Raw genomic sequence first — 40909 nt, 5'->3', positions numbered from 1 at the left:
CCCGGCCCGGGGGCCGAAGACCGAGGCGTACTCGTGCGGGTCGATGTGCCGGCTGCCGGGCGCGCAGTGCGCGCTGTGGTCCGTGTGGGGTGTCTGCCGGCTCATGCGGTCGTCCCTTCCGGGCGGTCGTTGGCGTCGGGGGCGGCGGCTCCGCCTCGCGGGACGGGACCGGAGCCCTGGGCCCGGGCGGCGTCCGGCAGGCCCGCGCCGGTGGCGCCGGCGGCGGCGGACGCGCCGGACGCGCCGGTCGCGCCGAGATAGCCGCAGGCCTCGGCTCGGGTCAGTGCCAGCTCCTTGGCTCCGGGAGCGTCCAGCGGGCCGTCGACCAGTCCCGCGAAGCCGATGGCGATGCGTGCGCCCCCGATCGGGACCAGGGCGACCTCGGCCTCGCCGCCGGGGTCGAAGCGGACCGAGGAGCCCGCCGGCACGCACAGCCGCATGCCGTACGCCGCCGCGCGGTCGAAGTCGAGGCGCGGGTTGGCCTCGAAGAAGTGGAAGTGGGAGGTGACGCTGACCGGCACCGGGGCGGTGTTGCGCACGCGCAGGTGGACCGCGGGCTCCGGCTGGGGGGCTCCCGGGCCGGGTACGACCGCGCCCGGGGCGTCCTCGCCCAGGCCGACGGCGCCCCGGATCGGGGACGAGACCACGGCGAGGCGGGATCCGTCGTCGAAGACGGCCTCCACGTGCACCTCGGTGACCACGTCGCTGACGCCGGGCAGCACATCGGCGGCGCCCAGCACGGAACGGGCCTCCTCGATGGCCTCCGCCAGCCGCTTGCCGTCGCGCGCGGCCTCGCAGACCGTGTCCGCGATGAGCGCGGTGGCCTCCGGGACGTTGAGTTTGAGTCCGCGGGCCCGTCGGGCCCTGGCCAGTTCCGCAGCGCTGCGGAGAAGCAGCCGGTCGCGCTCCGTAGGGGTCAGCCGCACGCCGATCCACCACCCTTTGAGTCGATGGGTTAGAGCATCACTCTAACTCTTCATTTCCTCGCAATGAAGCATTGACCTGAGACCAGGGCTTAGGTCACATTGAGTGTCGCTCAAACAGTGCATTGCCACCCCCCGCCCTGCCAAGGGAGTCCCCCATGCCCATCGAACAGCGCGGAGTCGACACCATCCCGGAGGAGGAACGGACGAGCGGTCCCCGTGACCTGATCTCGATCCTCCTCGGCTCCAACCTCTGCCTCGGTGTGATCGTCTTCGGCTGGCTGCCCCCGTCCTTCGGACTGGGTCTGTGGCCGTCGGTCACCGCCATCGTGACCGGCACCCTCGTCGGCATCGCCTTCACCGCGCCGCTGGCGCTCGTCTCCCTGCGCACGGGGACCAACCTCTCCACCTCCAGCGGTGCCCAGTTCGGCGTCCGCGGCCGGCTCGTGGGCTCCGTGGTCGGGCTGCTGCTCTCGCTCGGCTACACCGCGCTGACCCTGTGGATAGGCGGCGACGTGATGGTCGGCGCCCTGTCCCGGCTCACCGGGCTGCCGGACAGCGGTCTCTCCCGGGCGGTGATGTACGGCGTGCTCGCCGCGTGCACCGTCGTCGCGGCCGTCTTCGGCTACCGGCTGCTCCTGCGCATGAGCAAGGTGCTCTCCATCGGCATGGTGCTGCTGCTGGCCGTCGGCGTGTTCGCCTACGCACCCGACTTCACGACCGCCGCCCCGCCCGACACCGCGTACCTGCTCGGCTCCTTCTGGCCGACCTGGCTGCTCGCCGCCGTCGCCGCCGGGCTCAGCGGGCCCGTCGCCTTCATCACCCTGCTCGGCGACTACACCCGCTACGTCTCCCCGCGCCGGCACGGCTCCCGCAAGGTGCTCTGGTCCACCGGGCTCGGCCTGCTCGTCGGGCTGCTGATCCCGCAGCTCTTCGGCACCTACACCGCGCTCGCCGCCCGGGCGGGCGCCGAGTACGCCGGTCCGCTGGTCGACGCCGCGCCGTTCTGGTACCTGGTCCCGCTGCTGGTCGCCGCGGCGGCCGGATCGATCGGCAACGCCGGGCTGATGCTGTACTCCATGGGCCTCGACCTCGACGCCATCGTCCCCCGGGCCACCCGCACCACGGCCACCGTGATCGCCGCCGCCGTGGCCACCGCGTTCGTGTTCGTCGGCTCCTTCTCGTGGGACGTCCAGGCCGCGATGACCTCGTTCGTCCTGCTGCTGACCGCGATCGGCACCCCGTGGGCCGTGATCACCCTCATCGGCTACGTCCGCTGCCGCGGCGGCTACGACGCCGAGGCCCTCCAGGTGTTCAACCGCCGCGCCAAGGGCGGGATCTACTGGTTCCACGGCGGCTGGAACATCCCGGCCACCCTCTCCTGGGCCGTCGGCGCGGGCGTCGGCCTGCTCGCCGTGACCACCCCGTTCTACGAGGGCCCGCTGCTGGCCCTGACCGGCGGGGTGGACTGCTCCTTCGTCCTCTCCGGCCTGACCGGCGGCCTCCTCTACGCGGCCCTGACCGCCCGCACGGCCCCCGCCCCGGCGCCGGCCGAAGCCGCCGAGGAGCCGGTCGCCGCGTAGACGCGCCCCGTACGTACGAAGGCCCGCGCCCCTCGGAACTCCGGGGCGCGGGCCTTCGTACGTACGGCGGCCGGCAACGCCACAACCCGGCCTGTCTGCGATCCGGCAATCCGGCGCCCCGAACAGCCGGACAGATCAAGCGAATTGCTCTGGATCGCCCTGTCGCAGCGGTCCCTCTGAACGACCCGCCCCGGCGGTCGGCCGGGGCGGGATCCGTCGGCCGCGCCTCTAGCCGAGCGGGTGCATCCAGCCGTGGGTGTCCGCCTTGTGGCCGGTCTGGAGGTCCAGGAGGGCCTTGCGGAGCTTCATGGTGACCTCGCCGGGCTCACCGTCGCCCTGGGTCCAGTTGGCGCGCTCCGACTTGACGGAGCCGACGGGGGTGATCACGGCGGCGGTGCCGCAGGCGAAGACCTCGGTCAGGGTGCCGTTCTCGTTGTCGCGCTTCCAGTCCTCGGTGGTGATGCGACCCTCTTCGGCGGTGTAGCCGAGGTCGCGGGCGATGGTGAGGAGGGAGTCGCGGGTGATGCCGGGCAGGAGCGAACCGGTGAGCTCGGGGGTGACGATCCGGTCGCCGTACACGAAGTACAGGTTCATCCCGCCCATCTCCTCGATCCAGCGGTGCTCGACGGCGTCGAGCCAGACCACCTGGTCGCAGCCGTGCTCGGCGGCCTGGGCCTGCGCGACGAGCGAGGCCGCGTAGTTGCCGCCGGTCTTGGCGGCGCCGGTGCCGCCCTTGGCGGCGCGGACGTACTCCTCGGAGAGCCAGACGGAGACGGGCTTGACGCCCCCGGGGAAGTACGCGCCGGCGGGCGAGGCGATCACGATGAAGAGGAACTCGTTGGCCGGGCGGACGCCGAGGCCGACCTCGGTGGCGAACATGAAGGGCCGCAGGTAGAGCGAGGCCTCGCCGGAGTCCGGCACCCAGGCGCGGTCCTGCGTGATCAGCGCGTCACAGGCGGCGATGAACAGCTCGGCCGGCAGCTCCGGCATCGCCATCCGGCGGGCGGAGGACTGGAAGCGCTCGGCGTTGGCCTGCGGACGGAAGGTGGCGACGGTGCCGTCGGGCTGCTTGTAGGCCTTGAGCCCCTCGAAGATCGTCTGCGCGTAGTGCAGGGTCATGTTCGCCGGGTCCATCGACAGCGGCGCGTACGGGACCAGCTCGGCGTCGTGCCAGCCGCGGCCCTCGGTCCACTTGATCGTCACCATGTGGTCGGTGAAGTGGCGGCCGAAGCCGGGGCTCACCAGGATCGCGTCGCGCTCCGCGGCGGACAGGGGGTTCGAGGAGGGCTTCAGCTCGATCGTGGGCGTCGTCGTCATGAGTGCTTGTCCTTCACCGGTTTTGTAGGGCGGACCGCGCTCACGGCGTACTAGGACGTCCGAGCTTCCCCGTATTCCACGGCCTCGCGTTCGATTATCGCGCGCGAGGGGGACTTCGGTGAAACGGGGTGAATGCGGCCCAGGGGAGATGGTGGCACCCGGGGCCGCACAGGAAAAGCCGCCGGGTGCGGTGGTCGCGACCCGGCGGCTTCCTTGAGGTGGGGCTGCCGGGTCAGCCGGCTACTCGCGCGGCGAGGGCGTCGCCGATGGCGTCGGTGGAGCGGAAGGTGCCGTCGCGCTCGGCCAGGTCGGCGGAGACCGCGTCCTCGATGCGGGCGGCCTGGGCCTCGTAGCCCAGGTGGCGCAGCAGGAGGGCGACCGAGAGGATCGTCGCGGTCGGGTCGGCCTTGCCGGTGCCGGCGATGTCCGGGGCCGAGCCGTGGACGGGCTCGAACATGGACGGGAAGGCGCCGGTCGGGTTGATGTTGCCGGAGGCGGCCAGGCCGATTCCGCCGGTCACGGCGGCGGCCAGGTCGGTGAGGATGTCACCGAAGAGGTTGTCCGTGACGATGACGTCGAAGCGCTCGGGCTGCGTGACGAAGAAGATCGTCGCGGCGTCGACGTGCAGGTAGTCGGTGGTGACCTCGGGGTACTCCTGGCCGACCTTGTCGAAGATGTTCTTCCACAGGTGACCGGCGTAGACGAGGACGTTGTTCTTGTGGACCAGCGTCAGCTTCTTGCGCGGGCGGCCGTTGGCGCGCTCGTACGCGTCACGGACCACGCGCTCGACGCCGTACGCCGTGTTCAGGCTGACCTCGGTGGCCACCTCGGCCGGGGTGCCGGTGCGCAGGCTGCCGCCGTTGCCGGTGTACGGGCCTTCGGTGCCCTCGCGGACCACGACGAAGTCGATCTCCGGACGGCCGGCGAGCGGGGTGGCCGTGTTGGGGAAGAGCTTCGACGGGCGCAGGTTGATGAAGTGGTCGAAGGCGAAGCGGAGCTTCAGCAGCAGACCGCGCTCCAGGACGCCCGACGGGACCGACGGGTCGCCGATGGCGCCCAGCAGGATCGCGTCGTGGTGCTTGAGGGCCTCGAGCTCCGCGTCCGGGAGGGTCTCACCGGTGCGGTGCCAGCGCTGGGCGCCGAGGTCGTATTCCTTGGTCTCCAGCTTCACATCCTGGGGCAGGACCGCGGTAAGGACCTTCAGGCCCTGAGCCACGACTTCCTGGCCGATGCCATCACCGGGGATCACTGCGAGATTGATGCTGGTCGACATGGTGGAACCGTACTCCTTGTCCCATCCCTCAGACATATCGCGTCCACGATGTGGACGCGATATGTCTCGGTCCGGGCTGGCTCAGCGGCAGGTCAGTGACCGGTCGAGCCGCCGTTGTCGCGGCGGTCCAGCGCGCGCTGGAGGGCGGCGGCGGCGTTCTTGCGGTCCGCGTCGGCGGCGGCGGAACGGCGGACGCGACGGGCGGTGGAGGGGGAGGAGGTGTGCGTCATGGTGATCGACTCCTTGAGATCACGGCGTGGCGGGGCCACGGATGAGGGGTTCCTTCAAGGCGCCGGAAGAGGCGGGGAGCGGTGCGCGGCAGGGGTTGCCTGCCATGGGGCGCGCGCTCTCGACCGCCATTCGCCGGATCGGCGAGACGTTCGGCTTCTACAACGTAGGCCAGCTCACGCTGTATGTCTCCGCAATTACTCGGACTTCCTACTATCTGAGACGCCGAACGCCCCCGAAGGCCCCTTCCGGGGATCCGGTTCAGCCACTTCCGGCACGGAGTTCCCTGATCAGAGCACGTACGGTGAGGGTGGCCGCGGATTCCGGTGTGGTGACGTACCCCACGCGCCTCACCGGCCCCTCCGGACCCAAACCGGTGACGTCGACGGCTCCGTCCACCTCCCGGAGCGACAGCTCGGGCATGATCGCCATACCGAGCCCCCGGCCGACCATGGTCAGCACCATCGCGTCGTCCTCCGCCTTGACGGTCGCCCGCGGGATCCAGTCCTGCGCCAGCCACCACGCGCGGGTGTGGGAACCGCAGTTCTCGTCCCAGTCCATCAGGGGCAGCGCCTTCGGGTCGGGATGCCCGGCCGGATGCACCAGGGCGTACGCCTCCTCCACGAGCACCCCGCTCAGCAGGCCGGACGGCAGGCCCTGCGAACCGCCCAGCGTCGCGATGCCGAGGTCCGCGCGGCCCGCGGCGACCTCCCCGGCCGTGCCGGCGCCGAGTTCGCGCACCACCCGGACCTCGGGGCGGACGCCGGGGTGCCGGGCGGTGAGCCGCTCCAGGGCGGGTGGCAGCAGGTGCAGGGCCGCGCTGCGGAACGCCGCGATCCGCAGGACGCCCGCCGGCGCCGCCGGATCCCCGGCCCGGCCCGCGCCGCGCGCCTCCGCGCCCATCACCTCGTAGAGCCGCAGGATCCGGCGGGCGTGGCCGACGGCCCGCTCCCCCGCCGGGGTGGGCGACGCGCCGGTCCGGCCGCGCTCGAAGAGCACCGCGCCGAGCTTGGCCTCGCTGCCGCGCACCGCGTGCGAGACGGCGGACTGGGTGAGGCCGAGGGCGGCGGCCGCGGCGGAGAACCCGCCGGTCTCGGCGACGGCGACCAGGATGCGCAGTTCCTGCGGGAGGAGCTCGGCCACGACCGCTCTCACCTCGTTCTATGAGCGTCATTCATGGATGTACGGCTTCCATGAACGCAACCCCCTGCCCGGCCCGCCGATTCCCTCCTAGCGTCCTCGCCATGACCACGAACACCGCCCGCGCCGTCCACCAGACCGCCCGCCCCACCGGCTTCCCCGCCGCCTCCGACTTCACCTACGTGGAGACCCCCGTCCCGGAGCCGCGCCCCGGCACCGCCCTGGTGGAGAACCTGCTGCTCTCCGTGGACCCGTACCACCGCGGGCTGATGGACGGCGGTGAGGGCGGCTTCGAGCTCGGCACCCCGCTGGAAGGCCGCTCGGTGGGCCGGGTCGTCGCCTCCCGCGATCCGGGCCTCGCGGAGGGAGACCTGGTCTTCCACCACGAGGGCTGGCGCACCCACGCCCTCGTCACCCGGGGCGTCGGCGGTACCCGCAAGCTGCCCGGCCACGAGGGGGTCCCGCTGGAGGCGTACCTCTCGATCCTCGGCGGCACCGGCCTGACCGCGTACGCCGCCCTGACCCGCACCGCGGGCCTGCGCGAGGGCGAGGACCTCTTCGTCTCGGCCGCGGCGGGCGGGGTCGGCACGGCCGTCGGCCGGATCGCCCGGCTGCTCGGCGCCCGCCGGATCATCGGCAGCGCGGGTTCGGCGGCGAAGGTCCGCCACCTCACCGGGGCCCTCGGCTTCGACGCCGCCTTCGACTACCACGACGGGCCGGTCGGCGAGCAGCTCGCGCAGGCCGCTGCTGCCACGGGGGGCGGCATCGACGTCTACGTGGACAACGTCGGCGGGGACCACCTGGAGGGCGCGATCGACGTGCTGCGCGAGTACGGCCGCATCGCCTGGGTCGGCGGGATCTCGATGTACAACGGCGACCGCTCGCCCGCCGCACCCCGCAACCTCTTCGACGTCGTACACAAGTCGCTGCGCCTCGAAGGCGTATTGGTTCGAAACCACACCAATCTGCAGGACGAGCTGGAGGAGTTCCTCGTCCCGCACCTGCGCAGTGGCCGAATCGGCACCGACACCACCGTTGTTCAGGGCTTCGATCACACGGTGGACGCCTTCCGGGGCATGCTCCGCGGAGAGAACCTGGGCAAAATGCTCGTCCGGATCGATGCCTGAATCAAGCCACCCGGATGTTCACCGATTTCCTACCGCACGGATGTAGACCTTTGGCGCGACTGCCGCCACTCTTGCCGTCAATGTGCCGGCGGGGCACTTGAGTGGGAGGCGAGCAGCCAGTGACACCTATCAGCCGCAGAGGGTTCGTGGGAATCGGCGCCGGGCTGATGGCGGGGGCGACCCTGCCCGCGATCGCGCCGACCTCGGCGGCCGCGGCCGCCGCGTCGGGCACGATCACCGACGTGGAGCACGTGGTGATCCTGATGCAGGAGAACCGCAGCTTCGACCACTACTTCGGCAAGCTGAAGGGCGTCCGCGGTTTCGGTGACCGCGCGGCCGGCAACATCCCGGGCGGCTGGGGCACGTTCAACCAGCCCAACTGGGGCGGCCGCCAGTACCCGTGGAAGCTCAGCTCCACCCCGCCGGCCGGCGGGGTCGACGGCGAGACCCTCGCCCAGTGCAGCGGCGACCTCCCGCACAGCTGGACCTCGCAGCACGCGGCCTGGAACAAGGGCCGGATGGACAACTTCGTCACCGGCGTCGGAAACACCCGCACCCTCGGGTACCTCGACCGCGGCGACATACCGTTCCACTACGGCCTCGCCGACAACTACACCATCTGCGACGCCTACTTCTGCTCCACTCTGAGCGCGACCGGCCCCAACCGCACCTTCCTGTGGAGCGGCAAGATCGACGCGGGCAGCAAGGACGGCGGCGAGGAGTCCGGGCTGACCTGGGAGACGTACGCGGAGGCCCTCCAGCGCGCCGGCGTGAGCTGGAAGGTCTACCAGAACGCCCAGGACAACTACGGGGACAACGGGCTCGCCTACTTCAAGAAGTTCACGGACGCCAAACCCGGCAACCCCCTGTGGGACCGCGGCATGGGATCCGTCCCCAAGGTCACCGGCTCCACCCCCGGCGACATCGCCGCCGCCATCCGCGCGGACGTCGTCGCCGGCACCCTCCCCCGGGTCTCCTGGGTCGTGGCGAACGAGGCCTTCTCCGAGCACCCGTACGCCCCGCCCGGCGACGGCGCGCACTTCGTCGACCTGGTCTACCGCGCGCTCTCGGCGAACCCGGAGGTCTTCGACTCCACCGTCCTCTTCCTCAACTACGACGAGAACGACGGCTTCTTCGACCACGTCCCGCCGCCGATCGCCCCGCCCGGCACCGCCGGCGAGTACATCGACGGCGTCCCGATCGGGCTCGGCTTCCGTGTCCCGATGATCGTGATGTCCCCGTGGACCCGAGGCGGCTGGGTGAGCTCCGAGGTCTTCGACCACACCTCCGTGCTGCGCTTCATGGAGACGTGGACGGCCTCGCTCGGCACCCCCGCCACCTGTCCGAACATCAGCGCCTGGCGCCGCAAGGTCACCGGCGACCTGACGGGCGTCTTCGACTTCGCGCACCCGGTCTACGGGGTTCCCTCGGGCCTCCCCTCCACGGCCGAGGTCATCGGCCAGGCGACGTGCGCGCCGATGCCCAACCCGCTGCCGCAGGACAACGCTCAGCCGGCGCAGGAGGCCGGGACGCGGCCCGCGCGCGCCCTTCCGTACCAGGTCAACGGGAACTTGGACCGCTTCGAGTTCGGGGCGGCCGGCAAGATCCTGGCGTGGTTCTCCATGACGAACGCGGGCGCCGAGGCGAAGCGGGCGGCGCACTTCTCGATCCACCCCCACCAGCACCGGGACACGGCCGCCTGGCAGTACACGGTGGACGCCGGCGCCACGTCGACGGACTACTTCAACATCGGCACGGGCAGCGGCTCCGGCAAGTACGACATCTCGATGTACGGGCCGAACCGCTTCCTGCGGCGGTTCATCGGCGACGCGTCGAAGGCGGGCAAGTCGATCGAGGTCGCTTCCCGCTTCGCGGTGGAGCCGGGCACCGGCAAGACGGCGCTCTACCTCAAGATGACGAACGCCTCGGCCTCGCCGGTCACCTTCACGATCCGCGCGAACGCCTACCGCACGGACGGCCCGTGGACGTACACGGTGCCGGCGAACTCCTCCCGCGAGGACCACTTCAACGCCGTCGCCTACCACAACGGCTGGTACGACTTCACGGTCCTCGCCGACTCCGACGGCACCTGGTCGCGCCGCTACACGGGCCACATCGAGTCGGGGGCCCCGAGCATCAGCGGCAGCTAGGCCGTCTCTTTCGGATCTTGCCTGGCCGCTACAGCACGTCCCCGTCCCTCCAGTCGAACCGGAGCGGCCCGGCGGCGGGATCGAGCAGCACCCCGCCGCCGGGCGGCGCCCACACGTACGTCGACCCCTCCTCCTCGGGCAGCCGCTCGGGGCCGCCAGGCCCGAGCACCCCGATCTCCCCGCCCCACACCCGCCAGCCGCGGCCCGCGTACAGCCGGGCCCCGTCGGCGGAGGCGCTGAGCGCCCCGAGCACGTAGGCCCGCCCCACAACGCCCTCGACCGCCTCCATCACCAGCCCGCCGAGCCCGCGCCGACGCCGGTCGGCCCGTACGGCCACGGCCTCCACGTACCCGGTGCGCAACGCCCGGCCCTGATGGAGCACCCGCCGCTGCACGACGCTCCCGTGCGCGACGAGCTCCCCGCCCTCGTACACCAGCACGTGCATCCCGCCCAGCGCGTGCTCGAAGTCGGCGTCCCCGAACTCCCCCTCGAAGGCCCCTTCGAGCATCTCCCGCACCCGCCGCAACTCCCCCGCGGCCAGCTGCGAGGTGTGCCGCAGCACCATTCCCCGTACGGCGTCCACGCCTGCGCGCCCGCCCTCACCCATGCCCTGGTCACCCATCCCGGGACCGTACCAAGCAGGGTCCCCCACCGCCGGTCTCCGCTATGCGGACATGAAATATCGCCCACCGGCCGGATTCGGCCGACGCGGCTCTGGCGGTCTGGACCATTGGCTCGGCAGACTCGCCCCATGTCACCCGATAACCAGCAGTGGACCCCGATCCACGGCCAGCCGTACCGTGCCGCCGCCTACCGGCCCGAGCGGATGCCGAGCCGCGAATCCCTAGCCCGCGCCGCCGAGTTGCGCACCCGGATGGACGAGCGAAGGACCGTACGCCACTTCTCCCCCGACCCGGTGCCCGAGCAGGTGGTCCGGGACGCCATCGCGTGCGCGGCGACCGCCCCCTCCGGGGCGCACCAGCAGCCGTGGACCTTCGTCCTGGTCAAGGACCCGGCGGTACGGGCGCAGATCCGCGCGGCCGCCGAGCAGGAGGAGCAGCTCTCCTACGACGGCCGGCTCGGCGAGGAGTGGCTGGCGGCCCTGCGCCCCATCGGCACGGACGCCGTGAAGACCCACCTCACCGACGCCCCGGCGCTGATCGTGGTCTTCCAGCAGCGCTACTGGCTCGGCGAGGACGGCACGAAGCACAAGCACTACTACGTCGACGAGTCGGTCGGCATCGCGGTCGGCATGCTCCTGTCCGCCCTCCACCTCTCCGGCCTGGCCGCCCTGATCCACACCCCGAGCCCGATGCGCTTCCTCTCCCAGGTCCTGAACCGCCCCGAGAACGAGAAGGCCTTCGCGGTGATCCCGGTCGGCTACCCGGCGGAGGACTGCGAGGTCCCGGACCTGATCCGCAAGTCCCTGGACCAGGTCATCGTCGAGGTCTAGGCGGACCGGACATGGAAACCGCCCCCGCTCCGGACTTGGGGGTACCGGAACGGGGGCGGGGTTCAGCGGGGCGGAGGTCAGCCCATGTGGGGGTAGCCGTACTCGGTCGGGGCGACCAGCGTCTCCTTGATGGAGCGGGTCGAGGTCCAGCGCATCAGGTTCGACGCCGCGCCGGCCTTGTCGTTGGTGCCCGAGGCGCGGCCGCCGCCGAAGGGCTGCTGGCCGACGACGGCGCCGGTCGACTTGTCGTTGATGTAGAAGTTGCCCGCCGCGAAGCGGAGCTTCTCCATCGCGTCGGCCGCCGCGTAGCGGTCCTGCGCGATGACGGCGCCGGTCAGGGCGTACGCCGAGACGGCCTCCATCTGCGCGAGCATCGCGTCGAATCCCTCGGCGGACTCGTCCTCGTAGACGTGGATCGCGAGGATGGGGCCGAAGTACTCGGTCGTGAAGACCTCGTTCTCGGGGTCGGTGCACGCGATGACGGTCGGGCGGACGAAGTAGCCCTCGGAGTCGTCGTACGTGCCGCCGGCGACGATCTCGCAGGTCGGGTCGGACTTCGCGCGGTCGATCGCGGCCTTGTTCTTCGCGAAGGAGCGCTCGTCGATGACGGCGCCGATGAAGTTCGTCAGGTCGCGGACGTCGCCCATCGTGATGCCGTCGACCTCGGCCGCGAAGGCCTCCTTGAAGCCGTCGTTCCAGATCGAGGCCGGGACGTAGGCGCGCGAGGACGCCGAGCACTTCTGGCCCTGGTACTCGAAGGAGCCGCGGGTCAGGGCGGTCTTCAGGATCGCGCGGTCCGCGGACGGGTGCGCGACGACGAAGTCCTTGCCGCCGGTCTCGCCGACCAGCCGCGGGTAGGACTTGTACGTCTCGATGTTGGTGCCGACCGTCTTCCACAGGTACTGGAAGGTCTTGGTCGAACCGGTGAAGTGGATGCCCGCCAGCTCGGGGTGGGTCAGCGCCACGTCGGAGACGGCGATGCCGTCGCCGGTCACGAGGTTGATGACGCCCTTCGGCAGGCCGGCCTCCTCCAGCAGCTCCATCAGGAGGACCGCGGAGTGGGTCTGCGTCGGGGACGGCTTCCACACGACCACGTTGCCCATCAGGGCCGGGGCGGTCGGCAGGTTGCCCGCGATGGCCGTGAAGTTGAACGGGGTGATCGCGTAGACGAAGCCCTCGAGCGGGCGGTGGTCGCTGCGGTTCCACACGCCGGCGGAGTTCGCGACCGGCTGCTCGGCCAGGATCTGGCGGGCGAAGTGGACGTTGAAGCGCCAGAAGTCGACGAGCTCGCACGGGGTGTCGATCTCGGCCTGCTGCGCGGTCTTCGACTGGCCGAGCATGGTGGACGCGGCCAGCTTCTCGCGCCACGGGCCGGACAGCAGCTCGGCGGCGCGCAGGATGATCGCGGCGCGGTCGTCGAAGGACATCGAGCGCCAGGCCGGGGCGGCGGCGAGGGCGGCGTCGACGGCCTCCTGGGCGTCGGCCCGGGTGGCGTTCGCGTAGGTGCCGATGACCGACTTGTGGTCGTGCGGCTGCACGACGTCGAAGCGCTCGCCGCCGCCCATCCGCTTGACGCCGTTGATCGTCATCGGGAGGTCGATCGGGTTCTCGGACAGCTGCTTCAGCTGCGTTTCGAGGCGCGCGCGCTCCGGGGTGCCGGGGGCGTACGAGTGGACCGGCTCGTTGACCGGCACGGGGACCTGGGTTACAGCGTCCATGATGCGGGGTGCTCCTTGAGCTAGTGGGAGGGCCTAGTTCTTGGTGATCATCGAGCGGAGGAAGAAGAGCAGGTTGGCCGGCTTCTCCGCGAGGCGCCGCATGAAGTAGCCGTACCAGTCGGTCCCGTACGCCGTGTAGACGCGCATCCGGTGGCCCTCGGCTGCCAGCCGCAGGTGCTCCTCGCTGCGGATGCCGTAGAGCATCTGGAACTCGTACTCGTCCAGCTTGCGGCCCGCCTTGCGGGCGAGCTCCTGGCCGATGGCGATCAGGCGCGGGTCGTGGGACCCGATCATCGGGTAGCCCTCGCCCTCCATCAGGATCTTCAGGATGCGGACGTACGCCTTGTCGATCTCGGCCTTGTCCAGGTACGCGACCTCGGCGGGCTCCTTGTAGGCGCCCTTCACGATGCGTACGCGGCTGCCGGCCGCGGCCAGGCGGCGGGCGTCGGCCTCGGTGCGGAACAGGTACGCCTGGATCACGCAGCCGGTCTGGGGGAACGTGCGGCGCAGCTCCTCGTGGATGGCGAACATCGAGTCGAGGGTGGTGTGGTCCTCGGCGTCCAGGGTGACGGTCGTGCCGATGGCGGCGGCGGCCTCGACGACCGGGCGGACGTTGGCGAGGGCCAGCTCGTGGCCGCCTTCCAGCGCCTGCCCGAACATGGACAGCTTCACCGACATCTCGACGGTCTCGCCGAGGCCCAGGTGGGCGAGCTGCTCGATGAGCTGGAGGTACGCGTCACGCGCGGCGTGAGACTGCTCCACGGTGGTGATGTCCTCGCCGACGACGTCGAGGGTCACCTCCAGGCCCTTGCCCGTCAGGTCCTCGACGATCGGGATGACCTGGTCGACCGTCTCACCGGGGATGAACCGGTTCACCACGGGCTTGGTCACCGGGGCGGCAGAGACGATTCGGCGCATCTTGTCGCTGCGCGAGGCGGCGAGGATCGCGGGACCCAGCACGGGGTACCTCCAACGGGTGGCGGGCAGAAGCCGACATTCGCCCCGCGCCGGGACGACGGAGGCCATAAGGAAAACGCAAGTAAAACCACCGTGAAACCTAGGGATCTCCCCGATCCTCTGCCATCGACAGCTGTCACGCATCCGTGGCCCGGATCTCATACATCTGTCTGAAGAGCGGGTGCGGGGGTGGGAGAATGTGCGGGTGAAAGGCGATTACCAGGACCTGGTGGACGAGATTTCGGCGCTGCTCGGCGCCCCGGCGACGCTGGAGAACCGGGACTTCCGCCTCATCGCCTTCGGCGCGCACGACAGCGAAGACGACCTCGCCATGGATCCCGTACGGACCCGCTCGATCCTGACCCGCCAGTCGACGGCGGCCGTCCGGTCCTGGTTCGAGGGCTTCGGCATCGCCCGCGCCACCGGACCGGTCAGGATCCCGGCGGCCCCGGACGCCGGCGTCTTCCGCGGCCGGATCTGCCTGCCGGTGCGGCACCGCGGGATCGTCCAGGGCTACGTGTGGCTCCTGGACCAAGAGCCCGGCCCCGACGCGGAGGCCCTGGCCGCCGCCATGGAGGTGGCCCAGCGGATCGGGCTGCTGCTCGCGGAGGAGGCCCGGGCGGGGGCCGACCTGTCCCGGGAGTTCCTCGCCGTGCTCACCGCCGGGCGCGGCTGGCAGCAGGACATGGCGGTGGCCGCCCTACGGGTGGCACTCGGTCCGGGCGGCGAAGGACCGCACGCCGCGGTCTGCGTGAGCCCGTGGTCCGGCGAGGCCCCGGCTTCGGTCCCGGGGGCGGCTGCCGTGTGCGTGGTGCCCTGGCGGGGGGCCGGCGACCAGGAGCCCCACCCGGGCGGCGGCCCGGCGGGGCAGTCCCTCGCGGTGCTGATCCGGCTGCGCGGCGCGGACCCGCTGGCTCCGGCGCTCACGGCGATCTCCCGCCTGATGCCCCGCACGGCCGGCGGGACGGCCCCCGCGGGCGGCCCGGCCGGCGGCGCGGGCCTCACCACGCCGAAGGCGGGCGGCACCGCCATGCCGAAGGCGGGCGGCCCCGCCGGACCGAAGGCGGGCGCCGCCGCCCGCACCGCGCCGAAGGCCGGCGGCAGTGCCGCCACTCCCGGGGCGGCCACCGGGGTGACCGCCGGGGTGTCCGACCCCGTGCGGGCGCTCACCGAACTGCCCGCCGCCTGGCAGCAGGCCACCGGCGCCGCCCGGGCCGCCGCCGCCGGGCCGCGGCTCGGCCCGGTCGCGCAGTGGTCCGCGATCGGGCCCTACCGCATGCTGGCGTCCGTCGCCGAGGACGCCCTGGACGACCCGGTGGCCCGCGCCCTGCGCGGCCCGGCCAATCCCGAACTGGCCCGGACCGCCGAAGTGTTCCTGGACTGCGCCGGCCAGGCGGGCCGCGCGGCGGCGGCCCTGGGAATCCACCGCCAGACCCTGTACTACCGCCTGTCCCGGGTGGAACAGCTGACCGGCCTCGACCTGGACGAGGGCGAGGACCGCCTGCTCCTCCACATGGCCCTCAAGGCCGCCCGCCTGCACGGCTGACGCTCCCCCACTAGGCCGTGTCCCGACCGGTTTTGGCCGCTGCCACCGCCTCCGCCGCCCGCCGCATCCCCTCGGTCAGTTCCGCCGGGGTCGCGGCCGACGCGGGGTCGAAGAGCCACTGGAGCATGAAACCGTTCAGCAGGGCCTGGTAGAAGGCACCGGAGGTCCGCAGGTCCTCCTCCGCCAGGTCCTCCTCGGGTACGCCGGTGAACATGGAGACCAGCCCCCTGCGCCCCTCCCCCTGCGAGGCGGCGAGCAGGGCACGCAGTTCCGGCAGCCGGTTCCGGGTCACCGCGACCTCCATGCCGGCCGCCCAGATCGGGCCGGACTCCTCGTGTCCGGCGTGGACGCCGTCCCACACCGAGCGGAAGCGCTCCAGCGAGCCGCCCTCGCCCTTCACCGCCCCCGTGAACTGGTCACCCCACTCCTGGACCACGGCCATGAACGCCTCCGTCATGAGGGCGTCCTTCGAGCCGTAGTGATAGCCGATCGAGGCCAGGTTCGCGCCCGAGGCCTTGACGATGTCGCGGGCGGTCGTGCCCACGAAACCCTTCTCGACCAGGCACTTCTTGGCGCCTTCCAGCAAGTCTTCGCGATGTCCCATGACTTCACGGTAGCCAAGACACCCGTCCAAGACAAACGTCCTACACAATCGTTCTATACAACCGTACTAGACAGACGTTTATGACGCTTGTACATTGCTGCTCATGACGAACCCCGCAGCACGTCTCGCCGGTCGCCGGGAATGGACCGCCCTCACCGTCCTCCTGCTCCCGCTGCTCCTGGTCTCGATGGACGTCTCCGTCCTCTACTTCGCCATCCCGGCCATCGCCCGGGAGCTGGACCCCAGCGCCACCCAGCAGCTCTGGATCTTCGACAGCTACGCCTTCGCCCTCTCGGGCCTGCTCATCACGATGGGTTCGCTCGGCGACCGGATCGGCCGCCGCAGGCTGCTGCTGGCCGGAGCGGCGGCCTTCGGACTCGCCTCCGTCGCCGCCGCCTACGCCTCCAGCGCCGAGATGCTCATCGCGGCCCGCGTCCTGCTCGGCATCGGCGGCGCGACCCTGATGCCGTCCACGCTCGCCCTCGTGCGCAACCTCTTCCAGGACAACCGGCAGCGCGGCAAGGCCATCGCGATCTGGTCCGGCGCCATGACCGGCGGCATCGCCCTCGGCTCGGTGCTCAGCGGGGTGATGCTGAACCACTTCTGGTGGGGCTCCGTCTTCCTGATCAACGTGCCCGCGATGCTGCTCCTGCTGGTCCTGGTCCCCGTACTGGTCCCCGAGTTCAAGGACCCGGCGCCCGGCCGCTTCGACCTGCTGAGCGTGCCGCTGTCGATGGCCGCCGTGCTCCCCGTGGTCTACGGGCTCAAGGAGATCGCCGCCGAGGGCTTCACCCCGTTCCACGCCGGCTGCCTCGCCGCCGGCCTGGCCTTCGGGTACCTCTTCGTCCGCCGCCAGCGCACCCGCGAGGACGCCATGGTCTCCCGGGCCCTCTTCCGGGGGCGCGGCTTCGGCGCCGGCGTCGGCCTGAACACCATCGCCGCCTTCGCCATGATGGGCTCCGCCTACTTCACCACCCAGTACCTGCAGTCGGTGCTCGGCATGGGCACCCTGGAAGCCGCCCTCTGGAGCCTGGCCCCCTCGGTCGCCATCGGCGCCGCCGCCCCCGTCAGCGCCGTCCTCGCCCAGAAGACCGACCGGGCCTACGTCATCTCGGGCGGCTTCGTCCTCGCCGCCGCCGGGTTCGCCCTGATCGGCTTCGTGGACACCGACTCGCTGTGGCTGTTGCTGACCGGCGCCGGGGTCCTGGCCTGCGGCATCGTCACGGTGATGTCCCTGGTCTCGGACATGGCACTCGGCTCCGCCCCCGCCGAGAAGGCCGGCTCGGCCGCCTCCCTGCTGGAGACCGGCCAGGAGTTCGGCGGGGCCCTCGGGATGGCCGTCCTGGGCAGCCTGGGCACGGCCGTCTACCGCTCCGACCTGGCCGGCTCCGAGCCCGCCGTGCGGGAGACCCTCGGCGGAGCCCTGGCCACCGCGCAGGAACTCGGCGGCGCGGCCGGAGGGCAGGTCCTGACCGCGGCCCGGGAGGCCTTCGTCCACGGAATGCAGTACGCGGCCTGGGGCGGTACGGTCCTGCTCCTCGCGGCGGCGGTGCTGGCCGCGGCCCTGCTCCGGGGCCGCGGAGCCCCGGCCCCGGGCCCGGCCCGCACGGAGCCGGCCCCGGCCGGTGAAGCACTCGCGCGCCGAGCGGCGTAGCGGGGCGGGCACACGAAAGGGCCCGGGGGTCTCCCCCGGGCCCTTCGCTCTGTCCTATGCCGCGGCGTCAGCCGAGGCTGACCGTACGGGCCGAGACGGCGCCGATCTCGGTGGCGATGTCCGCGAGGACGTTCACCGGGGCCTCGGCGTCGACCGTGAGGACCGCGAGGGCCTCGCCGCCCTCTTCGGCGCGGGCGACCTGCATGCCCGCGATGTTGAGGCCGGCCTCGCCGAGGATGCGGCCGACGGCGCCGACCACGCCCGGGCGGTCCGCGTAGCGCAGGACGATCATGTGCTCGGCGAGCGCCAGGTCCACGTCGTACTCGCCGATGCCGACGATCTTCTGCAGGTGCTTCGGGCCCACCAGCGTGCCGGAGACCGAGACCTCCTGGCCGTCCGACAGGGTGCCGCGGACGGTCACCACGTTGCGGTGGTCCGGGGACTCCGAGGAGGTGGTCAGACGGACCTCGACGCCGCGCTCCTGCGCGAAGAGCGGGGCGTTGACGTAGGACACCGTCTCGTCGACGACGTCCTCGAAGACACCCTTGAGCGCGGAGAGTTCGAGCACCTTGACGTCGTGCTGGGTGATCTCGCCGCAGACCTCGACGTCGAGGCGGACCGCGACCTCGCCCGCGAGGGCGGTGAAGATGCGGCCGAGCTTCTCGGCGAGCGGCAGGCCGGGGCGCACGTCCTCGGCGATGACGCCGCCCTGGACGTTGACCGCGTCGGGCACGAGCTCGCCGGCGAGCGCCAGGCGCACCGACTTGGCGACCGAGACGCCGGCCTTCTCCTGGGCCTCGTCCGTGGACGCGCCGAGGTGCGGGGTGCAGACGACCTGGTCGAGCTCGAACAGCGGGGAGTCCGTGCAGGGCTCCTTCGCGTACACGTCGAGGCCGGCGCCGGCGACGCGGCCCTCCTTGATGGCCGAGTACAGCGCGGCCTCGTCCACGATCCCGCCGCGGGCGGCGTTGACGATGCGGACGGACGGCTTGACCTTGTGCAGGGCCTCGTCCCCGATGAGACCGAGGGTCTCGGGGGTCTTGGGCAGGTGCACGGTGATGAAGTCGGCGACCTCGAGCAGCTCGTCGAGCGTCAGCATCTTGACGCCCATCTGGGCGGCGCGCGCGGGCTGGACGTAGGGGTCGTACGCGACGATCTTCATGCCGAAGGCCGACATGCGCTGGGCGACCAGGACGCCGATGCGGCCGAGGCCGACGACACCGAGGGTCTTCTCGCTGAGCTCGACGCCCGTGTACTTGTTCCGCTTCCACTCACCGTTCTTCAGAGCGGTGTTGGCCTGCGGGATGTTGCGGGCCGTCGCGACGAGCAGGCCGCAGGCCAGCTCGGCGGCGGTGACGATGTTGGAGGTCGGCGCGTTCACGACCATGACGCCGGCCTTGGTGGCGGACGAGACGTCGACGTTGTCGAGACCGACGCCGGCGCGGGCGACGACCTTCAGCTTCTTGGCGGCGGCGATGGCCTCGGCGTCGACCTTGGTCGCGGAGCGGACCAGGATCGCGTCGACGTCCACGATCGCGGGGAGCAGCTCCGCGCGGTCGGCACCGTTGCAGTGCCGGATCTCGAAGTCCGGGCCGAGCGCCTCGACAGTGGCGGGCGACAGCTCTTCGGCGATGAGTACGACAGGTTTCGAGCTCACGTGGGTCCTCACAAGTCCAGTGCGGACGGCCGTCCCGACGGCCGCAGGCGGTGGAGGGGGGTAGCCGCGTGGAAGACGCACGACACTGTGGGCCTGACGCGTTGTGTTGTGCAGTGTAGTGGCGGATCCGGAAGGGAACTCCGCCTGTACGGAAGGATCACCCGCACGAGATTGGCCGGGGTGGACAAGCGGTCCTCCAGGAGGCCCGCCGTCCGGGTGCCCGAGCCGGTGCCGCGGGGCCGGGACGCACCGTCCCGGTCCCGCGGCGAGGCGGATCAGCTCTCGTCGTTGTCGACCCAGCTCATCAGCTTGCGCAGCTTCTTGCCGGTGGTCTCGAGCAGGTGCGCCTCGTCGGCGCTCTTGTACTCGTTGTACTTCGGCAGACCGGCCTTGTACTCGGCCATCCAGGTGTTGGCGAACTCGCCGCTCTGGATCTCCGCGAGGACCTTCTTCATCTCGGCCTTGGTGGCGTCCGTGATGATGCGGGGACCGGTGATGTAGTCGCCCCACTCGGCGGTCTCGGAGACCGACCAGCGCATCTTCTCCAGGCCGCCCTCGTACATGAGGTCCACGATGAGCTTCAGCTCGTGCAGGCACTCGAAGTACGCGATCTCCGGCTGGTAGCCGGCCTCGGTCAGCGTCTCGAAACCGGCCTTCACCAGCGCCGAGGCACCACCACAGAGAACGGCCTGCTCACCGAACAGGTCGGTCTCGGTCTCCTCGGTGAACGTGGTCTTGATGACACCGGCGCGCGTGCCGCCGATGCCCGCCGCGTACGACAGCGCGAGCTGGAAGGCGGAGCCGGTGAAGTCCTGCTCGACGGCGGCGATGCAGGGCACGCCGCGGCCTTCCTCGTACTGACGGCGCACCAGGTGGCCCGGGCCCTTCGGCGCGACCAGGGCGACGTCCACGTTGGTGGGGGGCTTGATGAACCCGTACCGGACGTTGAAGCCGTGGCCGAAGAAGAGCGCGTCGCCCTCTTCCAGGTGCGACTCGATGGAGGCGGCGTAGATCTCGGCCTGGAGCGGGTCCGGGGTCAGGATCATGATGACGTTCGCCCAGGCCGCGGCCTCGGCGACGGGCAGGACCTTCAGGCCCTGCTCCTCGGCCTTCGCCTTGGACTTCGAGCCCTCGTGCAGGCCGACGACGACGTCGACGCCGGAGTCACGGAGCGACAGCGCGTGGGCGTGGCCCTGGCTGCCGTAACCGATGACCGCGACCTTGCGGCCCTGGATGATGGACAGGTCGGCGTCGTTCTCGTAGAACAGCTCGGCCACTGGGATATCTCCTTGGTGCGCTGGTGTTGCTCCCACCGTACGGCGGGGAACGGAATACGTGGTTCTCGGTCTCGCCATACGAGCGAGCGAGAAACGGACGGGCGGGGCGCGACCGGGCCGGCGTCACCGGCCCGGTCGTGCTCAGGCGCTGCGGTCGAGCGCGCGCAGGCTGCGGTCCGTGATGGACCGGCCGCCGCGCCCTATGGCGATCGTGCCGGACTGGACGAGCTCCTTGATGCCGAAGGGCTCCAGCATCTTGAGCATCGCGCCCAGCTTGTCGGTGCCGCCGGTGGCCTCGATGGTGACGGCCTCCGGGGAGACGTCGACGGTCTTGGCGCGGAACAGCTGGACGATCTCGACGATCTGCGAGCGCGTTTCGTTGTCGGCGCGGACCTTCACCAGAACGAGTTCGCGCTCGATGGCGTTGTGCTGTTCCAGCTCGACGATCTTGAGCACGTTGACCAGCTTGTTGAGCTGCTTGGTCACCTGCTCCAGCGGGAGGTCCTCGACGTTCACGACGATGGTGATGCGCGAGATGTCGGGGTGCTCGGTGACACCGACCGCGAGGGAGTCGATGTTGAACCCGCGGCGGGAGAACAGCGCGGCGATCCGGGCGAGGATGCCGGGCGTGTTCTCGACCAGGACGGAGAGCGTGTGCTTGGACATGTGAGTCGTTCTCTCTCTCAGGCTCTCTCGGCTCAGTCGTCTGCGTTGTCGCCGAAGTCGGGGCGGACGCCCCGTGCGGCCATGACCTCGTCGTTCGAGGTGCCGGCGGCGACCATCGGCCACACCATGGCGTCCTCGTGGACGATGAAGTCGATGACGACCGGGCGGTCGTTGATCGCGTTGGCCTCGGCGATGACCTTGTCCAGGTCGGCCGGGTCCTCGCAGCGCAGTGCCACGCAGCCCATGGCCTCGGACAGTTTGACGAAGTCCGGGACGCGGGTGCCCATGCGGGGGGCGGCCGACTCGCCGAGCTGGGAGCCGACGGCCGTGTCGGTGCCCGTCTCGCCCGCGTGCAGGACGGTGTTCGAGTACCGCTGGTTGTAGAACAGGGTCTGCCACTGGCGGACCATGCCCAGCGCACCGTTGTTGATGATCGCGACCTTGATCGGGATGTTGTTCAGGGCGCAGGTGGCCAGTTCCTGATTGGTCATCTGGAAACAGCCGTCGCCGTCGATCGCCCAGACGGTGCGCTCCGGCATGCCGACCTTGGCGCCCATCGCGGCGGGGACCGCGTAGCCCATGGTTCCCGCGCCGCCGGAGTTCAGCCAGGTGCGGGGCTCCTCGTAGTTCACGAAGTGCGAGGCCCACATCTGGTGCTGGCCGACACCGGCCGTGTAGATGGTGCCCTTCGGTGCCAGCTGGCCGATCCGCTCGATGACCTGCTGGGGGGAGAGCGTGCCGTCCTCGGGCAGGTCGTAGCCCAGCGGGTAGGTGTCGCGCCAGCGGTTGAGGTCCTTCCACCAGGCCGTGTAGTCGCCGGCGTTGCCGTCGTTGGCCTCGGCCTGGACGGCCTGGATCAGGTCCGCGATGACCTCGCGGGCATCACCGACGATCGGGACGTCCACGGCGCGGTTCTTGCCGATCTCGGCCGGGTCGATGTCCGCGTGGATGACCTTGGCGAAGGGGGCGAAGCTGTCCAGCTTGCCGGTGACGCGGTCGTCGAAGCGGGTGCCGAGCGCGATCAGCAGGTCCGACTTCTGGAGCGCGGTCACGGCGGTGACGGCACCGTGCATCCCGGGCATGCCGACGTTCTGCGGGTGGCTGTCCGGGATGGAGCCCAGGGCCATCAGGGTGGTGACGACCGGGACGCCGGTGAGCTCGGCGAGGACCTTGAGCTCGGCGGTCGCGCCGGCCTTCATGACGCCGCCGCCCACGTAGAGGACCGGCCGCTTGGCGGCGGCGATCATCTTGGCGGCCTCGCGGATCTGCTTGGCGTGAGGCTTGGTCACCGGCCGGTAGCCGGGGAGGTCCTGGCTCGGCGGCCACGAGAAGGTGGTCTTCGCCTGCAGGGCGTCCTTGGCGATGTCGACCAGCACCGGACCGGGGCGGCCGGTCGAGGCGATGTGGAAGGCCTCGGCGATGGTCCTCGCGATGTCCTCGGCCTTGGTGACCAGGAAGTTGTGCTTGGTGATCGGCATCGTGATGCCGACGATGTCCGCCTCCTGGAAGGCGTCGGTGCCGATGGCCTTGGAGGAGACCTGGCCGGTGATCGCGACGAGCGGCACGGAGTCCATGTGCGCGTCGGCGATCGGGGTGACCAGGTTGGTGGCGCCGGGGCCGGAGGTGGCCATGCAGACGCCGACCTTGCCGGTCGCCTGGGCGTAGCCGGTGGCGGCGTGGCCGGCCCCCTGCTCGTGGCGGACCAGGATGTGGCGGACCTTCTTGCTGTCCATCATCGGGTCGTATGCCGGGAGGATGCAGCCGCCCGGAATGCCGAAGACGGTGTCGCACCCCACCTCTTCGAGAGAGCGGATGAGGGACTGCGCACCCGTGACGTGCTCAACTGCGGCGGTCTGGTGTCCGCCGGTACGGGCCCGCGGCTGCGGATGGTGGGCCCCGGTGGCCTGCTCGGTCATCGGCATTCTCTTCTCGAAGCTGAGGGTTTTACGAGGAGGGTTTTACGAGATTCGACGTTGCCAGTGCAACAAAAAACCCCTCGTGCCGGGAGGCAAGCGAGGGGAGCGCGTCGGGTGCGTTGAGCCGGGACATGCTGGTCCCAGCTTCAGCCGACGCGCTTTCCAAGTACGAGAATTCGGGTGCGCATGGCATTGACCCTCCCTCCGGCGGGAGGGTGATGTCAAGCGGGTGGGACGGGCGTCTCATTATGTGAGCCTCTGTGGATAACCATCGAGCCCCCTGGCGAACCACCGGCCAACGCGGGTTGGGCCGCACCGCCCGGTACTGGGAACGTACCGCGCACGAGCGCTCGCCGCAGCCTGTACTCGTCCAGAGGGCCGGAGAAGGCCATTCCCTGCCCATGCGTACAGCCCATCGCGCGCAGGGCCATGACCTGCTCCGGCAGGTCCACGCCCTCCGCCACCGACTGCATGCCGAGGTCGTTTGCGATCCGCAACAAACCGGCGGTGATCTTGTGGAGCCGGGGGGATTCCACGACCCCCTCAACCAGCCCGCGGTCGAGCTTGAGCATGTCCACGGGGAGCCTGCGCAGTGCGCTGATGGCCGCGTAGCCGCTGCCGAAGCCGTCCAGGGCGATCAGGACCCCGAGCCGGCGCAGGGCCGCCAGGCGGCGCTCCAGGTCGTCGAAGGGCACCCTGGGGTCGGAGACGGCCAGCTCCAGGACGAGCGCGCCCGACGGCAGCCCGTTGCGGGTCAGGAGGGCTTCCACGGAGCCCAGCGGCAGCGACCGGTCCAGCAGCCGCTGCGCGGTCATCCGTACGGCCACCGGGACGTCGTGCCCGGCCCGGTGGCGCTCGGCGGCCTGCCCGACGGCCTCCTCCAGGAGCCAGCGCCCCAGCTCGGCGGTGCGCGAGGCGTCCGGCACGGCCGCCCTGACGGTGGCCCCTCCCTCGCCGGCCCCTCCCCCGGCGGCCCCTCCCCCGGCGTACTCGGCGACCCGAAGGAACTCGGCGGGGGTGAACAGGATCCCCTGGGCGGAGCGCCACCGGGCCTGCGCCACCACGGCCGAGATCTCCCCCGAGGCCAGGGAGACCACGGGCTGGTGCAGCAGGGCGAACTCCCCGTCGTGCAGCGCGGTGCGCAGCCGTCCCGCCAGCTCGGCCTTGCGGACGACCTCGGCCTGCATCTGGGGCGCGTACATCTCGACCCGGTCCTTGCCGCCCGCCTTGGCCCGGTACATCGCGAGATCCGCGTTGCGCATGAGGTCCGAAGGGGTGATGCCGGGGTCCGCGAAGGCCACGCCGATGCTGGCGGCGACCCGGACCTCGCTCCCGGCGATCCGGTAGGGCTGGGAGAGGGTGGTGCGCAGCCGGTCGGCGATCTCGTGGACCTGGTACTCGCGGGCGCTGCGGTCGCGGTTGCCGTCACCCAGGATCAGTGCGGCGAACTCGTCGCCGCCGAGGCGGGCCGCGGTGTCCCCGGCCCGGACCGAGTCCTGGAGCCGCCGGGCGGCTTCGATGAGCAGCTCGTCACCTGCCTGGTGGCCGATGGTGTCGTTGACCGCCTTGAAGCCGTCGAGGTCGATGAAGAGCACGGCGGTGCTGTGGTCCCCGGCCCGGCGGCCGGTGAGGGCCTGGCGGACCCGACGGGTGAACAGGGCACGGTTGGGGAGGTCGGTCAGCGGGTCGTGCTCGGCGCTGTGCTGGAGCTGCGCCTGGAGCCGGACCCGCTCGGTGACGTCGCGGCTGTTCAGGATGAGGCCGCCCTGGTGGCGGTTGACGGTGGACTCGACGTTGAGCCACTCGCCGCCGCCCGATCTGAACCGGCACTCGATGCGGGTGGTCGGCTCCTCGGCGGGCGGCGCGGCCAGGAAGCGGCGCACCTCGTGGACGACGCGGCCCAGGTCCTCCGGGTGGATCAGGGTGGCCAGCTCGGTGCCGACCAGCTCCTCCGCCTCGCGGCCGTAGACCCCGGCGGCGGCCGGGCTGACGTAGCGCAGGGTGCCGGTGGGCGCGGCGATCATGATGACGTCGCTGGAGCCCTGGACCAGGGAGCGGAAGTGGTTCTCCTTCTGGGCCAGCTCCTGGGTCAGTGCGATGTTGTCGAGCAGCATGATGCCCTGGCGGATGACCAGGGCGAGCACGACCGTGCAGCCCGTGAAGACGACGACCCGGTCGACCTTCCTGCCGTCCACGACGTTGTACAGGATGCCGAGGGTGCAGACGGCCGCCGCGAGGTACGGGGTGAGGGCGGGCAGGGAGCCGGTGATGGGGCGGCTGTGCGGGCGCTCGGCGCGCGCGTGCGCGACGGGGTCGGGGCCGGGGTGCATGCGGCGGGCGCCCCAGGGCGCGTACGCGAGGAGGAGCGAGCCGGCGAACCAGCCCGCGTCGAGGAGCTGGCCGGACTGGTACTCGGCGCTGAGCAGCGGCGAGGTGAACAGCGCGTCGCTCAGCACGGTCAGGGCGAGGGCCGCGATGGCGGTGTTCACGGCGGAGCGGTTGGTCTCGGAGCGGCGGAAGTGCAGGACCAGCACCATCGAGACGAGCGCGATGTCCAGGAGCGGGTAGGCCAGCGAGAGGGCCGCGCGCGGGACGCTGCCGGGTGCGCCGGACTGGGCGGTCTGCGCGGCGTGCGCGAGGGCCAGGCTCCAGGAGAGGGTGAGCAGGGAGCCGCCGATGAGCCAGGAGTCGAGGCCGAGGCAGACCCAGCCGGCTCGGGTGACGGGGCGCTTCGCGAGGACGAGCAGGCCCACGATGGCGGGCGGCGCGAAGCAGAGGAAGGCGAAGTCGGCGAGGGAGGGCTTCGGCACGTCCTCGCCGAGGACCACCTCGTACCAGCCCCAGACCGCGTTGCCGCAGCAGCCCATGAGCGAGGAGAACGCGAAGAGCAGCCAGGCCGGGCGCTCCCGGCTGTCAATGGCCCGGGCGTACGTGAAACAGGAGACGGCGGCGAGCAGTCCGGCGGCGCTGAGCCCGAAGTCGCCCATGATCTCGGCGAGTTCCTCGGATCCCCAGCCGAGGGCCGCGCCCACGGCGTACCCGCTGCTGACCACCGCGAGGAGGAGCTGCATCGCCACCGCCTTGCCGTTGGCGGCGAGGGGCTGGCGGGTCAGGAGCGCCGCCCCCGGGGTGCTCACCGGTCCCCCTCGCTGGCTGGTTCCGGCGCAGTCCAGTCCCGACACCGTCGCCTCCGGCAACTTCGCCGCATCGGATCCTTCGTCCATTGGCCGTGCATCGCCCGTCGCCCCCCAAAGTGTCCGATCACTCCCCAGCGCCAGACGTTCGTGGCGCAGCCCCTTGTTCCGGACGATACACCACTTTCGTCACTCAGGGACATAGTTTCTCTACGCTCCGTCACCACCAAGGGAGTTGTGCCCACTGAGTGCGTTCGGACGAACGCGGAGCGTGCGCGCCGCGCGTCATTCTGTGATCAGCACCGTGTTCTCCACGGGGTCCCCGGCGGCGAAGCTGCGGAGCTGACGGGCCACCAGCCGCTTCGCCCGCGGCTCGAACGCGGAGCTGCTGCCGCCCACATGGGGCGTGATCAGGACACCCGGAGCATGCCAGAGCGGATGGCCTGAAGGCAGTGGTTCCGGGTCGGTGACGTCGAGCGCGGCGCGCAGTCGGCCCGAGTCCGCCTCGGCCAGCAGGGACTTGGTGTCGACGACGGGTCCGCGGGCCACGTTCACCAGCAGCGCGCCGTCCTTCATGCGGCCGAGGAACTCGGCGCCGACGAGCCCCCTCGTCTCCTCGGTGAGCGGGGTGGAGAGGATCACCACGTCGGCTCCGGGCAGGAGTTGGGGCAGCTCGGCGAGGGCGTGCACCGGCCCGCGCGCCGTGGTGCGCGCCGTCCGCGCGACCCGGACGATCCGCTCGCACTCGAAGGGCGCGAGCCGGTCCTCGATGGCCGCGCCGACCGCGCCGTAGCCGATGATCAGTACGGACTTGTCCGCGAGGGCCTCGTAGAACCCGAAGCGCCATTCCTCTCGGTCCTGGCCGCGCACCATGCCGGGGATCCCGCGCAGGGAGGCCAGGATCAGGGTGAGCGCGAGCTCGGCGGTGCTCGCGTCGTGGACGCCCTTGGCGTTGCACAGCCGTACGCCGGGGGCCAGGTCTCCGAGGCCGCCCAGCACGTGGTCGACACCGGCGGTCAGGGTCTGGACGACGCGCAGGCGGGGCATCGCGGCCAGCGGGCGCAGGGTGACGGCCGCGGACTTCATGTACGGGGTGACGTAGAAGACGCAGGCGGCCGGATCGGCCGGGAAGGCGTCCTCTCCGTCCCAGTGGCGGTAGTGGAAGGAATCGGGCAGCCCCTCGATCTCCTCGGCGGGGAAGGGGAGCCATACGTCGAGGGTCTCGGGAGTCTCTGCAGTCATGATCAGGAGGCTATGCCAGGGGATCCGGATCGAGCCGTTAGTTTGTGTGCCGGACCGGGAGCACCAGGGGGGACGCACGGTGGAGCGCAGGTCGATCGGGGCGGGGGCGCTGGCGGTGGGCGCCATCGGCCTCGGGTGCATGCCGATGAGCGGGGCGTACGCGCCTTCGCGCAGGCGGCGGGAGGACTCGCTGCTCACCGTGCACACGGCCCTCGACCTGGGCGCGAACCTGCTCGACACCGCCGATCTGTACGGCCCCTACACCAATGAGCTGCTGCTCGGCCGGGTGCTGCGCGAGCGCCGGGCCGACGCCTTCGTGTCCGCGAAGGCGGGACTGCGGGCCGACGGGGTGCACGTGGTGGCCGACGGGCGCCCCGGGTACCTGCGGCGGGCCTGCGACGCCTCGCTCCGGCGGCTGCGCACCGACGTCATAGACCTGTACCAGCTGCACCGCGTGGATCCGGACGTGCCCGTCGAGGAGTCCTGGGGCGCGATGGCGGAGCTGGTGGGCGCGGGGAAGGTGCGGGCGCTGGGCTTCTGCGCGCTGGGGGCGGGCACCGGGCCGGGCGCGGGGCGGCGCGGGGACCGGGCGTACGAGGCGACCGTGCGGCACCTGGAGCGGGCCCAGCAGGTGTTCCCGGTGAGCGCGGTGCAGGCGGAGCTGTCGGTGTGGTCCCCGCAGGCGGCGTGGCGGCTGCTGCCGTGGTGCGCGGCGCGGGGGGTGGGGTTCCTGGCGGCGATGCCGCTGGGCAGCGGGTTCCTGACCGGGACGCTGGTCCCGGGCGAGGGGTTCGAGCCCGAGGACGTACGGGCGAGGCATCCGCGGTTCACGGCGTACGCGATGGCGGCGAACCAGGTGCTGGTGGCCGGGCTGCGGCGGGTCGCCCGGCGGCACGGGGGCGAGGTCACGGCGGCGCAGGTGGCGCTGGCGTGGGTGCTCGCGCAGGGTCCGCAGGTGGTGCCCGTGCCGGGGGCCGGGCAGGCGCGCTGGGCGGCGGAGAACGCGCGGGCGGCGGAGGTGCGGCTGACCGCCGAGGATCTGGCGGAGCTGGCCGAGCTGCCGGTGCCCATGGGCGCCTGAACCACTCGATCGAGTGTACGAGTCGCGGAACTTGGGGCATGGTCGGCGCTGTTGAGTCGTGTGAGGGCACGATCGGAGGACCGGAGGGGAGTACGACGATGCGATACGGACACGACCGGGGACACGGCCGGGGACTGGAGCAGCCTCAGGGGCAGGGCCAGGGGCCGGATCAGGGGCTGGGCCGGGGGCTGGATCAGGGGCTGGGCCGGGGCTGGGAGCAGGGTCGGGTGCCGCTGGCGGTGCGGTCGTACGCCGGTCCGCGCGCCCGGGCCCGCGGGGTGCTGGCGGCGTTCGCCCTGGCGGGATGCGGGGCGCTGCTGGCGGCGGGGTGCTCGCCGCCGAACGGCGCCGGAGCCCGGCCCAGCGATGCGCCACCGGGCACGGCCGCCGGCTCCGCGCCGCCGGGGGCCTCGGGCGGGCCCTCCGCGTCGGCCTCCGCCTCCGCCTCGGCCTCCGCGCCGCCGGCCAAGGGCCAGGTGACGGTGGCGGGCGTGGCCGCCCAGGGCCTGGAATCCCCGTGGGGGGTGGCTCCGCTGCCCGACGGGAACCTGCTGGTCGCCTCGCGGGACAAGGGCACGATCAGCCGGGTCGACGTGGGCACGGGGGCCGTCACCGCGGTCGGCAGGGTGCCCGGAGTGGCCCCCGGCGGCGAGGGCGGGCTGCTGGGCCTGGCCGTGTCCCCTTCGTTCGCCTCGGACCGCATGGTGTATGCCTACTTCACCACCGAGTCCGACAACCGCATCGCCAGGCTGCTCTACGACGAGAAGAGACCGGCCGGCGATCAGCTGGGCGCGCCCGACACGGTCTTCAGGGGCATCCCCAAGGGACTCATCCACAACGGCGGGCGGATCGCCTTCGGCCCGGACAAGATGCTCTACGCCGGGACGGGCGAGACCGGCGAGACCGGGCTGGCCCAGGACAAGAAGTCGCTGGGCGGGAAGATCCTGCGGATGACCCCGGACGGGGAGCCGGTGCACGGCAATCCCGAGGCCGACTCGGTCGTCTATTCCTACGGGCACCGCAATGTGCAGGGGCTCGCCTGGGACAAGGACAAACGGCTGTGGGCGGCCGAGTTCGGCCAGAACACCTGGGACGAGCTGAATCTGATCGAGCCCGGAGCGAACTACGGCTGGCCGGAGGCGGAGGGCAAGGCAGGCAAGCCGGGGATGCGCGATCCGGTGGCGGTGTGGAAGACCGACGAGGCCTCGCCGAGCGGCATCGCCTGGGCGCAGGGCTCCATCTGGATGGCCGGGCTGAGAGGGCAGCGGCTCTGGCGGATTCCACTGGCCGGGGCGGAGCCGGTGGCGGAGCCCGAGGCGTTCCTGGCGGGCGAATACGGCCGGCTGCGCACCGTGGTGCCCCTCGGTGGGGACAGATTGCTGCTGGTCACGAGCGAGACGGACGGGCGCGGGTCGCCGGAAGCGGTCGACGACAGGATCCTGACACTGACGGTGCGATGACCGGCGGGCCCCGACGGGGGGACGAAAGGCGCGGTGGACGCGATGTTCAACATGATCGAGGAGCTGTTCGGTCCGGGACGCAAGCACACGGACGAGGAGAAGAAGCGGCTGGAGCTTTCCCGGATCGACGTGAATGACGGCGACCCGGGAAGTGGCCCGATAGACCTGGACTCCGGCAAGGTGCTCATACGCGCCAAGGACCGGCCGGCGGCCTAGCGGGGCATGCCGTCACCGCGTCCGGGCCGTCTGCGGGGCGACGGGGCCGAAGAGCCGTAGCCGGTGGGCCAGGGCGGCGGCCTCGCCGCGGCCCGCGACGCCGAGCTTCGCCAGGATGTTCGAGACGTGCACGCTGGCCGTCTTCGGGGAGATGAACAGCTCCTCGGCGATCTGGCGGTTGGTGTGGCCTGCCGCGACCAGGCGCAGCACGTCCCGTTCGCGGCTGGTCAGGCCCAACGCCTCGACCGGGTCGGCGTCCGGGGCGAGCAGGGCCTTGGCGGCGGCGTCCACGGGGGTGAGCGGGAGCCTGGCGCGCCGCGCGAGCAGGGCCAGGTCCTCGCGGAGCCTGCGGGCGCCGAGCTGCTCGGCGGTGGCGTAGGCCTCCTGGAGCATCCCGGCGGCGGCCTCGCGGTCCCCGCCGGCCGCCAGCAGCGCCTCCACGAGCCGGTAGCGGGCCCTGGCGAGCAGGTAGGGGCGCTCCAGGGGGCGTACGGCCGCTTCCACGCCCGTCCAGTCGGCGACGGTGTCGCGGGCCTCGGCCCGCAGCAGCTCGGCCCTGAGGTACTCGGAGTGGGCGCTCCACACCGGGACCGGGGTGGCCAGGGCCCGGGCGGCGCCGCGCAGCACCGTCAGCGCCTCCTCCCGGCCGGCCTCGGCGGCCGGCAGGCCCCGGGCCTCGGCTTCCGCCGAGGCGGCGGCGAGCAGCAGCGGCCAGGCGTAGCGGTGGTTGCCGAGCGGGAAGCCGTGCTCGATGACGGCGGCCACCTCGCCGCGGACGTCGGCTATCCGGCCCTCCCCCGCCGCCACGCCGATCGCGAGGCGGAACAGCGGGATCCGGTGCTGGGGCTGGCCGTCGTGGGACCCGAAGTGGGTGCGGGCGACGGTGAGCTGGGCCGCGGCCTCGGCGAGTTCGCCGCGGGCCAGGGCCAGGTAGGCGAGCCGTACGACGGCCGCGGCGCGCGGGGCGGCGCTGCTGACGAGGGTCAGCGTGCGCCGGGCCTGCGTTGCGGCCTCCTCCCACCGGCCGAGGCTGTACAGGCTCTCCGCCAGGTTCCCCCGGATATAGGCCTCGGAGTCCATCAGATGGGAGTTCTTGACCAACTCGGCACCTTGTTCGGCCAGTTCCACGGCTTCGCGGGACCGGCCCAGGCTTTCCAGATGAGAGGTGAGGTTCACGTGCGCACGTCCCACCAGCATGCCGAGGCCGAGTTCGGCGGCCCGGTCCTTGACCGCGTACATCTCGGCGAGACCGCGCCCTGGTTCCCCGGAGTCGACGAGCAGGCTGCCCACGGTGATCCGGGCGTTGAGCTCGGTGTCCTCGGCGCCGACCATCCGCGCGTACTCCACGGCGCGTTCGGCGGCGACGAGGTTGTCGGGCCCCGGCTTGTGGAGCATGCCCCAGCTCGCGGCCCGGACCAGGACGTCGGCGTGCACCTGGGACGGGGGCAGCCCGCGGACGAGCTCCTGTGCCTTGGCGAGCTCCGCCCAGCCGTCGCCGCGGGCGAGGCTCGCGATCATCCGGGAGCGCTCGGTCCAGAACCAGGCGGCGCGCAGCGGGTCGTGGCCGTCCTCCAGCAGCCGCAGGGCCGTCTTGGTGAGTTTCAGCGCGCGTTCGCGCTCGCCGCCGAAGCGGGCCGCGACGGTGGCTTCGGCCAGCAGGTCGATGCGTTGCAGCGGGGTGGTCGCCGGGTCGGAGCCGCAGGGCGGGTAGACCTCGGTGTAGTCCGCCGGGCGCAGTTCGACGCGCACCTCCTCCGGTACGGCCTCCCACAGCTCCATGGCCCGCTCCAGCAGGCGCAGCTGCTCGGAGTAGGCGTGCCGGCGCCGGGCGGCCACCGAGGCCGCGAGCACGGCGGGCAGGGCCTTGACCGCGTCGTTGGCGTAGTACCAGTAGGTGGCGAGGCGGATGACCCGCTCCTCCGCGCGGATCAGCGAGTCGTCCTGTTCGAGCTCCTCGGCGTAGCGGCGGTTGACGCGGGCCCGCTCGCCGGGCAGCAGGTCGTCGGAGACGGCCTCGCGGACCAGGGAGTGCCGGAAGCGGTAGCCGTCCCCGTCGGAGGTGGGGAGGAGGATGTTGGCGCCCACGGCCGAGCGCAGTGCCTCGATCAGTTCGTCCTCGGTGAGCCGGGTGACGGCGCGCAGCAGGGCGTACTCCACCGTGGAGCCGCCCTCGGCGACGATGCGCACGACGCGCTGCGCGGCGTCCGGGAGGACTTCGACGCGGACGAGGAGCAGGTCGCGCAGGGACTCGGTGAGGCCGGTGGCGCAGCCGCTGGCGCGGGAGGCGACGAGTTCCTCGACGAAGAAGGCGTTGCCGTCGGAGCGGTCAAAGACCGATTCGACGAAGTCCTCGTCGGGTTGCGAGGCGAGGATCCCGGCGAGCTGGCGGCGCACCTCGGCCCGGTTGAAGCGGGACAGCTCGATGCGCTGCACGGTGCGCAGCCGGTCGAGTTCGGCGAGGAGCGGGCGCAGCGGGTGGCGGCGGTGGACGTCGTCGGCGCGGTAGGTGGCGACCACGACGAGTCGGCCGCTGCCGAGCGCGCGGAACAGGTAGGAGAGCAGGTGCCGGGTGGAGGTGTCCGCCCAGTGCAGGTCCTCCAGGACGAGGACGACGGTGCGGTCGGCGGCGAGGCGCTCCAGCATCCGGGCCGTCAGCTCGAAGAGCCGGGCGGTGCTCTCCTCGTCGTGCGGGCCGCGCGGGGTCTCGCCCAGCTCGGGGAGGATGCGCGCGAGTTCGTCCTCCTGGCCGACTGCGGCCGCGGCCAGCTCGTCGGGGAGCAGGCGGTGCAGGGTGCGCAGCGCCGTCGAAAACGGGGCGAAGGGAAGTCCCTCCGCCCCGATCTCCACACAGCCTCCGACGGCTACGACCGCGCCGCGGCGGTCGGCCTCGCAGAGGAACTCCTCGGTGAGGCGGGTCTTGCCGACCCCGGCCTCGCCGCCTATGAGCAGTGCCTGCGGCTCCTGGCCGGCGGCGCGCGTCAGGGCGTCGGTGAGTACGGCCAGTTCGTCGGCTCGGCCGACGAACACCGGGCTGACAGATCTGGTCTCCACGCCGCCGAGCATCGCACAGGGGCCCTGCTCATCGGCACTGGATATCGCTGCGCTTCTCATCACGTGCCGGTTCGCACGGTCTCGCGACGCGGGTTACGCGGCGCGGGTGAACCGGCCGCGCTCCCCTCTCACCGACCCCTCCGGTTCCTGGCTGCGGGAGAAGCGGCGACGGTCCTTCTTCGCTTCCTGGACCAGCCGGTAGGCGTCGGCCTCGCGGATGAGGTCGTCGCGGCGGGCGGTGGCGATCTCGTACTCGAACATCTCGTGCTCCCTGGTGGGCGTTTCTCGGACACCTCGTTCGGTGTGATCCAAGATTCGCGCCCCAGGGGGTGCCGGCACATCGGGAGCATGCCGCATCTGCGCGAGCCGGGGGCCTTAGACCGGGACCCGGGGTCCCTGAGGTGGCCTAAGGCAGTGCCTAGGCGGGCCGCCGGGCAGGCACGAACGGCCTAGGCGGGCCGCCTGGCGGCAGCGTACGGACTAAGCGGCGCCGACAGGGGCCGTCGGGAGGGCGAGAAGGTACATGAACACGAAGGCGATCACGCCGATGACGGCGACGACCACGGCGGCCCAGGACACGGAGCGGACCCAGGCCGGCAGGGTGCGGCCGGAGGCGCCGAAGGCCGGACGGGCCAGCACGAAGACGGCGATGAGCAGCGCGACCGTCGACAGGACGCCGTTGACCAGGGCGGTCATCTGCCAGGCGTTGCCGTACAGCGCCTCGATCTTGTCCGCGGTGGTGGTGGCGTTGGCCGAGCTGATCTGGCCCTTGAGGGTCTCCCGCTCGCCTATGACGCGGGAGGTCCAGCTTCCGCTGAGGGCGATCAGGCCGAGGCCGGCGGCGACGATCGCGGAGGCTCCGGAGGCGACACCACTGCTCTGCTCCTCGTCGGCCTCGGCGTCGAACTCGTCGAGCTCGTCTTCGAGGTCGGTGGCGAGCTCCTCGCCCGCGACCTCCTCGGTGGCGGCGGTGTCCGCCGCGGCCGGGGCGGTCGTCTCGTCGGTGGCGGCCTTCTTCAGGTCGGCCGGGGAGTCCGCCTCGGGAGCGGTCGGGGCGGGGGTCTTGGTGGTGTCCATGCGGGGCACCGTAGGCGGCTTTTCTGAGAGGTTCCTGAGAATCCGGCCGGGCAGCCGACGGCGCCCCGCCGCGGCCCCCCGGCGGACTCCGGTACGCCCGGCCGGCCGGGCGGGGACGGGAGGGCGCGGGAGCGGTGACGCGCGGGGGCGCGGGGGTCGTCACCCGCGGGGGCGCGAGGGGTTACGCGGGGCGGGCCACGGACCACTCGGGGGCGAGGAGCGCCCAGACCTCGGTGTCCTGGCGGACGCCCCGGTGCAGGTGGTTCTGGCGCATGACGCCTTCACGGGTCATGCCGAGGCGCTCGGCCACGGCGAGGCTCTTCTTGTTGCCGGAGGCGGCGTGCCATTCGACGCGGTGCATGCCGCGCTCGCCGAAGGCGTAGTCGATCAGGACGCGGCAGGCCTTCGTCACCAGACCCCGGCCGGCCGCGGCGGGCTCCAGCCAGCAGCCGATCTCGCAGTTGCCGGTCGCCGCGTCGAAGGCCGGGAAGAGCACCCCGCCCACGAGGGTGCCGTCGAGCCGGATTCCGAAGAACCTCGCGCCGTCCTCGCCCGCGGTGGCCGCGTACTTGGCCAGCAGGGCCCGGGCGGACTCCAGGTCACAGGACCGGTCCGGGAAGCCGACGTACTGGCCGATGAACTCGCGTCCGCGTTCGATGTGGGCGAAGAACTCCTCCGCGTGCCGCGCTTCCAGCGGGAACAGCTGGGCGTCGTCGGCGAGGTCTATCGAGAACATGCGCGTTCTTCCTTGGCTATCGAGCGGCGGGTGGCCGGATCACCGGGAGCTGGTCGCGGGCTCGGCCGCGTCCTCGCTCGTGGCGGGGTCCGCGCCGGGCCGCTGCAGGGGAAGTTTCGCATGCGGGCGGCGATCCGGGGGCTCGATGCTGATCTTCGGGAGCCGCCGGTCCAGCCAGGTTGGCAGCCACCAGTTGGCTCCGCCGAGCAGGTGCATCAGGGCGGGGACGAGCAGGGTCCGCAGGACGAAGGCGTCGAGGGCGACGGCCGCTGCGAGCGCGATGCCGAACATGGCGATGAGCCGGTCGCCGCTGAGGACGAAGGCCAGGAACACGGCGATCATGATGACGGCAGCCGAGTTGATCACCCGGCTGGTCTCGGTGAGGCCGACGCGCACCGCCCGCTTGTTGTCCCCCGTCTCCAGCCACTCCTCGTACATCCGGCTGACGAGGAACACCTGGTAGTCCATGGACAGCCCGAAGAGCACCGAGACCATGATCACCGGGAGGAAGGGCTCGATCGGCCCCGCGCTGCCCAGCCCCAGCGGTTCGCTGCCCCAGCCCCACTGGAAGATCGCGACGACGACGCCGAAGGAGGAGGCGACGGCGGCGACGTTCATGACGGCCGCCTTGACCGGGATGCCGATGGAGCGGAAGGCCAGCAGCAGGAGCACGCAGCCGAGCGCGATGACCACCCCGACGAAGAGCGGCAGCTTGCCGACGATGACCTCGGCGAAGTCGTCGTAGCCGGCGGTGACTCCGCCGACGTGCACCTGCAGGGAGTCGTCGTGGCCGGCGCGCGGGATGACGTCCTCGCGCAGCCTGTCGACCAGCTCGCTCGTGGCCCGGGACTGCGGAGAGGAGTCCGGTACGACGGTGACGACGGCGGTGTCGCCGCTGCGGTTGAAGACCGCCGGTCCGGCCACCGCCACGCCCCTGGTCGTACGGAGCGACTCGGCCAGGGTCTCCACTGCGACCCGGTCACCGGCCCCGCCGAGGCGGGCGACCACCGTCAGCGGGCCGTTCATCCCCGGGCCGAAGCCCTCCGCGAGCAGGTCGTAGGCCTTGCGGGTGGTGGACGTGGCCGGGTTGTTGCCCTGGTCGGAGGTGCCGAGGTGGAGGGAGAACGTGGGCAGCGCCAGCACCACCATGACCACCGTGGCGACCAGGCCGAGCAGCTTCGGATGACGCTCGACGAAGGCCGACCAGCGGGCGGCGAAGCCGGTGACCGCATCGGGCCGCGGACCCTCGGCGGCCAGCTTGCGGCGCTCTCGGCGGGACAGCGCGCGCATGCCGATGTACGAGAGGAGCGCGGGCAGCAGGGTCACCGAGGCGGCGACGGTCAGCACCACGGTGACGGAGGCGGCGATGGCGACGCCGTTGAGGAAGTTCAGCCGGAGCACCAGCATGCCGAGCAGCGCGATGCAGACGGTGGCCCCGGCGAAGACCACGGCCCGGCCGGTGGTGGCGACGGCGCTCTCGGCGGCTTCCGCGACCGGGAGTCCGCGTGCGAGGCCCTTGCGGTGGCGGGTGACGATGAACAGCGCGTAGTCGATGCCCACCCCGAGGCCCACGAGGGTGCCGAGCATCGGGGCGAAGTCGGCGACCGGCATCGCGTGGCCGAGGAGGGTGATGCCGAAGTAGGCGGTGCCCACGCTGACCAGGGCGGTCGCGATGGGCAGCAGGCTCGCGGCCAGCGATCCGAAGGCCAGGAAGAGCACCAGCGCGGCGATGGCCACGCCGATGACCTCGGCGAGGTGCGCGCTGGGAGCCTCGGTGAGGCCGATGGCCCGGCCGCCGAGCTCGACCCGCAGGCCGTCGGCCTGGGTCGTCGGGTTCTTCGCGGCGTCGAGGACGGCCTTCGCCTCCCCCTTCGGCACCGAGTCGGCCTGCCGGTCGAAGGTGACCACGGCGTAGGCGGTGCGCCCGTCGGGGCTGATCCGGGCCCCGCTGTCGGGCCCGGGACCATAGGGACCGGCGACCGATCCGACACCGGGCAGCCCGGCTATGGAGTCGAGGGCGCGCGTCATGCGCTCCTGTACGGCCGGCGTCCGCACGCTCTGCCCGTCCGGGGCCCGCCACACGATGGTGTCGGTATCGCCGCCCTGCCCCGGGAAGCCCTCGCGCAGCAGGGCGTGCGCCTTGGCGGACTCGGTGCCGGGGACCTCGTAGTCGTTGGAGAACGCCGTCCCGGCGCCGACCGCGGCGGCGGCGGTCCCGCCGAAGGCGAGGAGCCAGAGCAGGACGGCAACGAGTCGGTGCCGCATGCACCAGCGTGCGAGGGCTGACAACGGACGGGCTCCCTGGTGGTTCGGATCTTTACCGGGGAACGGCCCGTCGGAAAGAACGCGTGAACACTGAACGCTGAAACATCTGGAATTTTGAGTACGTGCGGCCGCGGCCGAGGCCTGTGCGGCCGCGGCCCCGCATGGTCTACACCTCAACGATCGCAGCGTCGCGTGATCGTTGGCGGCCTTCGTGGGCAGCGTCACAGGCCTTCGGGCAGGTGCGGGACCATGGTCACACGGGGTTCGGAGCGGAGGTCCGGCCGGATGGGTCGTCGGGCTGATCGCAGGGCCGGCCGTCGGGCTGGTTGCCGGGCTCCTCGCCGGGGCCTTCGTCCGTCCGGTAGCCCGGCAGCGAGGGCCAGCGCACCGTGAGCACCACCGAGTCCTCCTCCGCGTACCAGGAGTGGTCGACTCCGCGCCCCCACACGACGTAGTCCCCCTGCTCGGCGAGCACCACGCTCCGGCCGGGGAACTCCAGCCGGAACCGGCCGCTGATCAGTACCTGCAACGCCGTACGGGACTCTCCGCGCACCCACCGCGCCCGCTCCTCACCTTTGGGGTGGACACCCCACTTGATCTCCACGTCCTCGCTGTGGCGGGGATCGCCGGGCTCTTTGAAGTGCCCCAGCAGCCAGCCCCGGTCGACGGCGGCGTCGGGGGCGGCCTTGCCCGTGTAGACGGAGAGGTGGGTGGGGCTGGTGGGGTGGGTGGGTGTGGTGGGGTACGTAAGGTCGCTCACGGGGTGAGGTTAATGCAGTTGTCGGACGTGTCGTCGGCTGGTCAGCTGGCCCGATGACGATGGATGCAGACGACCTGCTCACGGTGCGCGCCGAGTTCGACTCCGTGATGCGACGGAACGCCCGGCCCGACACCACCGACGCGCGCGTGGAACGGGCGGGCCCGGTCGTACGGCAGATCGTGCCCGGACCCGGAGGGAGCATGGTGCTCTGGTCGGACCTGGACGAGCACACGGCGGATGCGGTGATCGTGGAGCAGGTGGCGTTCTTCACGGAGCTGGCCGAGCGGGGCGAGGTCCCGTCGGCGGAGTTCGAGTGGAAGCTGTACGGCCACGACCGCCCCGCCGACCTCGGGGACCGGCTGCGCGCGGCCGGCTTCGTGGCGGAGCCCGCGGAAACCCTGCTGGTGGCGCGGGTGGCGGAGCTGGCCGCCCTGTCGGTGGAGCCGCCGGAGGGCATCACCCTGCGGGTGGTGGCCGACGAGGAGGGCGTGGACCTGATGATGGAGGCCCACCGCCGCGCCTTCGGTGCGGACCGCCCGCGCATCAGAGACCTGATGCTGAACCTGCTGAGGGACGAGCCGGACACGATCGAAGCCGTCGTCGCGATGGCGGGCGACACCCCGGTGAGCGCGGCCCGGATGGAGATGCGCCCGGGGAGCCCCTTCGCGGGCCTGTGGGGCGGCGGAACGGTCCCGGAATGGCGGGGCCACGGCATCTACCGCCTCCTGGTGGCCCACCGGGCCCGCGTGGCGGCGGACCGGGGCATCCGCTACCTCCAGGTCGACGCGTCGCAGGACAGCCGCCCGATCCTGGAACGGCTGGGCTTCGGCGTGTTGGGGGTGACGGTGCCCTGGGTGTGGGAGGGGTAGCCGGGCGCCGGGGAGTGCCGGGGAGGGATGCCGCCGACGCGCAGAGCGCGAGGCCTTCCCTGCCCCGGGACCCACGGGGCAAGATCGCAGCCATGGCAGCAACGGAACCCCACCCCGCCGACTCCCGCCGCGTCGACCCTCCCCTCACCGGGGGCGAGCGCGAGACGCTCCGCGCGTACCTCGACTTCCACCGGGCCACCCTGGCCTGGAAGTGCGAGGGCCTCACCGACGAGGAGCTGCGCCGTCAGTCGTCCCCGCCCTCCACACTGTCCCTGCTCGGGCTGGTCCGGCACATGGCGGAGGTGGAGCGGCACTGGTTCCGGCGCACCCTCGGCGGGGCGGACGTCCCCCACCTGTGGTCGGACACCCACGACTTCCAGGCCGCCTACGACGCCTCCGGCTCGACCCGCGCCGAGTCCTTCGCCGCCTGGCGGGCGGAGGTCGAGCACGCCCGCGCGGTGGAGGCGGCCGCCGAGTCCCTCGACGTGACGGTGCGCGTCGAGAAGTGGGAGGGGGACGCCTCGCTGCGCCTGCTCATGCTGCACATGATCCACGAGTACGCCCGCCACAACGGCCACGCGGACTTCCTTCGCGAGGCCGTCGACGGCGCCACCGGCGCCTGAGGCCCACCCGCCCCCTCGGCCCGCCACTCACCCCCGAGCCACCGGCAGCCCGGCCAGGAAGCCGGTGACCAGTTCCGCCCACTCCCCCGGGAGTTCGGCGAACGGCAGGTGCCCGGTGGCCAGTTCCGCCCACCGGGCACCCGGCAGCGCGTCCGCCAGCTCCCGCTGGACCTCCAGCGGTACGAGGCGGTCGGCGGTGGTCGCGATGACGAGCGCCGGGACGTCGAGCCGCGCGAGGTCGGCCCGCAGGTCGGCCCCCTTCACCAGTGCGGCATGGTCCCCGCCGCCGGGCGGGAGCGAAGCGGCGGTGGCCCGTACGACCTCCTCGACCTGCTCGTCGGTCAGCCCCTCCAGCACCCGCGGACCGAGGGCGAGCGGGACGAGGAGCCGGGCGAGCAGCTCGCCCTCCCCGCGGCGGGCCAGCTCGGCCCAGACCTCGGTGATGAGGCCGAGGCGGTTGCCGGCGCGGGCGAAGCTCGCGGTGAGCACCAGTGCGGTGACCCGCTCCGGGTACCGGGCGGCGATGCGCACGGCGACGTTCCCCCCGAGGGAGTAGCCGAGCACGGCGAACCGCTCCAACCCCTCAGCGTCGGCGGCGGCGACCAACTGGTCCGCGAGCTCGTCCAGTTCGAGCGGCGCCGTGGCGCGCGGGGTGGCCCCTGTCCCCGGGTAGTCGACGCCGACGACGCTGTGGCCGGCGGCCAGGGCGTCGAGGACCGGTCCGAAGTTCGACGCCACCGAACCGCCTCCGCCGTGGGCGAGGAGGAGGCCGGGCCCCCCGCTCTCCTTGCGGACGGTGCGGGCGTAGGCGGCGGTCTGAACGGCATGCACGAGAGGATCCCCTGACTTCAGTAACGATCACTACGGAATTGACCGTACACCATTAAATTAGCGATCGCTACAGAACTTCCGTCGCCGCTGCTCCTTGACCGCCGCCCCACCGCCCCGGGAAGCTGACCCCCACTCAAACAACCGGAGCTGGGGGGAAATTGACCAGCCAGAACCTGCACATCGGGCCGGACGCGGCAGCGGACCGCTACCGCTTGCTCCGGTCCATCGGGCGCGGCGGGGAGGCCGTGCTCTACCTCGCGGAGATCGAACTCGCGGGAGGATCCGAGCCCGTCGTCGTGAAGGTGCTCGACTCCAAGGCCACGATCACCCCGGACGTCTTCGACCGGATCAGCCAGAAGTGGAACGAGCAGGCGG

At 71.9% G+C, this 40909-nt stretch carries 34 protein-coding genes (1 of these 34 running past the window's edge); 12 read left to right on the top strand and 22 right to left on the bottom strand.

The features are described 5' to 3' along the window. Positions 1–101: 101 nt before the first annotated feature. Complete coding sequence (ureA, locus tag AC6CKD_RS05085) at positions 102–926, bottom strand: urease subunit gamma (RefSeq protein WP_498325365.1); 825 nt, start codon at positions 924–926, stop codon at positions 102–104. Between the two features lie 155 nt (positions 927–1081). Between ureA and AC6CKD_RS05080 the strand changes: the two genes are divergently transcribed. Then, positions 1082–2506 carry a cytosine permease gene (locus AC6CKD_RS05080; RefSeq protein WP_498325363.1) on the top strand — a complete coding sequence of 475 codons (1425 nt, stop codon included), beginning with the start codon at positions 1082–1084 and terminating at the stop codon, positions 2504–2506. Positions 2507–2734: 228 nt separating this feature from the next. On the opposite strand, the gene AC6CKD_RS05075 is transcribed toward AC6CKD_RS05080, so the two are convergent. The 4 genes from AC6CKD_RS05075 to AC6CKD_RS05060 form a co-directional block, all read right to left on the bottom strand. Next, positions 2735–3823: a branched-chain amino acid aminotransferase gene (locus tag AC6CKD_RS05075; RefSeq protein WP_498325362.1), complete on the bottom strand. Its 1089-nt coding sequence runs from the start codon at positions 3821–3823 to the stop codon at positions 2735–2737. 232 nt (positions 3824–4055) lie between these two features. After that, entirely contained in the window at positions 4056–5096 is a 1041-nt protein-coding gene (locus tag AC6CKD_RS05070; RefSeq protein ID WP_250742445.1) for a 3-isopropylmalate dehydrogenase, read from the bottom strand. Positions 5097–5188: 92 nt separating this feature from the next. Continuing rightward, on the bottom strand, positions 5189–5326 hold the full coding sequence (locus tag AC6CKD_RS05065) for a hypothetical protein (protein WP_498325360.1): 138 nt from the start codon (positions 5324–5326) through the stop codon (positions 5189–5191). A gap of 259 nt (positions 5327–5585) precedes the next feature. Next, positions 5586–6467, bottom strand: a complete 882-nt coding sequence (locus tag AC6CKD_RS05060) for a LysR family transcriptional regulator (protein ID WP_498325359.1) — start codon at positions 6465–6467, stop codon at positions 5586–5588. 101 nt (positions 6468–6568) lie between these two features. Between AC6CKD_RS05060 and AC6CKD_RS05055 the strand changes: the two genes are divergently transcribed. Continuing rightward, positions 6569–7591, top strand: a complete 1023-nt coding sequence (locus AC6CKD_RS05055) for an NADP-dependent oxidoreductase (RefSeq protein ID WP_498325357.1) — start codon at positions 6569–6571, stop codon at positions 7589–7591. A gap of 119 nt (positions 7592–7710) precedes the next feature. After that, the gene (locus AC6CKD_RS05050) at positions 7711–9741 is read left to right on the top strand and encodes a phosphocholine-specific phospholipase C (protein WP_498325356.1); all 2031 of its coding nucleotides are present in this window, start codon (positions 7711–7713) and stop codon (positions 9739–9741) included. A gap of 28 nt (positions 9742–9769) precedes the next feature. Here the strand turns inward: AC6CKD_RS05050 and AC6CKD_RS05045 are convergent, their stop codons facing one another. Next, positions 9770–10348 carry a GNAT family N-acetyltransferase gene (locus AC6CKD_RS05045; RefSeq protein WP_498325451.1) on the bottom strand — a complete coding sequence of 193 codons (579 nt, stop codon included), beginning with the start codon at positions 10346–10348 and terminating at the stop codon, positions 9770–9772. Positions 10349–10492: 144 nt separating this feature from the next. Between AC6CKD_RS05045 and AC6CKD_RS05040 the strand changes: the two genes are divergently transcribed. Further along, a complete protein-coding gene (locus AC6CKD_RS05040; RefSeq protein WP_498325355.1) occupies positions 10493–11194 on the top strand; it encodes a nitroreductase family protein in 702 nt (233 codons plus the stop codon). Positions 11195–11271: 77 nt separating this feature from the next. On the opposite strand, the gene pruA is transcribed toward AC6CKD_RS05040, so the two are convergent. Together pruA and AC6CKD_RS05030 are read right to left on the bottom strand one after the other, a co-directional pair. Next, positions 11272–12912: an L-glutamate gamma-semialdehyde dehydrogenase gene (gene pruA, locus AC6CKD_RS05035; RefSeq protein WP_498325353.1), complete on the bottom strand. Its 1641-nt coding sequence runs from the start codon at positions 12910–12912 to the stop codon at positions 11272–11274. Between the two features lie 33 nt (positions 12913–12945). After that, the gene (locus AC6CKD_RS05030; RefSeq protein WP_498325352.1) at positions 12946–13872 is read right to left on the bottom strand and encodes a proline dehydrogenase family protein; all 927 of its coding nucleotides are present in this window, start codon (positions 13870–13872) and stop codon (positions 12946–12948) included. A 202-nt stretch (positions 13873–14074) separates the two neighbouring features. Here AC6CKD_RS05030 and AC6CKD_RS05025 point away from each other — a divergent pair, with 202 nt between their 5' ends. Then, complete coding sequence (locus AC6CKD_RS05025; RefSeq protein WP_498325351.1) at positions 14075–15415, top strand: PucR family transcriptional regulator; 1341 nt, start codon at positions 14075–14077, stop codon at positions 15413–15415. Between the two features lie 10 nt (positions 15416–15425). Here AC6CKD_RS05025 and AC6CKD_RS05020 read toward each other — a convergent pair whose 3' ends face one another. Next, entirely contained in the window at positions 15426–16019 is a 594-nt protein-coding gene (locus AC6CKD_RS05020; protein WP_498325350.1) for a TetR/AcrR family transcriptional regulator, read from the bottom strand. A 103-nt stretch (positions 16020–16122) separates the two neighbouring features. Here AC6CKD_RS05020 and AC6CKD_RS05015 point away from each other — a divergent pair, with 103 nt between their 5' ends. Then, on the top strand, positions 16123–17673 hold the full coding sequence (locus tag AC6CKD_RS05015; RefSeq protein WP_498325349.1) for an MFS transporter: 1551 nt from the start codon (positions 16123–16125) through the stop codon (positions 17671–17673). Positions 17674–17740: 67 nt separating this feature from the next. On the opposite strand, the gene serA is transcribed toward AC6CKD_RS05015, so the two are convergent. The 6 genes from serA to AC6CKD_RS04985 form a co-directional block, all read right to left on the bottom strand. Then, a complete protein-coding gene (gene serA / locus AC6CKD_RS05010; RefSeq protein WP_403712718.1) occupies positions 17741–19330 on the bottom strand; it encodes a phosphoglycerate dehydrogenase in 1590 nt (529 codons plus the stop codon). A 275-nt stretch (positions 19331–19605) separates the two neighbouring features. Beyond that, the gene (gene ilvC, locus AC6CKD_RS05005; RefSeq protein WP_243337812.1) at positions 19606–20607 is read right to left on the bottom strand and encodes a ketol-acid reductoisomerase; all 1002 of its coding nucleotides are present in this window, start codon (positions 20605–20607) and stop codon (positions 19606–19608) included. Positions 20608–20748: 141 nt separating this feature from the next. Next, entirely contained in the window at positions 20749–21273 is a 525-nt protein-coding gene (ilvN, locus tag AC6CKD_RS05000) for an acetolactate synthase small subunit (RefSeq protein ID WP_053677671.1), read from the bottom strand. Between the two features lie 32 nt (positions 21274–21305). Next, positions 21306–23195, bottom strand: a complete 1890-nt coding sequence (locus AC6CKD_RS04995; protein WP_498325346.1) for an acetolactate synthase large subunit — start codon at positions 23193–23195, stop codon at positions 21306–21308. A gap of 215 nt (positions 23196–23410) precedes the next feature. Beyond that, positions 23411–26326, bottom strand: a complete 2916-nt coding sequence (locus AC6CKD_RS04990) for a putative bifunctional diguanylate cyclase/phosphodiesterase (RefSeq protein ID WP_498325344.1) — start codon at positions 26324–26326, stop codon at positions 23411–23413. Positions 26327–26608: 282 nt separating this feature from the next. Next, a complete protein-coding gene (locus AC6CKD_RS04985; RefSeq protein ID WP_498325342.1) occupies positions 26609–27565 on the bottom strand; it encodes a 2-hydroxyacid dehydrogenase in 957 nt (318 codons plus the stop codon). 79 nt (positions 27566–27644) lie between these two features. On the opposite strand from AC6CKD_RS04985, the gene AC6CKD_RS04980 reads away from it, so the two are divergent. From AC6CKD_RS04980 to AC6CKD_RS04970, 3 genes are all read left to right on the top strand, one after another. After that, positions 27645–28646, top strand: coding sequence for an aldo/keto reductase (locus tag AC6CKD_RS04980; RefSeq protein ID WP_498325449.1), 1002 nt, complete (start codon positions 27645–27647; stop codon positions 28644–28646). A gap of 98 nt (positions 28647–28744) precedes the next feature. Beyond that, positions 28745–30106 carry a PQQ-dependent sugar dehydrogenase gene (locus tag AC6CKD_RS04975; RefSeq protein WP_498325340.1) on the top strand — a complete coding sequence of 454 codons (1362 nt, stop codon included), beginning with the start codon at positions 28745–28747 and terminating at the stop codon, positions 30104–30106. Between the two features lie 42 nt (positions 30107–30148). Continuing rightward, positions 30149–30322 carry a DUF6191 domain-containing protein gene (locus tag AC6CKD_RS04970; protein WP_498325339.1) on the top strand — a complete coding sequence of 58 codons (174 nt, stop codon included), beginning with the start codon at positions 30149–30151 and terminating at the stop codon, positions 30320–30322. Positions 30323–30334: 12 nt separating this feature from the next. Here the strand turns inward: AC6CKD_RS04970 and AC6CKD_RS04965 are convergent, their stop codons facing one another. The 6 genes from AC6CKD_RS04965 to AC6CKD_RS04940 form a co-directional block, all read right to left on the bottom strand. Next, positions 30335–33385 carry a helix-turn-helix transcriptional regulator gene (locus AC6CKD_RS04965; protein ID WP_498325448.1) on the bottom strand — a complete coding sequence of 1017 codons (3051 nt, stop codon included), beginning with the start codon at positions 33383–33385 and terminating at the stop codon, positions 30335–30337. Positions 33386–33466: 81 nt separating this feature from the next. Next, entirely contained in the window at positions 33467–33634 is a 168-nt protein-coding gene (locus tag AC6CKD_RS04960) for a hypothetical protein (protein WP_498325337.1), read from the bottom strand. 219 nt (positions 33635–33853) lie between these two features. Next, positions 33854–34450: a hypothetical protein gene (locus AC6CKD_RS04955; protein ID WP_498325336.1), complete on the bottom strand. Its 597-nt coding sequence runs from the start codon at positions 34448–34450 to the stop codon at positions 33854–33856. 181 nt (positions 34451–34631) lie between these two features. Further along, positions 34632–35186 (bottom strand): GNAT family N-acetyltransferase, encoded by a 555-nt coding sequence (locus tag AC6CKD_RS04950; protein WP_498325335.1) that lies wholly within the window; start codon positions 35184–35186, stop codon positions 34632–34634. 39 nt (positions 35187–35225) lie between these two features. Continuing rightward, positions 35226–37475, bottom strand: coding sequence for an MMPL family transporter (locus tag AC6CKD_RS04945; RefSeq protein WP_498325333.1), 2250 nt, complete (start codon positions 37473–37475; stop codon positions 35226–35228). 229 nt (positions 37476–37704) lie between these two features. Further along, positions 37705–38211 carry a cupin domain-containing protein gene (locus tag AC6CKD_RS04940; RefSeq protein WP_498325332.1) on the bottom strand — a complete coding sequence of 169 codons (507 nt, stop codon included), beginning with the start codon at positions 38209–38211 and terminating at the stop codon, positions 37705–37707. 59 nt (positions 38212–38270) lie between these two features. On the opposite strand from AC6CKD_RS04940, the gene AC6CKD_RS04935 reads away from it, so the two are divergent. Continuing rightward, on the top strand, positions 38271–39080 hold the full coding sequence (locus tag AC6CKD_RS04935; protein WP_498325447.1) for a GNAT family N-acetyltransferase: 810 nt from the start codon (positions 38271–38273) through the stop codon (positions 39078–39080). Positions 39081–39172: 92 nt separating this feature from the next. Further along, entirely contained in the window at positions 39173–39703 is a 531-nt protein-coding gene (locus AC6CKD_RS04930; RefSeq protein ID WP_498325330.1) for a DinB family protein, read from the top strand. 27 nt (positions 39704–39730) lie between these two features. Here AC6CKD_RS04930 and AC6CKD_RS04925 read toward each other — a convergent pair whose 3' ends face one another. After that, on the bottom strand, positions 39731–40534 hold the full coding sequence (locus AC6CKD_RS04925; protein ID WP_498325329.1) for an alpha/beta fold hydrolase: 804 nt from the start codon (positions 40532–40534) through the stop codon (positions 39731–39733). 158 nt (positions 40535–40692) lie between these two features. Between AC6CKD_RS04925 and AC6CKD_RS04920 the strand changes: the two genes are divergently transcribed. After that, positions 40693–40909 carry the start of a protein kinase domain-containing protein gene (locus AC6CKD_RS04920; RefSeq protein ID WP_498325328.1) on the top strand. The gene runs 1742 nt beyond the window's last position, so 217 of the gene's 1959 nt are visible here — the first part of the coding sequence; its start codon is at positions 40693–40695; the stop codon falls past the right edge of the window.

This window comes from Streptomyces sp. GQ60 (assembly GCF_059758875.1).
The sequence above is the reverse complement of the archived record's forward strand: the minus strand, read 5'-3'. Positions and strand labels throughout refer to the sequence as shown.

Bases quoted from the DNA above. Each gene is read 5' to 3' on its own strand.
- AC6CKD_RS05070 (WP_250742445.1), bottom strand. From the start codon at position 5,096: ATGTCGACCAGCATCAATCTCGCAGTGATCCCCGGTGATGGCATCGGC.
- AC6CKD_RS04955 (WP_498325336.1), bottom strand. From the start codon at position 34,450: ATGGACACCACCAAGACCCCCGCCCCGACCGCTCCCGAGGCGGACTCC.
- AC6CKD_RS04950 (WP_498325335.1), bottom strand. From the start codon at position 35,186: ATGTTCTCGATAGACCTCGCCGACGACGCCCAGCTGTTCCCGCTGGAA.
- AC6CKD_RS04985 (WP_498325342.1), bottom strand. From the start codon at position 27,565: ATGACTGCAGAGACTCCCGAGACCCTCGACGTATGGCTCCCCTTCCCC.
- AC6CKD_RS05055 (WP_498325357.1), top strand. From the start codon at position 6,569: ATGACCACGAACACCGCCCGCGCCGTCCACCAGACCGCCCGCCCCACC.
- AC6CKD_RS04960 (WP_498325337.1), bottom strand. From the start codon at position 33,634: ATGTTCGAGTACGAGATCGCCACCGCCCGCCGCGACGACCTCATCCGC.
- AC6CKD_RS04995 (WP_498325346.1), bottom strand. From the start codon at position 23,195: ATGCCGATGACCGAGCAGGCCACCGGGGCCCACCATCCGCAGCCGCGG.
- AC6CKD_RS05015 (WP_498325349.1), top strand. From the start codon at position 16,123: ATGACGAACCCCGCAGCACGTCTCGCCGGTCGCCGGGAATGGACCGCC.
- AC6CKD_RS04930 (WP_498325330.1), top strand. From the start codon at position 39,173: ATGGCAGCAACGGAACCCCACCCCGCCGACTCCCGCCGCGTCGACCCT.
- AC6CKD_RS04935 (WP_498325447.1), top strand. From the start codon at position 38,271: ATGGATGCAGACGACCTGCTCACGGTGCGCGCCGAGTTCGACTCCGTG.
- AC6CKD_RS04970 (WP_498325339.1), top strand. From the start codon at position 30,149: ATGTTCAACATGATCGAGGAGCTGTTCGGTCCGGGACGCAAGCACACG.
- AC6CKD_RS04975 (WP_498325340.1), top strand. From the start codon at position 28,745: ATGCGATACGGACACGACCGGGGACACGGCCGGGGACTGGAGCAGCCT.
- AC6CKD_RS05020 (WP_498325350.1), bottom strand. From the start codon at position 16,019: ATGGGACATCGCGAAGACTTGCTGGAAGGCGCCAAGAAGTGCCTGGTC.
- AC6CKD_RS05040 (WP_498325355.1), top strand. From the start codon at position 10,493: ATGTCACCCGATAACCAGCAGTGGACCCCGATCCACGGCCAGCCGTAC.
- AC6CKD_RS05045 (WP_498325451.1), bottom strand. From the start codon at position 10,348: ATGGGTGAGGGCGGGCGCGCAGGCGTGGACGCCGTACGGGGAATGGTG.
- AC6CKD_RS05080 (WP_498325363.1), top strand. From the start codon at position 1,082: ATGCCCATCGAACAGCGCGGAGTCGACACCATCCCGGAGGAGGAACGG.
- AC6CKD_RS05065 (WP_498325360.1), bottom strand. From the start codon at position 5,326: ATGACGCACACCTCCTCCCCCTCCACCGCCCGTCGCGTCCGCCGTTCC.
- ilvN (WP_053677671.1), bottom strand. From the start codon at position 21,273: ATGTCCAAGCACACGCTCTCCGTCCTGGTCGAGAACACGCCCGGCATC.
- AC6CKD_RS05075 (WP_498325362.1), bottom strand. From the start codon at position 3,823: ATGACGACGACGCCCACGATCGAGCTGAAGCCCTCCTCGAACCCCCTG.
- pruA (WP_498325353.1), bottom strand. From the start codon at position 12,912: ATGGACGCTGTAACCCAGGTCCCCGTGCCGGTCAACGAGCCGGTCCAC.
- AC6CKD_RS04965 (WP_498325448.1), bottom strand. From the start codon at position 33,385: ATGCTCGGCGGCGTGGAGACCAGATCTGTCAGCCCGGTGTTCGTCGGC.